This is a genomic window from Vibrio sp. V38_P2S17PM301 (assembly GCF_009904845.1).
Taxonomy (GTDB): domain Bacteria; phylum Pseudomonadota; class Gammaproteobacteria; order Enterobacterales; family Vibrionaceae; genus Vibrio; species Vibrio proteolyticus.
In genome coordinates, this window is record NZ_WXWO01000034.1 from 1 (window position 1) to 57,671 (window position 57,671).

Sequence of the window (57,671 nt, forward strand, 5' to 3'; positions counted from 1 at the left end):
CCACGCTCGATACGGCCAGTTACTACTGTACCACGACCCTGGATTGAGAATACGTCTTCGATTGGCATCAGGAACGGCATGTCTACTGCACGCTCTGGCTCTGGGATGTAAGTGTCCAGTGCTTCTGCCAGTTCAACGATTTTCGCTTCCCACTGCTCTTCGCCATTCAGCGCGCCTAGTGCAGAACCTTGGATAACTGGTAGGTCATCACCTGGGAAATCGTACTCAGAAAGAAGTTCACGAACTTCCATTTCTACTAGTTCTAGTAGCTCTTCATCGTCAACCATGTCACATTTGTTCATGAATACGATGATGTATGGGATACCAACCTGACGGCCTAGTAGGATGTGCTCACGAGTCTGTGGCATTGGGCCATCAGTTGCAGCTACTACCAGGATACCACCGTCCATCTGAGCAGCACCAGTGATCATGTTTTTAACGTAGTCCGCGTGTCCTGGACAGTCAACGTGTGCGTAGTGGCGAGTTGGAGTGTCGTACTCTACGTGAGAAGTAGCGATAGTGATACCGCGCTCACGCTCTTCTGGAGCGTTATCGATAGATGCGAAGTCTTTAGCTACACCGCCGTAAACTTTAGCAAGAGTAGTACAGATAGCTGCAGTTAGAGTTGTTTTACCGTGGTCAACGTGGCCGATAGTACCAACGTTTACGTGCGGTTTCGTACGTTCAAATTTTTCTTTAGACATGAGTTGTCCCTCTAGGTACGGATTTAGGTGGCTTGAATGACCACGCAACCAAAAATTATTGGTAATAAAGTATATATCAAAAGGAAAACTTTGCTTAGAGCTGGTGCTGATAGGCAGACTCGAACTGCCGACCTCATCCTTACCAAGGATGCGCTCTACCACCTGAGCTATATCAGCACTCTAAATTGAGTGGAGCGGGCAGCGGGAATCGAACCCGCATCATCAGCTTGGAAGGCTGAGGTAATAGCCATTATACGATGCCCGCAACACGTAACTCTGAGAGCTATTTCCTTTGGAATATGGTGGAGGGGGACGGATTCGAACCATCGAAGGCAGTGCCGGCAGATTTACAGTCTGCTCCCTTTGGCCACTCGGGAACCCCTCCAAATTTTCGCCATTCTCACTACTATAAAGGAGAGAATGGTGCCGACTACCGGAATCGAACTGGTGACCTACTGATTACAAGTCAGTTGCTCTACCTACTGAGCTAAGTCGGCATAAGTGGTGCGCATTCTATTGAATGATTTTCAGGGTTGCAAGAGCAAAAGCGAAAAAATTGTGGATTTTGCCAAAAATCAGCGTGTTTGCTGATTTTTCACGCAAATTTCGTCTTTTAAGGCATTTCTGCAGCCTAAGTCGTTTGCATTATCGGCTCCTTGTTGTATGTTCGCTCCTCTTATTATTTCGATTTCGACAGAGTAGCTTATGAGTCCTTATCTTTCTTTCAGCCGTCATCAATGGGCAGAACGACGTAACTCTGTTCCTATGACGCTTTCTGAAGACGACTTGAAAGAGCTGCAGGGCATCAACGAAAACCTGACCATGAAAGAGGCTGTCGAAATCTATTTGCCGTTGTCGCGTCTGCTCAATTTGTACGTCGCCGCCCGCCAAAGCCGCAATACTGTGCTGAACCAGTTTCTGGGGAACACCCATGTCGCTCCGCCGTTCGTGATCGGCATTGCTGGCAGTGTTGCTGTCGGTAAAAGCACGACAGCCCGTTTGCTCAAAGCGCTGTTGTCTCGCTGGGAAAACCACCCGAAGGTCGAGCTGATCACCACCGATGGATTCCTCCATCCGAACCGGGTGTTGTTGGAGCGCGGGATTATGAAGAAAAAGGGCTTCCCGGAATCGTACGACATGAAACGTCTGGTGCAGTTCGTTTCCGACGTTAAGGCCGGCAAGCCGAATGTGATTGCCCCTGTCTATTCACACCTGACGTATGACATTACTGATGAAGTGAAAGTGGTCGACCAGCCAGACGTACTGATCATCGAAGGGCTAAACGTCCTGCAAAGTGGGATGGACTATCCCCACGACCCCCACCGGGTGTTTATTTCCGATTTTCTCGATTTCTCGCTCTACGTCGATGCCGAAAGCGAGCTGATCCAAAAATGGTACGTTGAACGCTTTTTGAAATTCCGCCAGGGCGCGTTTACCAAACCCGGCTCCTACTTCAGTCACTATACTCAATTAACCGAACAGGAAGCTGTCGACAAAGCACGGAACATCTGGCAATCGATCAACGGCATTAACCTGCAGCAAAATATCTTACCCACCAAAGAGCGGGCGCAGCTTATTCTGCGCAAAGGCGCGAATCATACCGTAGAAGAAATCCTGCTGCGTAAATAAAACCAAGCCCGGGCACGATCGGGCTTGTTGTTCTCAATGCGGCGCTCTGCCGTAACGGTTGTCCCCGTCACTGCCGCGCAAAAAACCACACTCGACCAGGATCCAGGCACCGCACAGCAGCGACGCCAGAGAAATCAGCGTCTGCCATAAATCCGGCTGCGCCATCTGAGTCGGCTCGCCGACCGGCACCGCCAGACGCGCCACCACCAGTGGCACGTTCAACAGCAACCACCAGCTTGATTTGTCCCGGTCATGCCAGCGTTTCGCAGTGATCGCCAGATCCGGGATCAGCACCAGCAACAAAAACACCGGCAACACCAGATGCGCGATGCCGGGAAACAGTTTATTGACCGCGGCAGCAAACAGCACAATCGCGGCGTAATACGCCAGATTCCACAGCCAGTAAGTCTGACGCCCCACCCGGCCCTGGAAAGAAAATAACAATTGTTGTATCGACATCGTTTTCACCTGCAGAATATTCACTCCCCGGAAATCGTATCTCCAGAAGCAACGGTTTAGTTTACCACTTTCTGAAAACAGGCTTTATCCATATCACGAATATTCACCGTCAGACTACGAACATGGCTGGCTTGCCTTTGCAGGGTATCGATCAATTGGCGGGACAAGTCACGTTTCTGCTCTTCAGTACGCCCTGCCAAGAGCTCAAAACTGAGGTGGATAAAATCAACACTGTCCCCTTCTTCACCAATCAACCAGTCATTGATGCGCACGGCGCGGGATTTGACGGACGCTAGCTCAAACAAACCGCTTTTCAACGCGACCTGATGTAAATCGTCCAGCAATCCGGGAATATTGACGCGCTCTTCCACTGAGTTTGAGTATTCCATGACAAGGTTGGGCATTGTGCTTCCTTACTGTTATTTCGCAAAGTATTGTCGTAAACCAAGCCTCAGTAATAGCAAGTCGGGCGGCAAAATCCGAGCACTGCACTATGATTCTGTTTACCAGATCACTCGCAAGCGGTCGCGACATTCCATAAAGACATGACTGGAATCATGATCTGGCCGATTTATTCTGTTATATTCTTTCGCAATTACGTTGATTTTTTACATTCATACACTTTTTACATTAAAGATAAGGGAGATATTCCTATGCGTCGTCCTGTAGTGATGGGTAACTGGAAACTGAATGGCAGTAAAGCAATGGTCACTGAACTGCTGACTGGTCTGAATGCGGAACTTGAAGGCGTGACTGGCGTTGACGTAGCGGTTGCTCCACCCGCACTGTACCTGGATCTGGCTGAGCGTCTGATCGCAGAAGGCGGCAACAAAATGATCCTGGGTGCACAGAACACTGACCTGCACAACAGTGGCGCGTACACGGGCGACATGTCTCCAGCCATGCTGAAAGATTTCGGTGCTTCTCACATCATCATCGGCCACTCTGAGCGTCGTGATTACCACAAAGAATCAGACGAGTTTGTTGCTCAGAAATTCGCGTTCCTGAAAGAAAACGGCCTAACGCCGGTATTCTGTATCGGTGAAACGGAAGCACAAAACGAAGCGGGCGAAACCGAAGCCGTATGTGCACGTCAAATCAATGCAGTGATCGACGCCTACGGCGTTGACGCTCTGAACGGCGCCATCATCGCTTACGAACCAATCTGGGCAATCGGTACTGGTAAAGCCGCAACAGCTGACGATGCACAACGCATTCACGCGTCTATCCGTGCTCTGATCGCCGTTAAAGATGCAGCGGTTGCAGAACAAGTCATCATCCAGTACGGCGGCAGCGTGAAACCAGAAAACGCAGAAGCTTACTTTGCACAGCCAGACATCGACGGTGCCCTGGTTGGCGGCGCATCTCTGGACGCGAAAAGCTTTGCAGCAATCGCCAAAGCTGCGGCAAAAGCCAAAGCGTAAGCGCGATTCGAACCAAGTTCGAATAGAGAAGGCCGGCATTTGCCGGCCTTTTTTGTTTCTGGTTTGTCTCCGACACAGGTTGCGAGTATCCTAGCTTTTTTCTCCAGCTGCTGTACCACCTATGCACGATAAACACGGCCTGCTCACGGCCCCCATTCCCGATGTGCTGCGTCAAATGACCGTACCGATGATCTTCGGCATGGTGGCGATCCTGATGTTTAACCTGGTGGACACGTTCTTTATTTCCCTGCTCGGTACCCAGGCGCTGGCTGCGATCAGTTTTACTTTCCCGGTCACGTTCGCGGTGAACTGCATCACCATGGGCATCGGTATGGGACTGTCTACCAGTATCGGCCGTTTGCTCGGTCAGGGGGATACCAAACATGCCGCTCGGGTTGCCAGCCATGGTCTGTTACTGGCGGTAGTGCTGGTAATGCTGGCGTCCGCTCTGGGACTGGTGAGCATCGACCCGTTGTTTCTGGCCCTTGGCGCCGATGAAACCCTTCTGCCCTTGATCCACCAGTATATGGACATCTGGTATCTAACCATCCCACTGCTGGTGATCCCGATGGCGGGCAACAGCGTGATCCGCGCCACTGGCGACACTAAAACCCCAGCGAAGATCATGATGCTGGCTGGTTTGATCAACGGCATTCTCGACCCTCTGTTGATCTTTGGCTATGGGCCTTTTCCGGAGCTGGGCATTCGCGGCGCCGCTATTGCCAGCGCGATGAGCTGGCTCGGTGCCTTAATTGGCTCGTTGTATATCTTGCTGCAACGCGAGAAGCTACTGGCGATGCCCAGCCTGTCTCGGCTGCTGCCCGACTGGCAACAAATCCTCAAAATCGGTACCCCCGCAGCGCTGTCCAATGCCATGAACCCACTGGCCGGTGCGGTCCTGATGATGCTGCTGGCCTCACACGGCACCGCCGCCGTTGCCGCGTATGGCGCCGCGCAACGCATTGAGTCAATTTTGATCCTGGTTCTGATGTCCCTGACCTCAGCTTTGACGCCGTTTATGGCGCAAAACTTCGGCGCCGGGAATCCGCAGCGCAGCTTTGGTGGTCTGTTTCTGAGCATGCGCTTTTCAATCGCGTTTCAGTTTTTGGTGTTTCTCGCCATGGTGCCGCTCAGTGTTCCTCTGGCGGCGTTGTTTTCTCAGGAGCAAACGGTGCGCGATCTGCTGTGGCACTACTTGTTGGTGGTGCCATTCAGTTATGGTTTTCAGGGTACCGTGATGATGCTGGTGTCCGGATTGAATGCGTTGCACAAACCGCTCAATGCTTTCCAGTGGAGCTTTATGCGTCTGTTCGTATTTACCCTGCCGTCAGCCTGGCTGGGTAGTCAGCTCCATGACGTTGAAGGCCTGTTTGGCGGCATTGCGCTGGGCAACATCCTCGGTGGCTTATTTGGTTATCTTTACGCGCTGCGCCTGCGTCGACAACACCATTCACTGCGTTCGAGCGAACCACAGACATAAAAAAACCGACCTCCGGTCGGTTTTCTTTTCAGAAATGGTGGTCGTTACAGCACTTCCAGTTCTTCTTCTTCGTCGCGCTCGATTTCAATATCCAGCGGCTCTTGAGAGAGGATAACGCCAGTGTTGTCGGCATACAGATAATCTTCCGGCAGGAAAGTGACGCCGCCGAAATTGACCGCAACATCGACTTCACCGATGCCTTGCTGCACTGCTCCGACCGGAATCGACGCCAGCGCCTGAATGCCGATGCTCATGTCTTCAAGTTCGTCCACTTCTCGCACACAGCCGTACACGACGATACCTTCCCATTCGTTCTCTTCAGCCAGAGAAGCCAGCTCTGCGTCAATCAACGCCCGGCGCAATGAGCCCCCACCATCAATCAGCAGCACCCGGCCCAACCCGTCCTGCTCAAGGACTTCGCGGATCATACCGTTGTCTTCGAAACACTTAACCGTCGTAATCTGACCGGCAAAAGACGCACTGCCGCCGAAGTTGCTGAACATAGGTTCGACAACATCCACCTGATCCAGATAGATATCGCATAACGCTGAGGTATTGTATTCCATAGCATGTCTTCTCTTACTGATAGTAATTACTTCCGAGTATATCTGGTCATTAAGTCAATGCAATGACAACCCGCAATTAACTCGTGATTGTTTGAGCTATAACCACTCCTGCAAACAACAGGTTAGTCACCAGAGAGCACTTAACGACCACTGGCATCATTGGTGCAATTTGAGCCGGTTGATCCGCGTGCCAGACCGCTTTGCCGTGTTTGTAGGTTACGATCAGGCTGAGCAGAAACGGTAAGCTGATCCACACCGGAGCCGGTTGTAAGCCCAGATAAAGCGCAAAAGCCAGCACCGCGCCCCCCAACAACACAAAGTGATACTGCTTGGCCCGGGTCTGCCCAAGACGCACCGCCACGGTGCGCTTACCACACGCCAGATCGTTTTCAATATCACGCATGTTGTTAATATTAAGTACAGCAACCGCCAGCAAACCGCAGCCGACTGCTGGCAGACTCAGCGCCGCGTCAATGCGTCCGGTGTGGAGGAAATAAGTACCGGCAACCCCCAGCAAACCGAAAAAGATGAACACGGAGATGTCACCCAGTCCCACATAGCCATAGGGTTTGTTGCCCACGGTATAAGCAATCGCGGCCAAAATCGCCAGCAAACCGAGTGCAATAAAGGCCAGAATACTGTGCAAGCTGTCAAGCGCGTAGAGCACCAACGCCAGACCCGCGATGATGGTCAGCACAATATTGATGCCGATCGCCTGACGCATCGACGCCAGTGACACCGCCCCGGATTGAATCGCCCGCATGGGCCCCAGGCGCTTATCGTTGTCGGTGCCTTTGACCGCATCACCGTAATCGTTCGCCAGGTTTGACAAAATCTGTAATAAGGTCGCGGTGACAAACGCCAACAATGCGACCGGAAGAGAAAACTGACCAAAAGAAAACGCCAGCACACTGCCGGTCAGAATAGAGACCAGCGCCAGTGGCAAAGTTTTTGGCCGGGCGGCATCAAGCCAGATACGTAATGACTGTTTCATGGACCTTATCATAATGCCCTAAGAGGTAGTGAAGATTGTGGCACATCAATGAATCCGCCGCAAAACGCAAAAAAGGCCACCGAAGTGACCTTTTTTCCAAATCCTAGCGGGATTACTTCACGCGACCCACGTATTCCGCAGAGCGTGTGTCCACTTTGATCACTTCGCCGATCTGAATGAACAGCGGAACGCGTACAACCGCGCCTGTGGTCAGTGTCGCTGGTTTACCACCGGTACCCTGTGTATCGCCTTTCAGGCCCGGATCCGTTTCAACCACTTCCAGTTCAACAAAGTTTGGCGGCGTCACTGCAATCGGGTTACCGTTCCACAGAGTCAGCATACACGTGTTGTTTTCCACCAACCACTTCGCGTTGTCGCCCACCGCTTTCATGTCTGCTGCGATTTGCTCGAACGTTTCGTTGTTCATGAAGTGGTAGAATTCACCGTCGTTGTACAGGTAGTCTAGATCGATATCCATTACGTCAGCGGTTTCAACAGAATCGCCAGACTTAAAGGTTTTCTCCAGAACTTTACCAGAAAGCAGTTTACGGATTTTTACACGGTTGAATGCCTGACCTTTGCCCGGTTTGACATACTCGTTTTCGAGAATGACACAAGGCTCATTATCAAGCATAATTTTAAGACCGCCTTTAAATTCATTCGTGCTAACTGTAGCCATTTTTTCCTCTTACCATTCTTCGAGTTAAATTTAATGCCGCACATAATAACCCGAAAAGTTGATTCTGTTGAGCAAAACTGGCTCAAACAGCTGGCAAACGCGATCTCGGATCCGCTCCAGCTCCTGAAGCAACTTGAAATCGACCCATCACCTTGGCAACACGGATTTGACGCAAAAACGCTCTTCGCACAGCGTGTGCCACAAAGTTTTGTCGATCGAATGGAAAAAGGCAATCCTCACGACCCGCTTTTGCGTCAGGTCCTGCCGCTGTCTGAAGAGTTTGACGTGCAGCCGGGGTATTCGACCGATCCGCTGGATGAGCAAAACAACGCCGTCCCCGGCCTGCTGCATAAATACCGTAACCGCGCGCTAATGATCGTCAAAGGCGGCTGCGCGATCAACTGCCGCTACTGTTTCCGCCGCCACTTCCCTTATCAGGACAACAAGGGCAATAAATCGGTGTGGCAGCAGAGTCTGGATTACATCGCCGCACAGCCCCAGCTGAACGAAGTGATCCTGTCTGGGGGCGACCCTCTGATGGCCAAAGATCATGAGCTGACCTGGCTGGTGGAGCACCTCGCCGACATCCGCCACATCAAACGGCTGCGGATCCACACCCGATTGCCGGTGGTGATCCCAGCCCGGGTTACCGACACCTTGTGTCAGTTGCTGGCCACCAGCCGTCTGCAGGTGGTGCTGGTGACGCACATCAATCATGCCCAAGAGATTGATGACGATCTGGGGAACGCCCTGCGCAAGCTCAAAGTCGCCGGTGTAACACTGCTCAACCAGAGTGTTCTGCTCAAAGGCGTCAACGACAACGTCGATAGTCAGGTTGCTCTCAGCGAAGCCCTGTTTGATGCCGGTGTTCTGCCTTACTACCTGCATGTCCTGGACAAAGTTCAGGGCGCGGCCCACTTTTTTGTTTCCGATGACGACGCCCGCGCACTGATGGCCGGTCTGATTGCACGGGTATCCGGCTATTTAGTCCCGACCCTGACACGGGAAATCGGCGGCCGGACAAGCAAAACGCCACTTGATTTGCATCTGGAATAACACCAACAAACCTGTTCGTGTCGATTAAAAACATTTGTTCGCACCCTGCCGTGAATCTTTGCATACTCCGCGCTTTTGGGAGGCCAATATGCCAATTTCCATCGCGCCATTTTTTGACCTAGGGCCCTTTAGCTGGCTGGCCCTGTTCTGCTGTGCCCTAAACGGCGCTCTGATCGGCGCCGAGCGGCAGACCCGGGGGAAGCCCGTCGGTATCCGCACCTCGATTCTGGTCATCGCCGGTACCTATCTGTTCATGTCGATGGCGGTCACGCTCTCGCCCAACACCTTAGATCAGGCCCGGGTACTCGGCCAGATCATCACAGGGGTCGGCTTTCTCGGTGCAGGCGTCATGATGACCATGGACGGAAAAATCCACGGTGTTACTTCTGCGGCGGTGATCTGGGTACTGGCCGCGCTGGGGATGATGATCGGCCTGGGTTACTGGCAGCAGTCGATCCTGATCACTGTGCTGGCCCTGAGTGTGCTGCTCGGCGTCGACAAAGCCGAAAACCATTTTCAGGCGCTGCGCCGCGGCGTTCATCAGCGCTTTCGCAGTCGTAAAGTACCACCACGCCACAGCAGCGAGACGTAGATAGCATAAAAAAACCACCCAGACGGGTGGTTTTTTTCATCTCGATGAGTCGGTGCTTAGAACAGTTCGTTCGCCACCTGGTACAAATCTTCACGTACCGGACGCTTCATGTTCTCAATCGCATCGATGATGTCGTGGTGCACCAGTTGTTCTTTCTGGATACCAACACAGCGGCCGCCGTGTCCGTCCAGCAGCAGGTGAACCGCAAAGTTACCCATGCGAGATGCCAGTACACGGTCAAATGCAGTTGGACGACCACCGCGCTGGATGTGACCCAGTACAGTAGCTCGGGTTTCACGCCCAGTCGCCGTTTCAATCTCTTTCGCCAGCTCGTTCGCATCCATCATCAGCTCAGTCAGTGCGATGATCGCATGCTTTTTGCCTTTGGCGATACCATCTTGAATGTTGTTGATCAGCTTATCCATATCCAGACCGGTTTCCGGGGTGATGATGTATTCACATCCGCCCGCAATCGCCGACATCAAGGTCAGGTCACCACAGTGACGGCCCATGATTTCCACGATAGAAATACGCTGGTGCGAAGACGACGTGTCACGCAGACGGTCAATCGCGTCGATCACTGTGTTGAGTGCCGTCAGGTAACCGATGGTGTAATCTGTTCCCGCAATGTCGTTGTCAATGGTGCCCGGCAGACCGATACATGGGTACCCCATTTCAGTCAGCTTTTTCGCCCCCATATACGAACCGTCTCCACCAATCACCACCAGCGCATCAATGCCGTGTTTCTTCAGGTTCTCAATCGCTTTCTCACGTACCGCAACGTCTTTGAACTCAGGGAAACGAGCAGAGCCCAGGAACGTACCGCCTTTGTTGATCACATCCGATACGCTCGAACGATCCAACTTGACGATACGATCTTCATAAAGACCCAGGTAGCCGTCGTATACACCGTATACTTCCAGACCTTCAGATAGTGCCGTGCGAACCACGCCACGAACCGCAGCGTTCATACCAGGTGCGTCACCGCCACTTGTTAGTACACCGATCTTCTTAATCATTCTCACCCTCGATTTTTGGGAATTTAATATCAAATTTTGATTCAGGCCGCCCGACTGAGCCACCCTCAGAAACTGTGCTTTATGTTACCTTTACCGCAAAGGAATACTACTGTTATTTGCACGAAATCATGTAAGTTTTCTACTTATGTAAAAGTATTACAGCTTTGTGCGAACACTTTGTTGATGCACATCAGAATCAGGTTTATTTCTTCCGCAGCAGAAAAGATAGCCAAGAACTGTCGGTTTGTCTCGTAAACCTCGTGCTACTAGAAGTCTTCACGTTTTTGCGCCCGCTCTGGACCAAACACAACCGAGAAAGGATCCTGATGAATTAAGACGTCCGCTTCAGGAAAAAGCTGTAACAATTTTTCTTCCGCTTCGTCAGAAATACGATGTGCTTCAATCAACGGAATCTGGTCCTCCAGTTCCAGGTGCAACTGGATAAATCGCACTGGCCCGGACATCCGGGTTCGCAACTGATGCACACCCAACACGCCGTCCACTTCAAGGCAGGACAAGCGGATCTGCTCCAGCTCTTCCTCCGGCAACTGTCGATCAAGCAGGATCTGAGTTGCTTCGGTGATCATCCGGAATGCACTATAGAGAATGTAGATCCCGATCCCGACCGCAAACACCGCATCCGCCTGTTTCAGGCCAAACCAGCTCAACCCCAACGCCACCATGATCGCGATGTTCATGTAGAGATCCGACTGGTAATGCAGCGAGTCGGCAGCAATCGCCTGGCTGCCGGTCTTGCGCACCACGTACTGCTGAAAACGCACCAGCGCAAACGTCACCACAATGGCAAACAGGCTGACGTACACCCCGTATTCCGGTGAGGTCAGTTCGTGCGGGCGAAAGAAGCGGTCCACCCCATTGAGGATCAGAAAACAGGCTGAGCCGGAAATGAACATCGCCTGCGCCAGTGCGGCCAGCGATTCGGCTTTGCCGTGGCCAAAGGTGTGCTCGCGATCGGCCGGCTGCACCGCATAGCGCACCACGATCAGGTTGACCACCGACGCCGCAATGTCCAGCAGCGAGTCGATCAGTGACGCCAGCAAACTGACAGAACCGGTCACCCACCAGGCAAAGATTTTCACGATCAGTAACAAGGTCGCGACCGTCGCCGCAGTCCAGGCCGCCAGGGTCACCAGGCGCGCATAGTCTTTCTTCATAACGTGTTCACAATAACCAGAATAATCTATCAAGTATAACGTGCTCATTGTGAAACAAAAAAGCAGCCTTAAGCTGCCTTTTTGAGGTCGGTATCGCGTTATTTTTGCTCGGCACGCTTTTGCATCCGCTCGTGCATTTTCGCCTGACACTCCTGCATACGCTCTTGTTTCAGTTCCGCGTACTGGGTTTTCTGCTCCGGCGTCAACACACTCAGCATCTTGTGCTGACGGGCCATCATTTGTACCCGGCGCTCAGTTTGCTTTTCGACCATCTGTTTGGCCAGTGTGTTGGCTTGTGCCTGATCAAAATTGTCGGCCAGCAGCAATTGCTGGACCTGAGCATGGTACGCCTGCATTTCAGCCTGACGTGCTTCGTTATTGCCGGCAAACTTAGCTCGCATCTCCTGACGCCCTTGTTCACGCATCGTCTTGAGCTGGTCCTTCTGCGCGTCCGTTAGATTCAGCTCTTTAAAAATGCCCCGGTCAGAGGCACATTTGCCGAACTCACCACCGTGATGACCTTCGCCGCCTTTACCACCAAATGCCCACGCACTCGCGGTGCCCAGAGTCAGTGGCAGAACGACCGCCGCCAGAATCATTTTCTTTGCCATTTTCATAATCAGTCCCTCTTGAGGATAGTCTTGTTCATGCATGCCGCTCTCTGCAGCGCTTGAGTGTAGAATACGTCGTGGTGAGTAAAGCAACGTTTAGCCAGCGTAAAGAATCGTAAAGAGTGAAAATCGCGCTGAAACCCAATCATTTTTCGCAGTAATATAAGACCAGAGCGAGATAACAGAGGCACACCCATGGCGCACATTCTTTTAATTGATGACGATACCGAGCTGACCAGTCTGCTGCAGGAAGTCCTGAGCTTTGAAGGCTTCACTGTCTCGGAGGCCAACGACGGCGAAGCCGGTCTGGCAGCGCTGTCTGAGGAAATCGATTTGATCCTGCTGGATGTGATGATGCCAAAACTCAACGGTATGGAAACCTTAAAACGTCTGCGTCACGATTGGGAAACCCCGGTGCTGATGCTGACGGCCAAAGGCGAAGAAATTGATCGCGTGGTGGGGCTGGAACTCGGCGCCGATGACTATCTGCCTAAACCGTTCAGCGACCGTGAGCTACTGGCCCGGATCCGCGCCATCTTGCGTCGCACCCAGCACAAAGCCAGTGGCCGCCACAGCGACAGCCTGTGTTATCAGGACATCGAAATCTTTCCCGGACGCCAGGAAGCTTACTGCAGCGGTCAGTTGCTCGAGCTGACCACCACCGAATTCGCCCTGCTGACGCACTTAGTGCAAAACCCCGGGGTGACTCTGACCAAAGACGCCCTCAGTCTGGATGTGCTGGGAAAACGTCTTGCGCCCTTTGATCGTGCCATTGATATGCATGTCTCCAACCTGCGAAAGAAACTGCCAGAACGCGAAGATGGCAAATCGCGCATCAAAACCCTGCGTGGTCGCGGTTACCTGCTGGTTGAGGAGGACTGATGCGTCTGCCGAAAATCACCAGCCTGTACGGGCGGATCTTTGCGATTTTCTGGTTCACCATGGCTCTGGTGTTGCTCGCGGTATTGTCACTGCCTCACCTCGACCCTCGCAAAGCGCGTGACATTCCCGCCGACCACCTGCAGCGCATGCAGCAGGCGCGCGATCGGGTTGAGCAGCGTTTTGCCAACGAAACCGATCTCAGTCGGATTCTGTTTCGCCTTGACGCCCATGAAGGCGGCCCTCGCGATCCCAAGCCCCGCCTGTTTCTGTCCGATACCGACGGCACTATCCTTACAACTCGCCGTCACACCGATTTTAAACTCAAGGCGCTGCAAAACTTCGTCACCGGTATTGAACCGGACTCACCGCCTAAACAGCGCCTCTACGGCCGCTATATGATTGGTGGCCCGCTCCCCATCACTCTGGCCAATCAGGATCTGCGGCTCTACTTCGGTTTCCGCTGGAATGAGCCGCCGCCGTTTCTGCTGCGTCTATTCGATAAGCCGTTCCAATTGCTGCTGGCAGTCATGGCGGTAAGTACGCCGCTGCTACTGTGGCTGGCCTGGGCGCTCAGTCAACCCGCACGCAAACTGGAACTGGCCGCACGCCGGGTCGCCAGCGGCGAGTTTGTCGTCGACCCGAAGCTGGAAAAAGGCACCTCAGAATTTCGTCAGGCCGGCGCCAGCTTCAACCAGATGGTCGAAGCGGTCAACCAGATGATTTCCGGTCAGCAGCGTCTACTGTCGGATATCTCACATGAGTTGCGCTCTCCTTTAACCCGCTTACGGATGGCCAACGCGTTGGCGGTGCGCAAACAGGGCAACAGTCAGGAGCTGGAGCGTATTGATACCGAAGCCCAGCGGCTGGAAACCATGATCGGTGAACTGCTCGAGCTGTCGCGCATGCAGGCCGACAGCCACCTCAGTCGCGAAGTGCAGCCGTTGTCCAGTCTGTGGGAAGAGCTGCTGAGCGACAGCCAGTTTGAGGCCGAGCAAATGGGTAAAACCCTGACTTTCTCCGCCATTCCTGATCGTCACATCTCCGGCAATCCACAACTGCTGATGAGCGCGGTGGAAAACATCATCCGTAATGCGATTTACTATGGTCGGGATCGGGTTGATGTCCAGTTGAGTGAGCATGGCGACATCCTGATCATTCAGGTCGAAGACAATGGCGATGGCGTGCCAGACAGCGAACTTCGGGACATCTTTCGCCCATTTTACCGTGTCTCGACGGCTCGTGATCGTCACTCGGGCGGCACCGGACTGGGGCTTGCGATCACTGAAAGTGCGGTGCGCCAGCACAGCGGTAGCATCACCGCCAGCCGCAGTCAACTGGGCGGGTTGAAAGTATGTATCGAGCTGCCTTTGGTGGTAGGGTGAAATACCCCCACAAAAAACCAAGTTGATAATGAGATTTATTATCACTAAAGTGAATTCAACTTTTAGGAGGATTCACTATGACGCATTTGTTCCCTGATCTGCCCTACGACTACGACGCGCTGGAACCGTACATCGACGCCAAAACCATGGAAGTACACTACAGCAAGCACCACCGCACCTACTACGACAAATTCCTTTCCGCCATCAAAGGCAGTGAACTGGAGACCACCCCGCTGAGCGAGATCTTCGCTCAGGTTTCCACCCTGTCGCCGGCGGTACGCAATCATGGGGGGGGTTATTTCAACCACATTCTGTACTGGAACTGTATGTCCCCTAACGGTGGTGGCGAACCGGATGGGGCTTTGGCAGAGGCCATTGATGCCCGCTTTGGCAGCTTCAGTGCATTTCAGGATGCCTTTACTCAGGCGGCAATCAATACGTTTGGGTCCGGCTTCGCCTGGCTGGTGGTGCGTGACGGCCAGCTGCATATCAGCAGCACCCACAATCAGGACAACCCGCTGATGGACGTGGCCGAGGTACGTGGTGAACCCATCTTGGCGCTGGATGTGTGGGAACACGCCTATTACATCCGCTATCAGAACCGTCGTCCGGAATACATCGACGCCTGGTGGAATGTTGTGGACTGGCAAACGGTCGGCGAACATTACGCCGTGGCACTGGCGCAGGGCGCCTGATTTCAGTGTGGCGGGCCAGCCCCGCCGCCTAATGCCTTCGCTGCAGCGCGCGAAGCTCGCATCCTGTGTCTACTGGGGTATACTCATGGCTATCGTTCTCAATGACTCTGCAACACCATGTTTGATATCGCTCTGTACGAACCTGAGATTGCGCCGAACACCGGCAACATTATCCGTCTGTGTGCCAATTGTGGCGCCAACCTGCACCTGATTGAGCCGCTGGGGTTTGATCTGGAAGAGAAAAAAGTGCGCCGCGCTGGTCTGGATTACCACGATCTGGCCCGGGTGACCCGGCACAAAAATCTCGACGCGTTCTACGCTTACTTGCAGCAACATCGCCGCGATGGTTACCGTATTTTTGCCTGCACCACCAAAACCACGGGTCATCATGTCGATGCCCATTTTCAAGCAGGGGACGTATTGCTGTTTGGTCCGGAAACACGCGGCCTGCCCGCGGAGGTAATCGAAAGCCTGCCGATGGCGCAGCGCATCCGTATCCCGATGATGCCCGATGCGCGCAGCCTTAACCTGTCCAATGCAGTGGCGATCATCGCCTATGAAGCCTGGCGACAACTCGGCTTTGACGGCGCGCAGTAACCGTCACTGAATAAAAAAACGCGCGGCTCAGGCCGCGCGTTTACGGTTAATTGAGTTTATTCCGGTCATCGTCGTCTTTGCGTTCGTATTCCCCTTCAAAGGTATTGCCGTTTTTGTCGGCATTGAACGGGTCGCGCTCAAACGGATTTTGATCGAACGGGCCGTTGGAATAACCGCTGTGGAATCCTCCTCCAGAGACCGTTTTGACCACCATTTTGCTCATCAGGTACTTGGCGATCACCGCACGCGGTGCCGGCAGCAGAATCAACATACCCAACGCATCGGTCATAAAACCTGGCGTCAGCAGCAACACCCCGGCCACCGCCAGCATCACACCTTCAAAGATCTGTTGCGCCGGCACTTCTCCCTGTTGCAGACGCGACTGGACGGTCATCAAAGTTTGCAAACCCTGACTGCGCACCAACGACGCGCCGACAAATGCGGTGATCAACACCAGCGCGATGGTCGGCCACAAACCAAGGACACCGCCCACCGAAATAAACAGGCCAATTTCAATGATCGGCACCACGATAAATAACAATAATAAGATAGGAAACACATGCCCTCCTTTGTTTCCTACACCTTAGCGCCTTGCCCAGGCGCCTGCAAGGCTGCGCAGATGCATAAAGTGTTGCGGTATATTGCGTCAGGTCACGGAATTTATTTCCCCTTTTTTCATATACATAGTTAGCCCCCTCACGAGAGAGTGGCGATATATTGGTCAAACCGCATTGCGTAGTCTAAATTACTGTCAATCATAAATACTCAACTAATACCATATGAAGCGTGTGTCGAGCATCCTCAACAAGATGGTTATCGTGTGGACGCTGGTATCTCTGATACCGGCGGCGTACTACTTTTACATGAGCGCCAAATCGCACACGTTTCTGCTCGCCAGAATGGAAGCGCAGGGGTTGCAGTTTCTCTCCCATGTCGACGTCAAAGCCACGCAGTTACACGATCATCTCGATCAAACAGTTCGCGAACTGAGCCGCTCTAAACTGATCCATGATTTTGCTAAATCCCCCACCGAACAACGCCGCCAATACCTCGAAAGCCAGTGGCTCCTCAATGCCGTGAATTCCACCTACTTTTACCAGCTGCGTTACATCGACACCCGTGGCATGGAAGTGATCCGGGTCGAATACGATGCGCTGAACAAACGGGCACTGGTGGTGCCGCCAAGTCAGTTGCAGAACAAATCACAACGCGATTATTTCCGTTACGCCCAACAACTCACCGGCGGAGAACAGGGCTATTTCGGGATTGATATTGAGTTTGAGCATGGCAAACCCGTGATCCCGTACAAACCGGGCTTTCGGATTCTCTACCCGATTGAAGATAACGGCACCCGGCTGGGCTACTTTGTGGCGAACCTGCACGTACTGGAGATCATTGCCGCCATCACCGACAATCAACAGAATATGAACGTGCATTTCGTTGACGATCAGGGGTACTTTACCCTCAGCAGCGACAGCCAACTGCTGTTTGGCGACATTATCCGTGCCCGTGCGGGTGACAACATCCCCAACCACAACCCGGAACTGTGGGAACATATGCAGGCGCACCTGAATCAGGAAGGCAGCGTCATGACCTTGCAGGGTCTGTATGTTTACCGGCCGTTCAATCAACAGATTTTTGCCAACGTCAACAGTCTTACGATGCTGGCCTACTACCCACCCAGCGTGGTCGATGCGCTCTTCCTGCCCATGCAACAGGACATCATCAGTGAAACGTTCATTCTCTGGCTGTTTCTCGGACTGGTCGCCGCGATCGTTGCCATGCACTGGGATGATCGCCAGCGGATCAAAACCAACCGCACCTTTGCCCAGCTGGCGATTGAAAACGGCGGCGCAGTGGCACTGACCGACAATGAGCACTACATTCTGCGCGCCAATGCCCAATTGAACGAACTGGTCGGTCTGCACAGCGCCAGCGAAGTGCTGAAAGGACATAACCTGCTTGATTACCAGCCAACTCAGGCGGCGCGGCGCCAGTTGGCGAAACAGTTGGAACTGGATGGCCGCTGGAAAGGCCAGCTGACTCTGTTAAGTCAGGACAACACCCCCACTATCTGCGAAGCCGAAGTGCGCGCCCTGCCGGGCAAATTCACCAAAGTCGACTATTTCATTTACTCGTTTACCGACATCTCTCAACACCACATGAAGATTGCCGAACTGACCGAGCAAACCGAGCGCGATCCGGCCACTTCGCTGTGGAACAAACGCAAGTTTGATGATCACCTCCGCTACCAAGCCCGCCTTCACCAGCGCTACCCGGATCACCCGCCCGGCTGTCTGGCGATCATCGACATTGATGAATTCAAGCAGGTCAACGACAGCCAGGGGCATGCCTTCGGTGATGAGGTCATCACGTACGTCGCTAGCCAGCTCACCGCTTTGCTGCGCGATACCGACATGGTGGCCCGCATCGGTGGGGATGAATTTGCGGTTATCATCCAGCACATTGAACTGGATCAGGCCTTCAAACTGATGCAACGGGTCAGTGAAGCCATTACTCAGGGCGCCAGTTATCCCATCACCCTCAGCATCGGACTAGCCCGCCTCTGTGAGGATGCATCCGCCACTTTCAGCCGTGCCGACGGCGCTCTGTATCGCTCGAAAAACACCGGTCGAAATCAGGTTTCTGCGGACCATTTTCCGCACTTTACCGTGGTGGAAAACTAGCGGATGAGAATTTCGTTAGATTTGCTCCAAAAGGTGATCTAGTTACTATTTTTATGTGTCAGGTGCAGTATGATGTGCCACAGAAGTCAGGACGTATTTTACAGCCAAAAATTCTGACGAATGGATTCTTATACTGCAGAAATGGCTAATAATTCCCTTTATTATCAGAATAATTCTCTAAGGATCCTGTTATGGCTACCCTATCTGATGCTCCAAAAACTGCTAATTCAGCCACTCGTATTGAAGAAGACCTGCTCGGCCAACGTCATGTTCCTGCGGACGCGTACTACGGTATCCACACTCTGCGTGCGATTGAAAACTTCAATATTTCCAGCATGACCATCTCTGACGTACCGGAATTTGTCCGTGGCATGGTGATGACTAAGAAAGCGGCGGCACTGGCGAACAAAGAGCTGGGTGTGATCCCGAAAGATGTAGCCAACTACATTATTCAGGCGTGTGATTTGATCCTTGAAACAGGTAAGTGCATGGATCAGTTCCCGTCAGACGTCTTCCAGGGTGGTGCCGGTACTTCCGTCAACATGAACACCAACGAAGTGATCGCCAACGTGGCACTGGAACTGATGGGCAAAGAAAAAGGCCACTACGAATTCATCAATCCTAACGATCACGTTAACAAGAGCCAATCGACTAACTGTGCTTACCCAACCGGTTTCCGTATCGCGGTATACAACTCCGTCACGAAACTGATCGATGCAATTGAATACCTCAAAGGCGCATTCGAACTCAAGAGCCAGGAGTTCAAAAATGTGTTGAAGATGGGCCGTACTCAGTTGCAGGACGCAGTACCAATGACCGTTGGTCAGGAGTTCCACGCCTGGGCCGTGACGCTCAACGAAGAGATCCGTGCGCTGGAATACACTTCTAAGCTGCTGCTGGAAATCAACCTAGGCGCCACTGCAATCGGGACGGGGCTGAACGCGGCTCAGGGCTATCAGGAACTGGCGGTGAAACACCTGGCTCAAGTGACCGGCCTGGAAGTCGTGCCCGCAGAAGATCTGATCGAAGCCACGTCTGACTGTGGTGCTTACGTGATGACACACGGCGCGCTGAAACGTCTGGCGGTGAAACTGTCTAAGATCTGTAACGACTTGCGCCTGCTGTCATCAGGCCCACGTGCCGGCCTCAACGAACTGAACCTGCCAGAACTGCAAGCCGGCTCTTCCATCATGCCTGCTAAAGTGAACCCAGTTGTACCGGAAGTGGTTAACCAGGTGTGTTTTAAAGTACTGGGGAATGACAACACCGTGTCTTTCGCAGCCGAAGGCGGTCAGTTGCAGCTGAACGTGATGGAGCCGGTGATTGCCCAAAGCATGTTTGAGTCTATCTCACTGCTGGCTAACGCCTGTGTCAACCTGCGCGACAAGTGCATCGACGGCATCACCGTCAACAAAGAAGTGTGTGAAGCGTACGTGTACAACTCCATCGGTATCGTCACTTACCTCAACCCATACATCGGCCACCACGAAGGTGACATCGTCGGTAAGATCTGTGCCGAAACCGGTAAGAGCGTCCGTGAAGTGGTACTGGAGCGTGGGTTGCTGTCGGCGGAAGAGCTGGACGAGATCCTGTCGGTCGAGAACTTCATGCATCCGACTTACAAAGCAAAACGCTACGAGTAATGCGATGGCATCAGGGCCCTGTGCGGGCCCTTTTTTCGGCGTCGCATTAATACCCCTACTTTTTTATCCTGCTTTACTCGTCACAGTCAGTGACTCTGATTATCTGAGCGTTCAGCCTCCTGAGGGCTCAGGTAATCAGAATCAAAATATAAACGAGGTAATCATTATGGTTTGGGTCGAACTGCTTGTTGTTCTGCTCTTTATCTTTTTAGGGGCACGTATTGGTGGCATTGGCATCGGTTTCGCCGGTGGCGCCGGGGTCATTGTGTTATCGCTGGTGCTGGGTGTACCCACCAGTCAGGCGTTTATTCCGGTCGACGTGATTCTGATCATCATGTCGGTGATCACTGCGATCGCGGCCATGCAGGTCGCCGGCGGGATGGACTGGCTGGTACAGCTGGCGGAAAACTTTTTGCGTAAACACCCAGAGCGCATCACCTTCTACGCGCCAATCGTGACTTTTCTAATGACACTGATGGCCGGTACCGGTCATACGGCGTTCTCGACCCTACCTGTGATTGCCGAAGTGGCAAAAGGTCAGGGAGTACGCCCTTCACGTCCGTTGTCGATTGCCGTGGTTGCCTCGCAAATTGCCATTACAGCTTCGCCGATTTCCGCCGCCGTGGTGGCGTTCGCTGCCATGCTGGCTCCCAAAGGCGTCGACTATCTCACCCTGTTGGCCATCTGTATTCCGACCACGTTCATCGCCTGTATGATCGGCGCTTTTGTGGCGAACTTTATGGGCAGCGAACTCAAAGACGATCCCGTCTATCAGGAGCGCCTGGAAAAAGGCCTGATCAAACTGGCCGGTGAGCAACAGCGTGAAATCCTGCCAACCGCTAAGAAAGCCACTTTCATCTTCCTGGCGGCGATCGGGTTTGTGGTCTGTTATGCGGCGGCCATTTCCAGTTCGGTTGGCCTGATTGAGAACCCGGCATTGGGGCGCAACGAAGCCATTATGACCGTCATGCTGGCAGCAGCAGCGGCTATTGTGTTGTTCACTAAAATCGATGCCTCGAAAATTCCGTCGGCGGCCACGTTCCGTTCCGGTATGACGGCATGTGTGTGTGTTCTGGGTGTGGCCTGGCTGGGCTCTACTTTCGTCAATGCCCACGTAGACGGCATCAAAGAAGTGGCCGGTGCACTGCTGGCGGATTATCCGTGGATGCTGGCCCTGGTGCTGTTCTTTGCCTCCATGCTGCTCTACTCACAAGGCGCCACCACGGTTGCTCTGATGCCAGCCGCTCTGGCGATCGGTGTTGCTCCGCTGACCGCGGTGGCATCGTTTGCCGCCGTCAGCGCACTGTTCGTGCTGCCAACCTACCCCACACTGCTCGCCGCAGTGGAGATGGACGACACTGGCTCAACCCGCATTGGCAGCTACGTCTTCAACCATCCGTTCTTTATCCCGGGTGTGGTCACCATCGCCTCAGCAGTCACGCTGGGCTTTCTGTTCGGCGGTATGATCCTGTAAACGCACGAATAATTGAATGAGGGAGCTTCGGCTCCCCTTTTTATTCGCCCGGCGGCAAAAAGTGCTTTTTTGATTAAAGTCAAAACATCGTTCGAAAAGTCGAAAATACCCACTCAGAATAACGATTGAATAAAATTTCTTAGTGTGTGACAAACCTGAGTATTTTCAGGCATCTCAATTATGCACACCACATCCCCCCCGAATATTAATCCAGTTAAAATAAAAAAATACTCCGATGAATATCCTTCGTTCACCCGAGGCAATTTTAATTAAATAACTTTTGTGAAGATCACCAAAGTTGCGTTCGTATAGGCTGTTTAAAATACCCTTAAACCGCTCATTATATTCAGATAACAGAACGTCTTATTTTAACCTTATGAATTTGAGTGTGTATTTCCAATAACTTAAGAACCAAGTCTGTTAATTATTCGTCGGTCAGATTTTAAATAATTAATGTGTCGCTGATTCACACCTGAGTACTGGGCGTACCTGGGTGTAAGGAGATAGCTATGACAACGCAAACCCTACCAACCGAGCAAAAGAAAAAAGGCTTCTTTGCTAATTTCAAATTCCCTTCCGCCTACACCATCCTGTTTGTGCTGATCGCGCTGGTCGCGCTGTTAACCTGGATCGTGCCAGCAGGCCAATATCAACGCGTCATGAACGAAGATCTTGGCCGCGAAGTGCCCGTAACTGGTACGTATCAACGGGTGGACGGCAACCCTCAGGGCGTAGTGGATGTGCTGCTGGCCCCCATCGATGGCTTTTACGATCACAACAGCTATGAAGCCGGCGCTATCGACGTTTCATTGTTCATTCTGGTGATCGGTGGCTTCCTCGGTCTGGTGACCAAAACCGGAGCAATTGATGCCGGGATTGAACGCGTCACGACCCGTTTACAAGGGCGTGAAGAGCTGATGATCCCGATTCTGATGGCGCTGTTTGCCGCTGGCGGCACCATTTACGGCATGGCCGAAGAATCTCTGCCCTTTTACACCCTGTTGGTGCCCGTCATGATGGCTGCCCGCTTTGACCCATTAGTTGCCGCGGCCACCGTGCTGCTCGGAGCGGGGATCGGCACACTCGGCTCGACCATCAACCCATTTGCCACAGTAATCGCGGCCAACGCGGCCGGCATCCCATTTACCGATGGTATCTTCCTGCGTGCGGCGGTGTTGCTGATCGGCTGGGTAATATGTGTGGCGTATGTCATGCGTTATGCCCGTCTGGTGCGCGAAGATCAATCGCACTCCATCGTCTACGACAAATATGAAGAGAACAAAGCCCACTTCCTCGGCAACCAGAACGGTGAGGTGCTGGCGTTTACCGGTACCCGTAAGCTGATCCTGTGCATCTTTGGCGCCGCCTTTGCGGTAATGATTTACGGAGTGTCAGTTGCAGGCTGGTGGATGGCTGAGATTTCGGCCATGTTCCTCGCTGCGACCATCATCATTGGTCTGGTCGCACGCATGAGCGAAGAAGAGTTCACCACCAGCTTCATTGACGGCGCCCGTGACCTGCTTGGTGTGGCCCTGATCATTGGTATCGCCCGCGGTATCGTGGTGGTCATGGACCGCGGGATGATTACCGACACTATTCTGAACTCCGCCGAGCAAATCGTTACTGGCCTGTCGTCGTGGGTGTTCATCAACGTGATGTTCTTCCTCGAAGTGCTGCTGTCGTTCCTGGTACCGTCCAGTTCCGGTCTGGCGGTGCTGACGATGCCTATCATGGCGCCGCTGGCAGACTTCGCCGGCGTCGGGCGCGAGCTGGTCGTCACCGCGTATCAGTCGGCCTCCGGCTTAGTCAACCTGATCACACCCACCTCAGCGGTGGTCATGGGTGGACTGGCGATTGCCCGTGTGCCTTACGTGCGCTGGGTAAAATGGGTCGCTCCACTACTCGGCATCTTAACAGCGCTGTGCGTTATCGCACTCAGCCTGGGGGCACTGCTGTAACCCCCAACCCTATCAGTACCGCAAGCCGCCTTCGGGCGGCTTTTTCGTGCTGGCGGTGCCCCTCTACTACCTGCGCGACCGCGGCTTCGTTCTTATCCCTGCCCTTGCTGCCCAAACGACACTGCACAGCGCCAGGCTCACGCCCCAATCCAAAACAGCAATAAATAAGCACAAACACCGACTAATTAAATACCCTGCTATATCGCTAACCGTCACTGCCCTGCCGATTATTATTCCCTCAGAAAATAAACCAAACGTAACGAGCGAAAAATAGCTGAAATAACGATGTGATCGAGGTGGCTTTTAATGGAAAAAGTTTTGTTAAAAGATAATTAAATCATCCTGAAAAAGCAATTATCTAGAGAAAAAGAGTGCATATTTCCTTATTATTCACCCATTCATCACCACGAACTAAAAGAATATATTTCCCTACCATTAAGCCTAATCAATGAATACGCTGAATTATTCATGCATAAACTTCCCTCTGTAGCACATATTTACAACCCAAGACACACACTTCACAGTGAATAAATTTTGTTAAATCCCTTTTCCAGCAAGGGCTGAGCCATAAAAATCGTTCTGTGACTGACCTCTAAGATTCCCCCTGCATGGGGCGTAATATGAATTTCAGAACAAATAAGTGAATAAATAAATTCACTCAATTCTTCCCTACGAAATAAATATTTGTTTTTAGCAATAAGAACAAATTCAGAAATAAGAGAGAGACCATCATGAGTAAGCTATATGTAGGTTCAGAAATCGGTCAACTACGTCGCGTTTTAATCCATCGTCCAAGACGCGCTCTCAGTCACTTAACCCCATCCAACTGTCATGACTTGCTGTTTGATGATGTCCTGGATATCGAACGGGCAGGTAAAGAGCACGATGTGTTCGCCCAGACACTGCGCGACCAAGGTGTCGAAGTTCTGCTACTGACCAACCTGCTGGCGGAAACGCTGGACGTACCGGAAGCCAAAGAATGGCTGCTACACACTCAGATATCCGACTACCGCTTCGGCCCGGCGTTTGCGAACGATCTGCGCTGCTACCTGGGCGATCTGCCACATATTGAGCTGGCGAAAATCATGACAGGCGGCCTGGCTTATGCAGACATGCCCATCAAATCGTCGTCTATGCTGCAGGCAATGCACAAGCCCACCGACTTTATCATCAAGCCACTGCCAAACCATCTGTTTACCCGAGATACGTCCTGCTGGGTGTACGGCGGGGTCTCGATCAACCCGATGGCCAAAGTAGCACGCCAACGTGAAACCAACCATCTGCGGGCCATTTACCGCTGGCACCCTACCTTCGCGGGTCAGGACTTCATTAAGTACTTTGGTGACGAACAACGCAACTACGACAAATCCACCATCGAAGGCGGGGACGTGCTGGTGATTGGCCGCGGCGCCGTGCTGATAGGCATGTCCGAACGCACCACAGCGCAAGGGGTTGAGCAACTGGCCTCCAGCTTATTCAAACATGGTCAGGCGAAAGAAGTGATTGCTCTTGAGCTTCCCAAAGATCGTTCGTGCATGCATTTGGACACCGTGATGACGCATATGCGTGAAGACACGTTCTCCGTTTATCCGAACGTGATCCCGGATGACGTCAACTGCTGGAGTCTGACCGGTGACGAATCCGGCCACGTCAAAGCGACGCAGCAATCGTCTTACATTCGTACCATCGAACAGGCTCTGAACATCGACAAACTCAACATGATCACCACAGGTGGTGACAGTTTCGAGGCCGAGCGTGAACAGTGGAACGACGCCAACAACGTCTTAACCGTTAAACCGGGCGTGGTCATCGGCTATGAACGCAACACCTACACCAACGAAAAATACGACAAAGCTGGCATCACTGTTCTGCCAATTCCAGGCGACGAACTGGGCCGTGGTCGTGGCGGTGCACGCTGCATGAGCTGCCCAATTGAACGTGACGGCATCTGATCCCGTCTGATGGTAACAATCTCGCCGGGGCTTAGTCCCCGGCATGAAGAAGAGACAAACGTATGACTAAACAAACGGTAGTTGTAGCTCTGGGTGGCAATGCCCTGCTTCGTCGCGGTGAGCCACTGGAAGCCGACGTTCAGCGTCATAACATTGAAATCGCGGTCAACACCATCGCGAAAATTGCCGAACAATACAACGTGGTGCTGGTGCACGGCAACGGGCCTCAAGTTGGTCTGCTGGCGTTGCAGGGTCTGGAGTACAAAAAAGTCGCCCCTTACCCCCTTGATGTCCTCGGCAGTGAAACTCAGGGCATGATTGGTTACATGTTGATGCAGGAATTCAAAAACCAGATGCCAGACACCAACGTCACCTGCATGCTGACGCAAATGAGTGTGGATCCCAATGATCCGGCGTTTGCCGACCCGACCAAACCGATCGGCCCTATCTATGAAGAAGCGGAAGCGCGCGAACTGGCAGAGAAGTATCACTGGACGGTCAAACCAGACGGCAATCACTTCCGCCGAGTGGTTCCCAGCCCACAGCCGACGGGCATCATCGAGCATGACGCGATCACCAGACTGATCGACGAAGGCCACCTGGTGATCTGTACCGGCGGCGGTGGCATCCCGGTGAAACGTGAAAACGGCAAACTGGTCGGTGTGGAAGCGGTGATCGATAAAGACATGTCGGCGGCGTTTCTGGCCAAACAACTGAATGCCGATGCGCTCTTGATCCTGACAGACGCCGACGCAGTGTACCTCGACTGGGGCACCCCCACTCAGCAAGCACTGCGCCACACGACCCCGTCTGAACTGGCGCAATATCAATTTGATGCCGGCTCCATGGGCCCCAAAATCGAAGCTTCGTGCGAATTCATCCGCCAGGGCGGCAAAGTCGTCGGTATCGGTGCACTGGAAGATGGTCTGCGCATTCTGCACGGCCAGGCGGGCACCAACATCACCCGGGATTAAGCAGCACAATATTAACGACTATCAACCAATTATTTGCGCTTTCTTACTTTGTACCCTGCTCGTGGGAAGGCGCCTAACATGAGGATCTCATCATGGCTTTCAATCTACGTAACCGTAACTTCCTGAAACTCCTGGACTTCACACCACGTGAAATTCAACACCTGCTGGATTTGTCCATGGAGCTGAAAAAAGCCAAATACAACGGCTATGAGCAGCCCCGCCTGAAAGGCAAAAACATTGCGCTGATCTTTGAAAAAACCTCCACTCGCACCCGTTGTGCCTTTGAAGTGGCAGCATTTGACCAGGGCGCCCAGGTTTCTTACTTGGGCCCCAGCGGCTCTCAAATCGGTCATAAAGAATCGATGAAAGACACCGCTCGCGTACTGGGCCGCATGTATGACGGCATCGAATACCGCGGCTTTGGCCAGTCCATCGTCGAAGAGCTGGGCGCTCACGCTGGTGTACCGGTCTGGAACGGTCTGACCGACGAGTTCCACCCGACTCAGATCCTGGCAGATTTCCTGACCATGTTAGAGCACGGCCGTGGCAAACAACTGCACGAAATCCGCTTTGCTTACCTTGGTGATGCGCGCAACAACATGGGCAACTCTCTGATGGTCGGCGCAGCGAAAATGGGCATGGACATTCGTCTGGTTGCACCAAAACAGTACTGGCCGGAAGAGAGTCTGGTGGCGGAATGCCGCGATATCGCCGCTGCAACTGGCGCCAAAATCACCCTGACCGAAGACGTGAAAGAAGGCGTAGAGGGTTGTGACTACCTGTACACCGACGTCTGGGTCTCCATGGGCGAAGCCAAAGAAGCCTGGGCTGAGCGCATCAATCTGATGCTGCCTTACCAGGTCAATATGGAGGTCATCAAGGCCACAGGTAACCCACATGTCAAATTCATGCACTGTCTGCCGGCGTTCCACGGTGAAGACACCACCGTCGGTAAAGAACTGGCACAAGAGTACCCTGTGCTGAAACAAGGTTGTGAAGTCACCGACGACGTGGTTGAGTCCGACTATTCGATCGTTTTCGACGAAGCAGAGAACCGCATGCACACCATCAAGGCCATCATGGTGGCGACATTAGGTGACTGATCCTTCACAGACTCACGGCACGGAAAAAATGCGGGCGGCACGCAGGACCCAAACCCTCAATCCGACCTGAATAAAGTCCGCATTTTTTTTCATTCTCAGCTCGCATAACGCGGCGCCATCGGCGCCGCTTTTTCTTATGTGCCAAATGTTTAAAAGCGCAGAAAAACCCAGCAAAATCTCGCATAAAATTCCATAAAATGAATACTTTAGCCAAGGTATTGCAAGGCGGGATTTAGCGCGTATAATCCTTCGCAATTTGTCTACAGAGTGATGAAAAATGACCCGGTCCGCTTACGACAACTCGTTGTCTCGCCCACGCCCGAATGCGGCGTTGACGGCCGTGTTATTTTTTATTGCTGATCATGATTGAAGCCTCCTATTTCAGGGGGCTTTTTTTTGGCCGTAAGTTAATGGAGGAAGACACGCCATGGCGCATTCGTTGTTCAACAAACACATCATCTCCATTCCAGAGCTGAGCCGCAGCGAACTGGAACTGATTGTCGATACCGCAGCCCAAATCAAAGCGGAACCCCGCCCGGAACTGCTGAAAAACAAAGTGGTCGCAAGCTGCTTTTTTGAGCCGTCCACCCGCACTCGCCTGTCATTTGAAACCGCCGTCCAGCGTCTGGGTGGCAGTGTGATTGGCTTTGACAACGGCGGTAACACCTCACTGGCGAAGAAAGGCGAAACGCTGGCCGACTCGGTCCAGGTGATCGCCTCTTACGTCGATGCGTTTGTCATGCGTCATCCGCAAGAAGGTGCAGCCCGTCTGGCGTCTGAGTTTTCTGCCGGCGTGCCGGTGATCAACGGTGGTGATGGTGCCAATCAGCATCCGACCCAAACGCTGTTGGATCTGTTCTCGATTTACGAGACTCAGGGCACCCTAGACAACCTCAACGTTGCGTTTGTCGGTGATCTGAAATACGGCCGTACCGTGCATTCCCTGACTCAGGCGCTGTCCAAGTTCAACAACGTGCGTTTCTTCTTCATCGCGCCGGAAGTGCTGGCGATGCCGGATTACATCTGCGAAGAACTCGACGAGCACGGCATCCGCTACAGCCTGCACACCAGCATTGAAGAAGTGGTGCCGGAGCTGGATATTCTCTACATGACCCGGGTTCAGAAAGAACGCTTCGATGAGTCTGAATACGCCCACATGAAGTCAGCCTACATTCTGACAGCGGAAACGCTTAAAGAAGCGCGCAGTAATCTGAAAGTTCTGCACCCGTTGCCACGGGTGGACGAAATTACCACCGACGTCGACAAAACCCCGCACGCCTATTATTTCGAGCAGGCCGAAAACGGGGTCTACGCACGCCAGGCACTGCTGGCGCTGGTTATGAATGAAAATCTGTAAGCGGGAGGAGAGATAAACATGGTCAAACAAAATCAATTGCAGGTTGAAGCGATTCGCCACGGTTCCGTCATCGATCACGTACCCGCCAACATCGGGATAAAGATCCTTCAGTTGTTCCGCATGCACGAGCACTGCGAGCGCATTACCATTGGCCTGAACCTGCCCTCATCGGCACTTGGACACAAAGATCTGATCAAAATTGAAAACGTCTTTCTGACCAAAGATCAGGCCAATCAGCTGGCGCTGTATGCCCCGCATGCCACCGTGAACCAGATTGAAGACTATCAGGTGGTCAACAAGCTGACCTTGACCTTGCCGGCGCGGATTGACGGTGTGTTCGCCTGCCCGAACAGCAACTGCATCTCACACGGTGAACCGGTAGAAAGCCGATTCAAAGTGCAGCAAAAAAGCGATAACGTGCAGCTAAAATGCCACTATTGTGAAAAAGTATTCTCACGCGAAATCATGACTGAATCGCGCTGAGCCTGCCCTGTCAGGCGTCTCCCATCCGCCTGACCAACTCGGTTGGATAGTTATGCCCAGCAGGGAATAATTATCCAACCACATCAGAATAATTCACCATTTTATCGGCAATATTATAGATTTTTATTTGGTGATCTCATTCAAAAAGCCACACATTATTTGATGGTAAACTCTTCAGCACAATAATAATTAAGCCATCACCAGTATGGTTCAGCCTCTATCCGGTCAGCTCCACAATGGAAGGAGTTTATTACCCACAAGGATGGATATTATTCAGTAACGTCTTAACCAAGGAGTTGCCCGTGAACGATATAATGCACCCCGAGGCATTGGGCACCGCAGATGATCACACGCTTGCCACCGCCTGCAAACGGCTATTACAACAACAGAGTTTCAGTACCCAGAACGAACTGCGCGAAAAGCTGATCGACATTGGCTACGAAGGGATCAGCCAGTCGACGGTCTCTCGCCTGCTGTCACAGCTTGGCGTCGTCAAAGTCCAGAATGCCTGCGGCAAAAAAGTGTACTGCATCACGGTCGAAAACGCCCCGGTGCGGGTTGAGTCTTCGATCGCCTCACAAATCGAATTCATCACCCACAACCAGTCCATCGTGGTGGTCAAAACCCACCCCGGCAGTGCTCAGTTAGTGGCTCGTCTGGTTGACATCGATCCCCATACCGAAATTCTTGGCACCGTAGGCGGTAACGATACGGTGATCATCATCCCCAAAGACACCGACCGCATTGACGCTTGCGAACGGGTAGTCAAAGCCCGCCTGGGCGTGATGTAACGTAAAACCGCAGCCCATGCTGCGGTTTTTTGATCTCTCGATTAACCCGCGTATGAAACTAATTCGTCACCTCAGCGGTCTGAATGAAAGAGTCCCGGCGTTTGCCGAGTGAGTTTAACTCCACCGCACTTGGGTATAACATACCCGGTAAGTCTTACATTTGGCCCGGTTATATGCGCTACGCAATTTCACTGTTACTGTTTGTTTTTTCATTGCTTTCTTTACCGGCTCACGCGTCGTTGTTCAACAACAGCAACACGCCGAGCTTTGGTGCCAGCAACAACACCTTTGTCCCGGTCGATCAGGCCTTCCCTTTCCGCTTTGAACAAGAGGGCAACCGGGTTTATCTCGACTGGCAGGTTAAGCCGGACTATTACCTCTATCAGGAGCGGATTTCCGTCTCCGGGGATAAGGTCGCGGTCGGCTCGATTGAGATGCGCGAAGGTCAGCCCTACGAGGACGAGTTCTTCGGTCAGGTGAAAATCTATACAACGCCGATCATGATCGAAGTGCCGCTGAGTCAGTACCAAGACGGCGCACAACTGATGGTGCAGTATCAAGGCTGTGCCAAAGCCGGGTTCTGTTATCCACCGGAAACCCGGATCGTTAAACTACAACCGTTTAGCGACACCGCCGCGACGACAACACCATCGGTTGTCAGCACGCCAGACCCGCAGGTAACGCCGCTCGACACCGCAGTCATCACTCAGGACGCTCCCCAATCGCAAGAGAGCAGCCTGGCCGGCGCTCTGGCCGATAACTGGTGGACGCCGTTGCTGTTTCTTGCCCTTGGCGTGGGCCTGGCATTTACCCCGTGTGTGCTGCCGATGTACCCGATCCTGACCAGTATTGTGCTCGGCAGTGGCAAGCTCAGCCATAAACGCGCACTGGGGCTGGCCTTCGTCTATGTCCAGGGCATGGCCCTGACCTACACCCTGCTCGGTCTGGTGGTCGCCTCGGCCGGAATGCAATTTCAGGCAGCGATGCAACACCCGTACGTCTTAATTACTCTGAGCGGGTTGTTTGTTGCACTGGCACTGTCGATGTTTGGTGTTTATACCCTGCAACTGCCGAGTGCCCTTCAGACCTGGCTCAACAACCTCAGTAACAAGCAACAGGGCGGCAGCAGTGCCGGTGTGTTTGCCATGGGCGCCATCTCTGGACTGGTGTGTTCACCTTGCACTACGGCGCCCCTGTCCGGCGCCTTGCTGTACGTCGCCCAAAGCGGGGATTTACTGACGGGTGCGGTCGCCCTGTACGCTCTGGCGATGGGCATGGGGATCCCGCTGATTTTGGTCGCCGTGTTTGGCAACAAACTGCTGCCAAAAGCCGGCAACTGGATGGAACGAGTGAAAACCTTGTTTGGCTTTGTTTTGCTGGCGGCACCGCTGTTCCTGCTGGAACGCATTCTTCCCTCAGCATGGAGCACCACGCTGTGGTCTCTGCTCGGCATCGCCGCATTCAGCTGGCTGTATCACCTTAAGAACAACCTGACTTTCGGGGGATGGAAGCAAAGCCTGATCGGCGTGGTGGCCATTCTGGGTCTGCTGGCCTCTGCCCAGCCGCTGCTCAGTCACTGGCTGGGCGAGGGCTCTGGGCAGTTGCAAGCTCAGCCCAGCATCAGCTTTAAACGCATCGCCAGCGTGGAGGATCTGAATCGTGAACTGGCGGCGGCAAAAGCGGCGGGCAAACCTGTGATGCTCGATTTCTACGCCGACTGGTGTGTGGCTTGTAAGGAGTTTGAAAAGTACACCTTCCATGACCCGGCGGTGGAAGCCAAACTCAAAGACTTTGTGCTGTTGCAGGCTGATGTGACCAAAAGCCTGCCCGACGACATCGCACTGCTCAAACAGATGGATGTGCTGGGATTACCAACCATTGAGTTCTGGAACGCCGCAGGGGAACGGGTATCAAACGCACGCCTGACCGGTTTTGTCAAAGCGGCGCCATTTTTAGACCACCTCAACGCGCATCAGCTCTAACCTGCCCGGTACCCGCAGATGTGACCTGACGGTCGCTTTAAACGTCTGCGGGTCGGTTTCTCTCAAGCGTTCACTATAAAAGTCGATTCAGTTCAGACTTTTAGCGGATAGATATTGTCCACCAGCGGGATCGGGACAATAATTTCTTTAACCAAAATGTCAAAAGTAATTAACGTCATGGATTCGACTTACACCATCATCATTGCCGACGACCATCCTTTGTTCCGGAACGCCTTATTTCAGTCCGTTCATATGGCCGTCAGCGGAGCCAATCTGCTGGAAGCGGATTCCCTCGACGCTCTGCTCAATCTGCTGGCCCGTGAAGACGAACCGGATCTGTTACTGCTCGACCTGAAAATGCCTGGTGCCAACGGCATGTCCGGCCTGATCCAATTACGGGCGGAATACCCGGATTTACCGATTGTGGTGGTGTCCGCCAGTGAAGAACCGGCGGTCGTCACTCAGGTGAAAAGCTACGGCGCGTTCGGTTTTATTCCCAAATCCAGCGACATGCGCGAGTTGGTCAGTGCCTTGAATCAGGTTCTGGCGGGTGACCCGTTCTTCCCGGAAGGCCTGCTGACCAGTAATGCCGCCTGCAACGATCTGGCGGAGAAAATCGCCACCCTGACCCCGCAACAGTATAAAGTGCTGGGAATGCTCTCAGACGGGCTGCTCAACAAACAAATTGCTTACGAACTTAATGTGTCTGAAGCCACCATCAAAGCGCACATGACCGCCATTTTCCGCAAGCTCGGGGTCAAAAATCGGACCCAGGCCGTCATCCTGCTCAATGAACTGGGAGAGGTTTAAGACGCCTCTTCCTCTGGCAGACGCAAACCGACTTTAATGACATCACCGTCCGCCACCTCGGCAATCACCCAGTACAGTCCGTTCCATTCAAAGTGATCGCCGATCACCGGGGTCGAACCCAGTTGCTGATGCACCAGATCCGTCAGGCTCATACTCTGGCTCTCTTCATCCAGCTCCAGCCCATACAACCCTGCCACATCGCTCAACTGCGTCGCCCCATCGAGGAAGAAATCGCCGAAGAAACGCACCAGTTCCGGTTTTTCCGGCGCTTCACTGAACAACTGACTGAGCGCCTCAAGATCTTTCTCCTGCGCCAGCACACACAGAACGTCATTCTCATGCAACTTGGAGCTGCCGCTCGGGTGAATCAACTGCCGTTCGCGGAAAATCGCCGCAATCCGCGTTCCCTCAGGCATAAACAGCGAACGCAGCGGCTCACCGATGTACCACTTTTCCGGTTTCATTTTGTACACGAACAGTTCCCACTCACTGGTCGGGAAGATCTCCACGCCGGTCCGTGAGACTGGCTCTGGCCGCGGAGGCAGTTCGACTTTGGCTTTCGCGGCGGCTTTGGTCAGAGTCCCCCCCTGCAGGAACAGCGAGACTAAGACGACGAAAAACGCCAGATTAAAGTACAGCTGCGCATCCGGTAGCCCGGCCATCATCGGGAACACCGCCAGAATGATCGGCACCGCTCCGCGCAGCCCCACCCAGGAAATAAACCATTTCTCGCGCGGTTTGAAACGGAACGGCGCCAGGCTGATCCACACCGACAGCGGGCGGGCAAACAGAATCATACCAAAAGCCAACGCCAGGCCCGGCAGCAGAATATCGAGCAGGTTGGATGGGGTCACCAACAGTCCCAGGACCAGGAACATGCCGATCTGGCTCAGCCAGGTCATGCCATCCAAGACATTGAGAATCGAATATTTTCCCTGAGTGGGTTTGTTGCCCAAATACAAACCAACCAGATAAATCGCCAGAATACCGCTGCCCCCCAGAGCATTGGTGCTAGCAAAGATGATCAGGCCGACACTGACGGTCAGAATCGAATACAACCCGTCCGGCAGTTTGCTGTGATTGATCACCCGCCACAGCCCCCAACCACCGGCCAGGCCCATCAGCGCGCCGATGCCGAACTGCTTGACAAAACTGAGTGCCAGAAAGCCTGCGCTCAACTCTGCGCCCGGCTGGCCGAGAATCGCAATCAGCGTTACGGTCAGAAACACCGCCATCGGGTCATTGGTTCCCGATTCAATCTCCAGCGTTGCTCCGACCCGTTCGTTGAGGCTGCGCCCTTTAAGCAGCGAAAACACCGCCGCGGCGTCGGTTGAGCCGACAATCGCCCCAACCAGAATCCCCTGCAACGGATGCAAGTCAAACAGCCAGGTGGCCATCAAGCCAGTCAAGACGGTGGTGATCGCCACCCCGAGCGTCGCCAGCGACACCGATGGCCACAAGGCCACGCGAAAGCTGGACACCCGGGTACGCATCCCACCATCGAGCAAAATCACCGCCAGCGCCAGGTTACTGACCAGATACGCCACGGAGTAATCATCAAACAGAATGCCCCCCGGTCCGTCTTCCCCGGCCAGCATACCGACCACCAGGAACAGAAACAGGATTGGTATACCCAACTTGGATGACACCGGGCTGAGTAACACACTCAAAGCGATCAGCCAGGCGCCGATCAAAAAGAAACTGTTAATTGTCGTTGCGTCCACGCGTTCTCCCTTTATTGTTTTTGTTGAGTGAGTGAGCGCCGAACGGCGGATCACCGTTCACCACTGACGAATGACATTATATCGTGCCAGCCCTCTAACAGAGAATCCATCCGGTTTGAATTATGTAAAAACTTTATGCAGCCGTTTGGACAGTATCGTTATTAGACCTTTGGCTAATTTAACACCACATTAACATCGTTATTTTTTATCAATCAAACCCAATCAGCTGAAATTAAATACAATTTTATTAATCTACGCACGACTAAAGTTGAAAAGAGTAATCGACATCAGCTTGCTATTGTAGAGACTGAAACACTTTTTTAACAAACAACCTCGTAAGGAGACGGCAATGGCGTTTGAAAGTGAAGAAAGAGCCAAGGCCTATTGGAGCAAGAACGTCAAACTGATGACCATGCTGATGGTGATTTGGTTTGTCGTGTCTTTTGGCTGCGGCATCTTATTTGTCGATGAACTCAACCAATTCCAACTGGGCGGCTACAAACTGGGTTTCTGGTTTGCGCAGCAAGGATCGATATACGCCTTTTTGGTGATTATCTTCTACTACGCGTGGAAAATGCGTCAGATTGACCGCGAATTCAACGTGGATGAGTAAGGAGCTTTAGAGATGGATCTTAAAACAATTACATATCTCGTGGTCGGCGCCACCTTCCTGCTGTACATCGGTATCGCCATCTGGGCCCGAGCCGGTTCCACTAAAGAATTCTACGTCGCTGGCGGCGGGGTCAACCCGATCGCCAACGGCATGGCCACGGCGGCCGACTGGATGTCAGCGGCCTCGTTTATTTCCATGGCTGGCCTGATCGCCTTTATGGGTTACGGTGGTTCGGTCTTCCTGATGGGCTGGACGGGCGGCTACGTTCTGTTGGCTCTCTTACTGGCACCGTACCTGCGTAAATTTGGCAAGTTCACAGTACCGGAATTTGTCGGTGAGCGTTTCTACTCCAAAACCGCTCGCGTGGTGGCCGTAGCGTGTCTGATTATCGCGTCTGTGACCTATGTTATCGGTCAGATGAAAGGCGTGGGTGTTGCGTTTGGTCGCTTCCTGGAAGTGGACTACGCGACCGGCCTTGGCATCGGGATGTGTATCGTCTTCATCTACGCCGTTCTGGGCGGGATGAAAGGCATCACCTACACGCAGATTGCTCAATATTGCGTCCTCATTCTGGCGTACACCATTCCAGCAATATTCATCTCTCTGCAACTGACCGGGAATCCACTGCCGCAGATCGGGCTGGGCAGCACCATGGCGGGCACCGATCAGTATCTGCTTGACCGGCTGGATCAGGTGGTGACCGAACTCGGCTTCAGTCAATATACCACCCAGGTGCGCGGTGACACACTCAACATGTTTGTCTACACCATGTCTCTGATGATCGGTACTGCTGGCCTGCCACACGTGATCATCCGTTTCTTCACGGTCCCGAAAGTGCGCGACGCGCGTACTTCTGCTGGCTGGGCACTGGTGTTTATTGCGATTCTGTACACCACCGCCCCTGCTGTGGCTGCCATGGCACGCCTTAATCTGATGGATACGGTCAACCCGGCTCCGGGACAGCATCTGGTGTATGACGAACGTCCGGCTTGGTTTAAAAACTGGGAGACCACCGGGTTATTAAAATTTGAAGACAAAAATGGTGATGGCGCCATCCAGTACACTTCCAACGCAGACACCAATGAATTGAAAGTGGACAACGACATAATGGTACTGGCCAACCCGGAAATCGCCAAACTGCCAAACTGGGTGATTGCTCTGGTGGCCGCAGGGGGCCTGGCTGCCGCACTATCGACCGCAGCCGGTTTGTTGCTGGCGATCTCATCCGCCATTTCCCATGACCTGATCAAAGGGGTGATCAACCCGAACATTTCCGAGAAGAAAGAGCTGCTCGCCAGCCGGATATCCATGGCCGTGGCCATTGCGGTCTCTGGCTACCTCGGCTTGCATCCGCCGGGCTTTGCCGCCGGTACGGTAGCGCTGGCCTTCGGCCTGGCCGCTTCCTCTATCTTCCCGGCCTTGATGATGGGTATCTTCAGCAAGAACATCAACAAAGAAGGGGCGATCGCCGGCATGATCACCGGTATCGGCATCACACTGTTCTACGTCTTCCAGCACAAAGGGATCCTGTTCATTCCGGAATGGACATATCTGGAAAGCTGGGGCAGCAACTGGTTCCTCGGCATTGAACCGAACGCCTTTGGTGCCATCGGTGCGGTGTTTAACTTTATCGTCGCCTTCGCGGTCTCGAAAGTGACCACCGAAACGCCACAGGAAGTTAAAGATCTGGTTGAGCATGTTCGTGTACCGGTTGGTGCCGGCGAAGCACAATCACACTAATTAACGACCCATCACACAAAAGCCCCTTCGGGGGCTTTTTTCTTCGCCCTGATCGCGTATGTTAGCGCCATAGCTGTTGTTGCAAGGAAGCCAAACATGTTCAAAAACAAGCACTTTATTATTGCTCTGTTGATCGCCCCTATCTTATCGATCATCGCTTATTTCGGCACCGATATGGCGGTGAGCGAAAAAGCTCAACCAGCACAGGAAGGAGCCACTTACAAACTGGCCAGCAAATCCAACTGCCGCTACACCAGTGGTCTGTGCGACATGGAAAATGGGGATTTTAAAGTCCAGTTCCGCTCGGAGCATCTTGGCAAACAGCAACTGGACCTGTCGCTGAAAGCCGACTATCCGCTGGAAGGCGTTAAGGTATCCCTGGTTAATCACCCGGATCAGACCGCGGCACCAGTCGATATGCAACGCAGTGATGACAGCGCGCAGCACTGGACCATTACCCTGCCAGCCCCAAGCAGCGACACAAGCCGTCTGCGAGTGGCTATCTCTGCCAACGGCACCACGTATTTCGGCGAAACCGAGACCGACTTTGTGGTGTACCAGACACTGCTCGACGACAAGCAGCGCAACTGACTTCCCGAGCCGGGTTTGGCACCCGGCCTGTTACACCACCCGGTTGAGGATCGCGCGCAATTTAAGCGGCTTGACCGGTTTGGCCAAAAAACCAAAACCATTCGACTCAATCGCATCCAGCATATCCTGTGTGCGATCGGCACTAATGATCACACCGGCAAAACGCGCTCCGAGCCGTAAACGACACTGCTGCAAAACTTCCAACCCGGTACGGCCATTATCCAGACGGTAGTCCGACAAGATCACATCCGGCACCCAGCCGTCTTCCAGCGCTCTGAGGCTCTGAACCAGATCGAGTGCGGTGCGCACATCGCAGCCCCAGCGGCCAAGCAGATTGTCCATTCCGACCAGAATGTCCTCTTCATTGTCGACACACAAGACACGCAGATGCGCCACGCTACTCGGCTCAGCCAAGCTCGGTGCCACCACAGGGGCAATACGCTCAGCACGATCTAAGGTGATGGAGAAGACACTGCCGCGGCCCGGCCACGAGCGCATGGATATCTGATGACCAAGCACATGAGCGATCCCTTTGGAGATCGCCAGCCCAAGCCCGAGCCCCTGATCAGAGCGCACGCTACTCGCACGGGTAAACTCTTCGAAGATCATCTGTTGCTTGTCTTCATCGATACCGGTGCCGTTGTCCCATACCTCAATCCGCACCTGTTGCCCACAGCGGCGCACGCCGAGCACCACTTTGCCGTGCGGATTGTAACGAAACGCGTTGGTCAGAAAGTTCTGCACCACCCGCCGGAGCAATTTGGGATCGGAGTTGACAAACAGCCCGGATGGGATCAGCGTAAAGTCGATCCCTTGCTGCCTGGCCAGCGCACTGAATTCGGCATCCAGATTAGCCAGTACATCCCGCAGCGCAAAAGCGTGCATGTGGATCTCCAGTTTGCCGGACTCCAGACGCGAGATATCCAGCAGATCGCCGATAAGATCCTCCGCGGCGCCAAGCGCACTTTCAATGTGCAGGGCCAGCGTCCGACTGTCATCCTCTTTGGCCACTTCAGAAAGCGACGAAGCAAACAGCCTCGCGGCGTTCAGCGGCTGCATCAAATCATGGCTCACCGCCGCCAGAAAACGAGATTTGGACTTGGACTCCAGGTCCGAACGCTGCGTTGCGGCCACCAGCTTCTTGTTGAGCTGCTCCAGCTCCTGCGTCCGCTCGTGCACACGCTCTTCGAGCGTTTCATTGGCGTCTTTGAGCGCCTGCTCCGCCTCCCGGAACACCGTAATGTCGGTAAAACTCATCACAAAGCCGCCGCCCGGCATCGGATTCCCCTGAACTTCAATCACCCGGCCATCCGGTCTGACCCGCGAAGAGGTGTGTCGGGTCCCCTGCTCCAAGTGATACACCCGGCGCCGGACATGGTCTTCGGGGTCGCCCGGGCCACACAAACCTTGTTCGGCATTGTGGCGAATTACGTCCGCAATCGGCCGCCCGACCTGAATCAGACCGGGCGGGAATTCAAACAATTCCAGATAGCGCTGGTTCCAGGCTACCAGCCGCAGCTGTTTATCGACCACCGCAATGCCCTGACCGATGTGTTCAATCGCCCCTTGCAGCAAGCCCCGGCTAAAATCGTACAGCTCGGAGGCTTCATCAACGATGGTCGCCACTTCTTCCAGCTGCATATTTCTGCCTTGCAGCGCCGAAGTAAGCACCAACTTAGCAGAAGAGGCACCAAACACCCCAGCCAACACCCGTTCGGTATGGCGGATCAGCGTCGAAGGGGCTTGCTGATTAGGCAGCAGGGTTTCACGCTGCTGGCTCCAGTACTGACGAAACGCACTGCGCACCCGATGGCGACCAACAAAACGGGACGCCAGCATTTCCAGCTCCGCAATCGTCACCCGGCTCTGATACAAACTGATGTTTTCCGATTCTGGCAACGGCGCGCCGACAAAGGTGGCGGACTGCAGGCGTTCACTCAGACTCGGACGCGTCAGTAAGGAGACCACCACGTAACAGGCCGCATTGGCGGCCACGCTCAACACCATGCCCCAGTCCGACGGACGCAGTCCCCAGTCATCAAGCAACTGAGGCGGCGCGATCATCCACAGCAGCAGATTTGACTCAGCGCTGCCGGCCAGCATGTCGGTCTGGCTCATCAGCGTGACCAGCCACAAGGCGAACCCGACCGCCAGACCCACGTACACCCCTTTGCGGTTACCCTGCCGCCAGTACATCCCGCCCAGCAGCGCCGGCGCAAACTGGGTGATCGCGGCAAACGAGAGAAAACCTATCGCAGACAGTGAGTGAATACTTCCCAATACCTGATAAAAGCCCCACGCGCCCATCAGTAGCAAGAGGATCAGCGCGCGGCGGATGATCAGCAATAATCCGGAGAAGTGGCGGTAATTGCGCTGCGAGAGACGCATTCGCCGCAGCAGCAACGGCATCACCAGATCATTCGACACCATGATCGCCAGTGCGATAGTCGAGACAATCACCATACCACTCGCCGCCGATGTGCCGCCAAGAAACGCCAGCAAAGCAATGTCGCTAGCCCCAACCAGCATCGGCACGCTGATGACGTAGGTATCCGCCGGGCTGCCGCTCAGTAATCCCTGTCCGACCCAGGCGATCGGCAGCACAAACACCCCCATCAGGATCAGATAGAGCGGAAACAACCAGCGCGCGGTATGCAAGTCCTGACCCCGCTCATTTTCCACCACCATGGTGTGAAACTGGCGCGGCAGACAGAAGATCGCCATGATGGTGAGAAAAGTATGGATCAGCAGCGTCGGAATATTGGGCGCCTGATAGGTATCGCTGGCAATCTGCGCCAGATTGATGTCCTGACGACTGAGCGCCAGATAGACAATGAACACCCCCACCACCAAAAAAGCCACCAATTTGACAATCGACTCGAATGCGATTGCCATCATCATGCCGCGATGGTGTTCGGTATTATCGATATGTCGGGTACCAAACAGCATGGTAAATATCGCCAGCGCGATCACCACAAACCAGGAAACCTGATAGTTCTCATAACCATATTGAGTGGTCAGATCGGGCGCGATGATTTCCAGTCCCATCATGATACCGCGCAGCTGCAAGGCAATGTACGGCAGGATACCGACCACCGCGATCAGAGTGACCGCCACCGCCAGCCCCTGAGATTTGCCATAGCGGGCGGCAATGAAATCGGCAATCGAGGTAATGTGCTCGCGCTTGGCGATCAAGATCAGCCGGGCAATGACACGCCAGAACAGCGTAAACACGATCACCGGGGCGAGATAGATCGGCAAAAACGACCAGGGGTTGTTGCTCGCCTGACCGACCGTGCCATAAAACGTCCATGAGGTACAGTACACCGCGATCGACAAGCTGTAGATCCACGGGCGCCATTTCGCCAACCAGTGACTCTGCCGGTCGCCGTACCAAGCGACCATAAACAGCAGCACCAGGTACATCAGCGAAACCGGGATAACTATCCATCCTTGCATCAGATATCCTTGCAGCTGGGTAAGAAAAAACCTCCCCGCGAGCCATGCCGCTCAGGAGGAGGTTTCATTTAACAAAGTCTGCTCAATGATCTCAATCGCTTGAGTCTAATTCTGTGCTTTGGCCTCCGCTTTCTCTGCCATGCCATCGTGCACTGACCCGGGATGTTCCTCCACTCGAATCAACAGCGCCAAGGCGCCCATGGCTGCCATGGCCCAGAATACGCCAGCGCCCCATTGCTCGTAACCCCACCCGCTCAAGGTGGTCATCAGCGCAATAAAGGCGCCGAGAGGAATCGCATTGTACAGCGCTTGCAGTGCCACCATCTTATGTGGCTCAGCATGCTGAATGTACTGGATGGCAGCAATGTGTGCGATGGCAAACGTCACCCCGTGCAGCAGTTGTATCATCACCAGCGCGGCGATCGCGGTCGTCGACGCCGTCATCCCCCAGCGCGCCATCACCCCCAGCGCGGCCACCACAAACATCGCCCGTAGCGACCAGCCGGCAAACAAGCGTTTACTGCCCGCAAACAACAGCACTTCTGCGGCTACGCCCAGGCTCCATAAATAGCCAATGACGGCCTCGGAATGACCCGCTTCTTTCCAGTAAATCGAGCTGAACGCGTAATACGCGGCGTGACTTCCCTGCAACAGCGCCACCAATAGCAGAAACTTAACCACTGGCCATTCGCACAGCAACTGGCCGAGTTTCGGTCGTGGTTGATGGCTTGTCTGCTGAGTGACCGGCATCGGTGTCGGGTGACGCACCGCCACCAAAATCGAAAACGCGACCCCAACCAGCGCAGTGTAAATGATCATATTGGCGCCGTAGAGTTTGACCAGATAGCCCACCGCCAGCGAGCCAGCAATAAACGCAACGGAGCCCCACAAACGAGTCCGGCCGTAATCGAGCATCTTCAGGCGCGCGTAGTAATTCGCCATCGCGTCGGACAATGGCACAATCGGCCCACAGCAGAGGTTAAACAGCACCGTAGCCAAAGCCATCATCCAGAAACTGCCGCCGGTAAAGAGGTGAAAGACAACAAACGCCAACGCGGCCACGCTCAAGCCACGCAGCGCCGGGATCAGATGCTCCGCCTTGTGAATACGAGGGGTGAGCACCAGATTCGCCACACAGCGCGTAGCAAAACCGAGCCCCATCAGCACACCGACGTCGGCCGCCGATACCCCCTGATCTTTAAACCACAACGCCCAAAACGGCAGATAGACCCCGTACGCAAAGAAAAAACCGATGAAGTATTGGGAAATCCAGCCGTACGGAGAGGGCTTCAACATGTCTAAGATCCTGAAAAAATGAGCGATAAAAACCTCAATATTATGAGTGCGAGTAGCTTGAACAAAAAGGGAATATTACGCAACGAACTGTTTCCCTATTCGATACGCTGCCACGACATTAGACCAAAGTCGTCTGGAGGCATTGGCAGGATTTGTCACACTTGAATGAGTCCTTTATTTCGGTTGCGTCTATGCCAGATAAATTCAATATGCAGTCTCCGCCGTTTGACCGGCTGAGCGCCAGCCAGCAGCAAACACTGCGCAGTTCACTCGACGTAGCTTACTTCCGTGCGCGCGAATCTCTGCTCAAAGCCGATAGAGCCAGCGACTACCTGTACATACTGATCAAAGGGGTGGTGGAAGAGCGCAGCGCCGATGGCAACGAGATTTTTGCGCATTACGCCAACGACGATTTGTTTGACGTGCGAGCGATGTTTGACGAACAGGCACGCCATCAGTACGTGGCACTGGAAGACACCCTCGCCTACCTGTTACCCAAAGCGGTGTTCCTTGAGCTTTATCACAGCAACGGCCAGTTCGCGGCTTATTTTGACAATAACCTCGCCCGGCGTCAGGAGCTGATAGAAGCCGCTCAGCAGCAGCAAAACCTGGCCGAATTCATTCTGACCAAAGTCGACGCTTCGATCTATCATCCTCCAATGATTCTAGAGCCGGATCAACCGCTGAATCAAGTGACCCAGCAACTCAAAGCGCGTGGGGCAGACGCCGCACTGGTGCGTCTCAACGACTCGGATATCCGTTTGCTCGATCAGCCTGGTGCTCATCATCCGTATGCCATCGTCACGCGAACCAACCTGCTGCACGCCGTAATGTTGGACGGCCATACGCAGGACACACCAGTTGGGCGCATCGCCACTTTCCCGGTGTTTCACGTCGAAAAAGGCGATTTCCTGTTTAATGCCCTGATCACCATGACGCGTAACCGAATGAAGCGCCTGATGGTCACCGACGGCCAGGACGCCGTCGGCATGCTCGATATGACCCAGATACTCAGCGCCTTCTCGACCCACTCGCACGTGCTGACACTGAGTATTGCCCGCGCCAGCAGCGTGGAGGAACTGGCGCTGGCCTCCAACCGTCAGCGTCAGTTGGTTGAAAGCCTTTTGAAAAACGGCATCCGCACTCGCTTTATCATGGAGCTGATTTCGGCCGTCAATGAACAGATCATTGAAAAAGCATTTGAGCTGGTAGTGCCACCGGCACTGCACGATCACTGTTGCATGTTGGTGCTCGGGTCCGAAGGACGGGGCGAGCAGATCTTAAAAACCGATCAGGACAACGCCCTGATCATCAAAGACGGTCTGCAATGGCATCAATGTCAGGCCGTGATGGAAACGCTCACTCACACCCTGGTGCAGCTTGGTTACCCGCTCTGTCCAGGCAAAGTGATGGTCAATAATCCCAAATGGGTCAAGAGTCAGAGCGAATGGCAAGCCACCCTGTCCACTTGGATCGAACGGGCACAACCGGAATCCGTGATGGATCTGGCCATCATCGCTGATGCCCATGCCGTCGCTGGCAACCGCCAGCTTCTGGAGCCGGTCGCCGCGCACCTGCGCGAGCGCATGAAAAACCGCATGCTGGTGCTGTCTGAGTTTACCCGCCCCGCACTGCAGTTCTCAGTGCCCCTAAGCTTGTTTGGCAACGTAAAAACAGACAAAGACGGGCTGGACATCAAACGGGGCGGGATTTTCCCGGTGGTGCACGGCATTCGTGCTCTGGCACTGGAATACGCGCTGCCGGAGAAAAACACTTTTGAACGGATTGATGCCTTGCGCCGCAAACGGATTCTGGAACCAGAGACGGCAGACAATCTCAGCGAAGCATTGAAGTTGTTCTTTAAACTGCGCTTGGCTCAGCAGTTGTCGACCCACAGTATCGACAACCATATCGACCCCAATCACCTCGACCGCACTGAGCGTGACTTGTTGCGCCACAGCCTGCACGCGGTGAAAAAATTTAAACAGTTCCTCGGCTATCACTACCAGATCCGGGACTGAGGAGCACTGACATGAACTGGCTGACACGCAAATACTGGTATCTGAGGCTTAAAGGCTCGGCCTATCGCCCCCTGTTTGGCCCACTCGACAAATCTGAATACGTCTCGCTGGATTGTGAAACCACCAGCCTCGATCCCGAGCGCGCCGAGCTGGTCACCATCGCAGCGACCAAAATCATCGACAACCGGGTGATCACCAGCCGGCCCTTTGAAGTCAAACTCAAAGCGCCGCAGTCGCTCGACTCCGGCTCCGTCAAAATCCACCATCTTCGTCATCAGGATCTGCACGACGGCATCAGAGAAAAAGATGCGCTGGTACGCCTGCTCGATTTCATCGGCAACCGGCCTCTGGTCGGCTATCACATCCGGTATGACAAACGCATTCTGGATCTGGCCTGTCGCCGTCAACTGGGATTCCCTTTACCCAACCCGGTGATTGAAGTCAGTCAGATCTACCACGACAAACTGGAGCAGCATTTGCCCAACGCTTATTTCGACCTCAGTCTGGATGCGATCTGCCACCACCTAGGTCTGCCGATTCAGCACAAACACGATGCGCTGCAGGATGCCATTTCCGCAGCGCTGGTCTACGTGCGCCTGACCAAAGGCGACCTGCCGAGCCTCAATTTCCCTTATGTCCGCTAACGCAGCGAGCCAGTGGGTCGATCCTGTTCGCAAAACTCGCTATAAGCCGCTGGTTTTTCAGCGTAAACGTCATTCTCATCCTAAAGTCTAATTGTCGAATCCGGTGCAGTGACAGACAGTTATACTACAGCAGATTTTCCTGCCGGCGGTTTGCGCCGGTTTCAAAAAAAGGATGTCTCAGAATTCACAAGGAGATACGTAATGAGTGAAGCCCACATTTATCCGGTCAAAGACAATATTAAAGCAACGACACATGCGGATAATGACACTTATCTGGCCATGTACCAGCAATCGGTGCACGACCCGGAAGGGTTCTGGAGAGAACACGGCAACATCGTCGACTGGATCAAGCCCTTTAGCAAAGTCAAACACACCTCGTTCGATACTGGCCATGTGGACATTCGCTGGTTCGAAGACGGCACACTGAACGTCTCCGCCAACTGTATTGACCGCCACCTGGCCGAGCGCGGCGACGACGTCGCGATCATCTGGGAAGGCGATGATCCGGCAGACGACAAAACGCTCACCTTCAACCAGTTACATCAGGAAGTGTGCCGTTTCTCCAACGCGCTCAAAGCGCAAGGAGTGAACAAAGGCGACGTGGTGTGTCTGTACATGCCGATGGTGCCGGAAGCGGCAGTCGCCATGCTGGCCTGTACCCGAATCGGTGCGGTGCACACCGTGGTGTTTGGGGGGTTCTCACCCGAAGCGCTGGCCGGGCGGATCATCGACTCGGACGCAAAAGTGGTGATCACAGCGGACGAAGGGGTGCGCGGTGGACGCGCGGTGCCACTGAAGAAAAACGTCGATGAAGCGCTCACCAACCCGGACGTGAAAACCATCAATAAAGTAGTAGTCCTCAAGCGCACCGGCGGCGACATCGACTGGCACGAGCATCGCGATGTCTGGTGGCACGCGGCCACATCCAGCGTGTCGGATCACTGCCCGCCCGAAGAAATGAAAGCCGAAGACCCGCTGTTTATCCTCTATACCTCAGGTTCGACTGGCAAACCGAAAGGGGTTTTGCACACCACCGGGGGTTACCTGGTGTACGCAACCATGACGTTCAAGTATGTGTTCGACTATCAGCCAGGCGAGACCTTCTGGTGTACCGCCGACGTCGGCTGGATCACCGGCCACACCTATCTGGTCTACGGCCCGCTGGCGAACGGGGCGAAAACCATCCTGTTTGAAGGCGTGCCCAACTACCCACGCACCAGCCGCATGAGTGAAGTGGTCGACAAACACCAGGTCAACATCCTCTACACCGCACCGACAGCCATCCGTGCGTTGATGGCCAAAGGCGACGAAGCGGTGAAAGGCACCCAACGTGACAGTTTACGTATCATGGGATCGGTCGGTGAACCGATCAATCCGGAAGCCTGGGAATGGTATTACAAAACCATCGGCAATGAACACTCGCCGATTGTCGATACCTGGTGGCAAACCGAGACCGGGGGCATTTTGATCACTCCCCTGCCAGGCGCCACCGAACTGAAACCCGGTTCGGCAACCCGTCCTTTCTTCGGCGTGCAACCGGCTCTGGTCGATAACATGGGCAACCTCATTGAAGGAGCCGCCGAAGGCAACCTGGTGATCCTCGATTCCTGGCCTGGGCAAATGCGCACTGTGTATGGTGATCATGACCGGTTTGAGCAGACTTACTTCTCCACCTTTAAAGGCATGTACTTTACCGGTGATGGTGCGCGTCGTGACGAGGATGGCTACTACTGGATCACCGGCCGGGTTGATGACGTGCTCAACGTATCCGGGCACCGCATGGGCACCGCCGAAATCGAGTCAGCGCTGGTCGCGCATGAAAAAATCGCGGAAGCGGCGATCGTCGGTATTCCACACGATATCAAAGGCCAAGCCATTTATGCCTACATCACCCTCAACGATGGTGAATTCCCGTCGGCCGAGCTGCACAAAGAAGTCAAAGACTGGGTGCGCAAAGAAATAGGCCCGATTGCCACACCTGATGTTCTGCACTGGACCGACTCGCTACCGAAAACCCGCTCCGGCAAAATCATGCGTCGCATCCTGCGTAAGATAGCCACAGGCGACACCAGTAATCTGGGGGACACATCCACGCTCGCCGATCCAAGTGTGGTCGATAAACTGATCAAAGAAAAAGCCGAACTGATGTAAGGCTCACCCTTTGTGCTCCTTTACCGCCACCTCTGTGTGGCGGTTTTTTATTGCCCCAAGCGGATGCGATTGCCCGCCGACAGGCGGTCAAACGTGCGTTCTGTTAACCTGGTTACAGAATTTCAGCGCGATAGTATAGGAGATTAGACCAGTAAATTGCTGCCATTTGCGCTGAATTAGCTATAATCTTGGTCAATTTCTTAATTACAGCGAATTTTTAACAAAAAAATCATGCTGAATTAAAAAGAATGTGGGAATATTCTAATTCGCAACACGATAAAGGAAAATGACTACACAATGTCGACAAAATCACGCATTCTCGTCCTTAATGGACCGAATCTGAATCTGTTGGGGCTCCGCGAGCCAGCGCACTACGGTTCGCAGACTCTACAACAGATCGTAGAGAAATTGTCCGATCAAGCGCAAAAAGCGGGCATTGAACTGAGCCATTTGCAATCGAACCGCGAATATGAACTGATTGAAGCAATCCACGCGGCTTACGGCCAGGTGGATTTCATCATCATCAACCCAGCCGCGTTTACTCACACCAGTGTTGCACTGCGTGATGCGTTGCTTGGGGTTGCCATCCCATATATTGAAGTGCACTTGTCCAACGTACATGCACGTGAACCTTTCCGCCACCACTCTTACCTGTCGGACAAAGCCGAAGGGGTGATTTGTGGTTTGGGCGCACAAGGGTATGAATTCGCTTTGTCTGCGGCCATTGAGAAGTTGCAGGCGAAGTAGCCACAGACGCTCTGCAGTCCTTATCAGGGCTGTCTTATTCACAAGATAAAAGAGAAAGAAAACATGGATATCCGTAAAATTAAAAAGCTTATCGAGTTAGTTGAAGAGTCTGGCATTGCTGAGCTGGAAATCTCTGAAGGTGAAGAATCGGTACGCATCAGTCGCAACAGCGGCACGGCGCCAATGCAAGCCCCTATCCACTACGCGGCTCCAGCGATGCCAGCGGCGGCACCAGCCCCTGCTGCACCGGCTCCGGTAGCAACTGAAGAGGCAGCACCAGCGGCAGCAGTACCAGCAGGTCACCAGGTTCTTTCTCCAATGGTCGGTACCTTCTACCGCTCGCCAAGCCCAGATTCGAAAGCGTTCGTTGAAGTGGGTCAAAGCGTCAGCGCTGGCGACACCCTGTGCATCGTAGAAGCGATGAAGATGATGAACCAGATCGAAGCCGACAAGTCCGGTGTGGTCACCGCGATTCTGGTAGAAGACGGCCAGCCAGTAGAGTTCGACCAACCACTCGTTGTTATCGAATAAGCGGGGCAGCATTATGCTAGATAAAGTAGTCATCGCGAACCGAGGCGAAATTGCGCTTCGCATTCTTCGCGCTTGTAAAGAGCTGGGTATTAAGACCGTCGCGGTGCACTCCACCGCCGACCGCGATCTTAAACACGTCCTACTGGCAGACGAAACTGTCTGTATTGGTCCGGCACGTGGTATCGACAGCTACCTGAACATCCCACGCATCATCTCTGCTGCCGAAGTCACTGGCGCGGTTGCGATCCACCCGGGCTACGGCTTCTTGTCAGAAAACGCTGATTTTGCCGAGCAAGTAGAACGCAGCGGCTTCATCTTCGTCGGCCCGAAAGCAGACACCATCCGCATAATGGGTGACAAAGTGTCGGCCATCAACGCAATGAAAAAAGCGGGCGTGCCTTGTGTTCCCGGGTCAGACGGCCCGTTGGACAACGACGACATCAAAAATAAGGCCCACGCGAAACGCATCGGTTACCCAGTGATCATCAAAGCCTCCGGTGGTGGCGGTGGTCGTGGCATGCGTGTGGTTCGTAGCGAATCGGAGCTGGTTCAGGCCATCGCCATGACCCGTGCCGAAGCCAAGGCGGCATTCAACAACGACATGGTCTACATGGAGAAATTCCTGGAAAACCCACGTCACGTTGAAGTTCAGGTCATTGCCGACGGTCAGGGCGGTGCGATCCACTTAGGCGAACGTGACTGTTCCATGCAGCGTCGTCACCAGAAAGTGGTTGAAGAAGCGCCAGCGCCAGGCATCACTGAAGAGATGCGCAAATACATCGGTGAACGTTGTACCCGTGCCTGTGTGGAAATTGGTTACCGCGGTGCCGGTACGTTCGAATTCCTGTACGAAAACGGCGAGTTCTACTTCATCGAGATGAACACTCGTATTCAGGTAGAACACCCAGTGACGGAAATGGTGACCGGTGTCGACCTGATCAAAGAGCAGTTGCGTGTGGCCGCAGGCCAACCACTGTCGTTCACTCAGGATGACATCAAGATCCGCGGCCATGCGATTGAATGTCGTATCAACGCGGAAGATCCGGTGCGCTTTTTGCCTTGTCCGGGTAAGATTGAACGTTTCCATGCGCCAGGCGGCATGGGCGTGCGTTGGGAGTCCCACATCTACAGTGGTTATTCCGTCCCACCACACTACGATTCAATGATCGGTAAACTGATCACTTTCGGTGAAAACCGCGACGTTGCGATCGCACGGATGAGAAATGCGCTGGGTGAGATGATCATCGAAGGCATTAAAACCAACGTGCCGCTGCAGGTTGACATCATGAATGACGAGAACTTCCAGCACGGTGGAACGAACATCCACTATCTGGAGAAAAAGCTGGGTCTGTAAGCCCACTTGCTCGTCATCCGCAAATGCCCACCTTGGTGGGCATTTTTGTTGCTTTCTCTACTCAAACAACACGCGCACTTCTGCTACACTCTGCGCCAATTCAATTATTGAAAGAGTGACCGCCATGCCCTGGATTCAAATCAAACTCAATGCGACCAATCAAAACGCCGAACCAATCGGCGATATGCTGATGGAAGAGACCGGCGCACTGTCCGTCACTTTCCTGGACGCGCACGATACGCCGGTATTTGAGCCATTGCCGGGTGAAACCCGCCTGTGGGGCGACACCGACATTCTGGCACTGTACGACGCCGAAGCGGACACCGGATGCATCATCGACCAGATCAAAGCCAGCCAGTTACTCGCGGACAACTTTGCTTACAAAGTTGAGCAACTGGAAGACAAAGACTGGGAACGGGAGTGGATGGACAACTTCCATCCTATGCAGTTTGGCCAGCGCCTGTGGATTTGTCCGAGCTGGCGTGAAGTGCCGGATCCAAGTGCCGTGAACGTGATGCTCGACCCGGGCCTGGCTTTCGGTACCGGTACCCACCCGACGACCGCACTGTGCCTGGAGTGGCTGGAAGGCCTGGATCTGGAAAATAAAACCGTCATCGACTTTGGTTGTGGCTCCGGCATACTGGCGATTGCCGCGATCAAACTGGGCGCAGCAAAAGTGATCGGGATTGATATCGATCCTCAGGCGCTGCAAGCCTCGAAAGACAACGCTCAACGCAATGGTGTGGCCGAACAACTGGAAGTCTATCTTCCACAAAATCAGCCAGAAGGCTTGGTGGCTGACGTCGTGGTGGCCAATATTCTGGCAGGCCCATTACGGGAACTGTCTCCGGTCATCAAGAGTCTGATTAAACCCGGCGGCGCACTGGCGATGTCCGGCGTCCTCGATACACAAGCGGAAGATGTGGCCACTTACTACCGTGACGAGCTTCACATAGATCCGATTGTTGAGCAAAGTGAGTGGTGTCGCATCTCTGGCCGCAAACAAGGCTAATCAAGACTTTGCGCGCTAATTGACTGAAATTCATGCAAATTACAAAAACAAATTGTAAATGCTCAAATATTAGTCTTTTCACGCAACCAAAAAATGCGTAAAATGCGCGCCCTTGCTGGTACGAAGCTGTGAAGACGTTTTGAAAATCGGAAACTATCAACTTAAGAACAATCTGATCGTCGCCCCGATGGCGGGTGTCACTGACAGACCATTTCGCGAGTTGTGTCTACGATACGGTGCCGGGATGGCCGTCAGTGAAATGATGTCCTCCAACCCGAAACTGTGGAAAACGTCCAAATCTCAACAACGCATGGTACATGAGGGCGAATCGGGCGTTCGCTCAGTACAAATTGCGGGTTCAGATCCACAGCTGATGGCCGACGCAGCGCAGTTCAGTGTTGAAAACGGTGCGCAAATCATCGACATCAACATGGGCTGCCCTGCCAAAAAAGTGAACAAGAAACTGGCCGGCTCCGCGCTGTTGCAGTATCCGGAACTCATTGAAGAGATCCTCAAAGCGGTGGTCAACGCGGTGAATGTCCCTGTGACACTCAAAACCCGGACTGGTTGGGACCCAGAAAATAAAAACTGTGTCCACATCGCTAAATTAGCCGAAGACTGCGGCATTCAGGCACTGGCTCTGCATGGCAGAACCAAAGCTTGCATGTACAAAGGTGAGGCCGAATACGACAGCATTAAAGCAGTCAAGCAAGCCATCTCAATTCCGGTTATCGCTAACGGTGATATCGATAGTCCGGAAAAGGCGAAGCTGGTACTGGAGTACACCGGTGCCGACGCTTTAATGATTGGGCGCCCTGCCCAGGGACGTCCATGGATTTTTCAGGAAATCCAACACTATTTGGAAAACGGCACCACTATGCCTGAACTTCCGTATACGAAAGTGAAAGACATACTGCTTGGTCATGTGAACGCTCTGCATAGTTTCTATGGTGAGTTTCTGGGCCCCCGCATCGCTCGTAAGCATGTGGGTTGGTACCTCAAAGAGCATGAACAAGCGAGTGAGTTTCGCCGTACCTTCAACGCCATCGACGCAGCTGAGCTGCAAATTGAAGCGTTGGAAGGTTATTTTGATAACGTTGCATCATAATTAAGAGAAGAGCTAGACCGAATATGTTCGAACAAAATCTGACTTCAGAAGCTTTAACAGTAACTACCGTAACTTCACAGGATCAAATCACGCAAAAGCCACTTCGTGATTCTGTTAAAGCGTCTCTTAAAAACTATCTTGCTCAGCTGAATGGTCAAGAAGTAACAGAACTATATGAGCTAGTTCTAGCTGAAGTTGAACAGCCTCTACTGGACACCATCATGCAGTACACTCGCGGCAACCAGACTCGCGCAGCGACCATGATGGGCATCAACCGCGGTACTCTTCGTAAGAAACTGAAAAAATACGGCATGAACTGATCATTCCTGCGGTAAGACAAAAAACGGCGCTCTAGCGCCGTTTTTTATGCCTGCGATTGGCAGATGCCCTTGCTCTCACCTCTCGCTTTTGTGTAACTGACAGACCACGCATTCCTCAAAAACGAATCCGCTCTCTCAACTCGCCTTTGGTCGCATATACGCGAATTAAGTCGCTCTGTTACATTGATTTTGTGCATCAATATCAAATAACCACAACAACAATGACCGGCACCGCCTGGCCATCCACAAGGAGTGATGTGTATGGGAGTCAGCTTGCGACAAACCAAAATCAAAACCCGCCTTTATTTACTCACCGTTCTGATTGCCGTACTGATGCTGGTACCGTTTGCAGCCATGCTGTTCGATTATCAGCAGGACCTGATGGAAGCCAAGCAGACCAAAACCCGCCATTTGGTGGAAACCGCGCACAGCCTGATGAGCTACTACCAGCAACAACAGCAGCAGGGCCTCCTCAGCACCGAGCAGGCGCAGCAACAGGCACGAAGCGCCATTGCCACATTGCGTTACCAGCAAGACGACTACTTCTGGATTAACGACTTACAACCGGCGATGGTGATGCATCCGATGAAACCTCAGCTGGATGGCAAAGACCTGTCGGCCATCAAAGACCCCAATGGCAAAGCGCTGTTTGTCGACATGGTCAATCTGGTGAAAAAACAGGGGGCCGGGTTTGTGTACTATATGTGGCCCAAACCCGATAGCGACGTTGACGTGGAAAAGGTGTCTTACGTAAAACTGTTTCAGCCGTGGGGATGGTTGGTTGGCTCGGGCGTGTACCTAGATGACGTCAACGCCTTAGTGTGGCAACGGGTACAATCGGCCCTGATGATCCTCACCGCCAGCCTGTTGGCAATGATTGCGCTGGCCGCCTGGATTGGCCACAGCATCACCCAGCCTTGCAGCGATACCGAGCGCGCTTTGCGTGAAATCGCAGACGGAGATGGCGATCTGACCCGTCAGTTGCCAGTGCATGGCAATGATGAACTGTCGCACATTGCCAGCGCCTTCAATCAGTTCACCGCCCGCATCCGCGAGATCGTACGAGATCTCCAGCCGATCACCGACGGGATAACCGGCGCCGCCGTTGAGCTCAATCAGGTGGCGAGCACCGCCTCGGGGAAAACTCAGCAGCAACAACAGTCGGTCGATACGGTTGCCTCCGCGATGGACCAACTGCACGCCAACAATCAGGAAGTGGCCAATGCCGCTCAGGAAGCTGCTCAGGCGGCGCAGACCGCGCATGATAAAGGCCGTCATGGCAGTGCTGTGATCACCCAGGCCTCCAGCTATATGGACGCGCTGTCTGCCCTGGTGACACAGACTCAGGCGAATGCCCGGAGTCTTGAACGTGAAACCCAGGATGTCGGCAGCGTGCTGGAGGTGATTCGCGGCGTGGCCGAGCAGACCAACCTGCTGGCGCTGAATGCGGCGATTGAAGCGGCTCGCGCTGGCGAACAAGGCCGCGGCTTTGCGGTAGTGGCCGATGAAGTGCGCACCTTGGCGACCCGCACCCAGAGCAGCACCGATGAAATCGAGCAGATCATCACCAGTTTACAAAAACGTGCCGCGGAAGTGTGTCTGTCAATGGAACAGACCGAGCAACAATCCGGTGCCACGCAGCAGCAAGCAGTGATTGCCCAGCAGGCGCTGGCGGACATTGACCACGAAGTGGCCACCATACTGTCGCTCAATGAACACATCGCTGAAGCCTGTGCACAACAAACTAGTGCCACCGATGAAATCAGCCGCAGTGTGGCCGCAATTGCGGATCACAGCAATCAAGCGGCTGCCGAGGCCAATCAGGTGGCGGCGGCCAGCGAACAACTGATGCAAAGCGGACGCCAATTGCAAACCAGCTTTGCTGCGTTCAAAGTGTAAAAATACCAGGGCATTCAGCCCTGGCCATTTGGGTAACAGTGAGATGGGGTATCGCGCACTGTCTGAGGTAACAACCTGCATCCCCGGCAGTGACACCGCAGGGGATGCAGGTTGCTAAGCTTGACTCAGTCTTTGAGAACTTTGACGGTATAACGCCCGTCTTTCTGACGATACAGGCCGTGAATATCGGTTTCAAAACCTGGGTAGTGCGAGCCGATCTCACACAGCATTTCCAGGAATTCAAGCACCAGACGCGACTCCGGCGTCACCATTTCACCTGGCAGTACCAAGGGCACACCTGGAGGGTAAGGCAGAATCATGTTGGCACTAACGCGACCGACCATATCGTTGAGCAAGATTTCCTCGGTATGGCCCCGCAACTCTTCCTGCCACGCCGCGTGTGGCGTCACTTTCATCTCCGGCAGCACATCAAACGCTTTGTACATCAGCTCTGGTAGGTTGTATTTTTTGGTTAAATCATGGATCGCTTGTGCAAGATCTTGAACGCGCATACCTTCATAGAAGCTTGGATCTTCGTTGTACAACGAAGGCAGGAAGTTTTTGACCGTCAAATTCAAGTCATAACCGCGTTTGAACTCGGTGAGACCACGCAGCAATTGCATGGCTTTTGATTTGTCGATACCGATAGAGAATAGGAACAACAGGTTGTATGGGCCTGTTTTCTCTACAACAATGCCGCGTTCGTCGAGGAATTTCGCCACCAGCGAAGCAGGAACTCCGGACTCTTCCAGTTCACCGTCGTTGTTCATTCCCGGGGTCAGCAGCGTCACTTTGATCGGGTCAAGATACATGTGGTTATCGTCCATGTTCTTGAAGCCATGCCATCCATCGTTGGGATCCAGTTTCCAGCATTCTGTGCTATCAATATTGTCTGGTTGCCACACATCAAAGAACCAGCCTTCACTTTCCCCTTTCAGACGTTTGATTTCTTTGCGGAAGCGAATCGCCCGATCGATGGAGTCCTGCATCAGCTTGCGACCCGTGTTCCCACGCATCATTGCCGCCGCCGTTTCGGTCGACGCAACAATACCGTACTGTGGCGATGTCGAGGTATGCATCATGAAGGCTTCGTTAAACGACTCTTTGTCAAACTCACCCTTGATGTGAATCATCGAGGCCTGGGAAAACGCCGCCAACAGCTTGTGCGTCGATTGGGTTTCGTAGAACACTTTGCCCGGCATGGCCTCACCACTCATGCCACATTTACCTGCGTAGATTGCGTTGAAGTTAGTGTAAGGCACCCAGGCACTGTCGAAGTGGATGTGTTTACACTCCAGCGACTCTTTGATGAACTGTGTGTTGTACAACAGGCCATCGTAGGTTGAATTGGTCACCACCGCGTAAGACGGCGCAGTCGCGCCCGGGGTGCATGCCACTTTCTCCGCGATCACCTCACGACTGAACTCGCTTTGCGGAATGCCCCCCAAAATGCCATAGGCGTTACGGGTCGGGCGGAAATAAATCGGTGTGACATCACTCATCATCATCAGGTGCGTAAGCGATTTATGGCAGTTGCGATCCACCAGCACGGTGCTACCCGCCGGGGCGGAAAACATCCCGACGATTTTGTTTGATGTCGACGTGCCGTTGGTCACGATGTATGAACTGTCGGCATTAAACGTCCGTGCAATGTACTCTTCAGCTTCCTGATGCGGACCAGAGTGATCGAGTAGCGAGCCCAACTCGGGCATGGAGATAGACACGTCCGCCTTGAAGGTATTCGGGCCGTAGAAATCATAGAAGATGCTACCGGCAGGGCTTTTCTGGAAAGCCGTCCCGCCCATGTGGCCCGGCGTACAGAAGGTGTATTTCCCCTCATCAACGTATTTGAACAGCGCCTTGGTAAACGGAGGCATGATCGCGTCCTTGTATGCCTCGGTGGCTTGGTTAATCTTGATCAGGATGTCATCGGCCATCCCCAAGGCATATTCGAAAAAGCTGACGTTCAATCGCAGATCGGTCAGGGAAATATCCAGGGTCGACTGCTCGTTGGCGAACGCGTGCACCGGTAATTTCTCGTTGATCTGGCTGATGCGCTCACACAGCTCAAGTGAGTATTTGTCCCAGTCAAACAGGACACCGCAGATACGCGGGTTCATCTCAATCATCTTGATCAAGTCTTTGTCATCGACCGGGTACACCACGTCGTAGCCGGCTTTTTCCAATGCATGATGCAACTGACGCACCGGTTCTTCTTTAAAGAACACACCCATGTGATTGAGGATAGCGAAAATATTCATTTGGACATCTCCAAGGCGAAAGAGGGCGCTCCCTGCCAACGACAGGCAGTGAGTAAGAGAAGCGCCGAAAGAAATTCAGGGAGCCGGAACCGCAGCACCGGCGTGAGGATTAGTGACCGGTCTGAGTAACCGGCATCTCGTTGCGATGCTGTTCCATGTACTGGGCCAGCCCCGCTTTTTTGCTGTAGAACATCAGGATGACCAGTGACATGATGAAGGTTGCCGTCAGTGTGGTTCCTTCCGCCCCGGCCAGCGCTACCATGCAGAACAGACAAGCGATACCGGAGAACAGCATCACGAAGCCATTGCGGGTGGTCATGCCCTCAAAACGGATCAGGTTGATGCTGGAGTAAAAGTACGGCAGCATGGTCAGCAGCACTGCATCGGTGGTCAGTTGGTTGAACAGATCAGCAGCATGCGCGGTTTTGGAGCTGAACACCATCAGCACACACATCAGCGCGGTCATTTTGAGCGAAGCCAGGATCAGCCCTTTTTTCGGTACGCCATTGCGGTCAGTTTCACCGTAGATCTTAGGGAAATTACCATCACTGGCTGCGCGCTTACCGGCCTCTCCCACCAACATCATCCATGAGCCAAGTGACGTGAAGCACGCCAGTGCGGTGAACGCCGAGACAAAAGGTGCGGTCCAGCTGCCAAACAGCGCTGTGGTGGCCAGCGCAAACGGCGCACCAGAGGCAGCAACATCTGAGGCTGGGAACATACCGCTGATCATCTGCGTCGACATTACGTAAATCACCCCTGCGATTCCGGTACCCAGCATGGTAGCCAGCGGCACGGTGCGTTTAGGGTTATCCACCATACCGGATGACACCGCGGCTGATTCCACACCGACAAACGACCACAGACAAATCAGTACCGCCGTGATGATGGCGTGGCTGTCTGAGCCTGCCGAGACATTCCAGTTCTGGGCATAGACGGCGGTGTCAAAGTGGGTCCAGCCAAACAGAGCTGTTCCCAGGACGGGAACCAGGATCAGCACCAGCCCTAACGTGCACAGACGACTCACCCAACTGCCCCCCAA

The 57,671-nt window shown here is 53.6% G+C and carries 49 protein-coding genes and 4 tRNA genes (1 of these 53 running past the window's edge); 34 read left to right on the forward strand and 19 right to left on the reverse strand.

All coding sequences use genetic code 11. From position 1 onward, the window contains the following. The 5 genes from CAG64_RS07715 to CAG64_RS07735 all read right to left on the reverse strand — a co-directional run. On the reverse strand, positions 1–704 hold a 704-nt coding region (locus CAG64_RS07715), incomplete at its 3' end, for a GTP-binding protein (RefSeq protein WP_161489294.1). Between the two features lie 101 nt (positions 705–805). Beyond that, positions 806–881, reverse strand: a tRNA-Thr gene (locus CAG64_RS07720). Positions 882–894: 13 nt separating this feature from the next. After that, a tRNA-Gly gene (locus CAG64_RS07725) sits at positions 895–969 on the reverse strand. 35 nt (positions 970–1,004) lie between these two features. Next, positions 1,005–1,089 (reverse strand) — tRNA-Tyr (locus CAG64_RS07730). Positions 1,090–1,125: 36 nt separating this feature from the next. Next, positions 1,126–1,201: transfer RNA gene (locus CAG64_RS07735), tRNA-Thr, on the reverse strand. Between the two features lie 208 nt (positions 1,202–1,409). On the opposite strand from CAG64_RS07735, the gene coaA reads away from it, so the two are divergent. After that, entirely contained in the window at positions 1,410–2,333 is a 924-nt protein-coding gene (gene coaA, locus CAG64_RS07740; protein WP_021707262.1) for a type I pantothenate kinase, read from the forward strand. A gap of 33 nt (positions 2,334–2,366) precedes the next feature. Here coaA and CAG64_RS07745 read toward each other — a convergent pair whose 3' ends face one another. Further along, positions 2,367–2,792 carry a DUF805 domain-containing protein gene (locus CAG64_RS07745; RefSeq protein ID WP_040903221.1) on the reverse strand — a complete coding sequence of 142 codons (426 nt, stop codon included), beginning with the start codon at positions 2,790–2,792 and terminating at the stop codon, positions 2,367–2,369. 56 nt (positions 2,793–2,848) lie between these two features. Next, positions 2,849–3,196, reverse strand: coding sequence for a 5-carboxymethyl-2-hydroxymuconate Delta-isomerase (locus CAG64_RS07750; RefSeq protein WP_021707260.1), 348 nt, complete (start codon positions 3,194–3,196; stop codon positions 2,849–2,851). 249 nt (positions 3,197–3,445) lie between these two features. Between CAG64_RS07750 and tpiA the strand changes: the two genes are divergently transcribed. After that, positions 3,446–4,216 carry a triose-phosphate isomerase gene (gene tpiA / locus CAG64_RS07755; protein ID WP_021707259.1) on the forward strand — a complete coding sequence of 257 codons (771 nt, stop codon included), beginning with the start codon at positions 3,446–3,448 and terminating at the stop codon, positions 4,214–4,216. A gap of 121 nt (positions 4,217–4,337) precedes the next feature. Next, positions 4,338–5,696: an MATE family efflux transporter gene (locus tag CAG64_RS07760; protein WP_021707258.1), complete on the forward strand. Its 1,359-nt coding sequence runs from the start codon at positions 4,338–4,340 to the stop codon at positions 5,694–5,696. 44 nt (positions 5,697–5,740) lie between these two features. Here CAG64_RS07760 and rraA read toward each other — a convergent pair whose 3' ends face one another. The 3 genes from rraA to efp form a co-directional block, all read right to left on the reverse strand. Then, positions 5,741–6,262, reverse strand: a complete 522-nt coding sequence (gene rraA, locus CAG64_RS07765) for a ribonuclease E activity regulator RraA (protein WP_021707257.1) — start codon at positions 6,260–6,262, stop codon at positions 5,741–5,743. A gap of 76 nt (positions 6,263–6,338) precedes the next feature. Next, entirely contained in the window at positions 6,339–7,256 is a 918-nt protein-coding gene (locus CAG64_RS07770) for a 1,4-dihydroxy-2-naphthoate polyprenyltransferase (RefSeq protein ID WP_021707256.1), read from the reverse strand. Positions 7,257–7,368: 112 nt separating this feature from the next. Next, a complete protein-coding gene (efp, locus tag CAG64_RS07775; RefSeq protein WP_021707255.1) occupies positions 7,369–7,935 on the reverse strand; it encodes an elongation factor P in 567 nt (188 codons plus the stop codon). 33 nt (positions 7,936–7,968) lie between these two features. Here efp and epmB point away from each other — a divergent pair, with 33 nt between their 5' ends. Next, positions 7,969–8,991 carry an EF-P beta-lysylation protein EpmB gene (gene epmB / locus CAG64_RS07780; protein WP_161488860.1) on the forward strand — a complete coding sequence of 341 codons (1,023 nt, stop codon included), beginning with the start codon at positions 7,969–7,971 and terminating at the stop codon, positions 8,989–8,991. Positions 8,992–9,079: 88 nt separating this feature from the next. Next, a complete protein-coding gene (locus CAG64_RS07785) occupies positions 9,080–9,583 on the forward strand; it encodes an MgtC/SapB family protein (RefSeq protein ID WP_021707253.1) in 504 nt (167 codons plus the stop codon). Between the two features lie 56 nt (positions 9,584–9,639). Here the strand turns inward: CAG64_RS07785 and pfkA are convergent, their stop codons facing one another. From pfkA to CAG64_RS07800, 3 genes are all read right to left on the reverse strand, one after another. Beyond that, on the reverse strand, positions 9,640–10,602 hold the full coding sequence (gene pfkA / locus CAG64_RS07790; protein WP_021707252.1) for a 6-phosphofructokinase: 963 nt from the start codon (positions 10,600–10,602) through the stop codon (positions 9,640–9,642). A gap of 266 nt (positions 10,603–10,868) precedes the next feature. Continuing rightward, positions 10,869–11,777, reverse strand: coding sequence for a CDF family cation-efflux transporter FieF (gene fieF / locus CAG64_RS07795; protein ID WP_161448513.1), 909 nt, complete (start codon positions 11,775–11,777; stop codon positions 10,869–10,871). Positions 11,778–11,875: 98 nt separating this feature from the next. Then, entirely contained in the window at positions 11,876–12,394 is a 519-nt protein-coding gene (locus CAG64_RS07800) for a CpxP family protein (protein ID WP_021707250.1), read from the reverse strand. Between the two features lie 189 nt (positions 12,395–12,583). Here CAG64_RS07800 and CAG64_RS07805 point away from each other — a divergent pair, with 189 nt between their 5' ends. From CAG64_RS07805 to CAG64_RS07820, 4 genes are all read left to right on the forward strand, one after another. Further along, on the forward strand, positions 12,584–13,270 hold the full coding sequence (locus CAG64_RS07805; protein WP_021707249.1) for a response regulator: 687 nt from the start codon (positions 12,584–12,586) through the stop codon (positions 13,268–13,270). Continuing rightward, positions 13,270–14,652 carry an envelope stress sensor histidine kinase CpxA gene (cpxA, locus tag CAG64_RS07810; RefSeq protein ID WP_161448515.1) on the forward strand — a complete coding sequence of 461 codons (1,383 nt, stop codon included), beginning with the start codon at positions 13,270–13,272 and terminating at the stop codon, positions 14,650–14,652. Before CAG64_RS07805 ends, cpxA begins: the two co-directional genes overlap by 1 nt. Positions 14,653–14,729: 77 nt before the next feature. After that, a complete protein-coding gene (locus CAG64_RS07815) occupies positions 14,730–15,347 on the forward strand; it encodes a superoxide dismutase (RefSeq protein ID WP_161448517.1) in 618 nt (205 codons plus the stop codon). A 117-nt stretch (positions 15,348–15,464) separates the two neighbouring features. Next, positions 15,465–15,944 carry a tRNA (cytidine(34)-2'-O)-methyltransferase gene (locus CAG64_RS07820; RefSeq protein ID WP_161448519.1) on the forward strand — a complete coding sequence of 160 codons (480 nt, stop codon included), beginning with the start codon at positions 15,465–15,467 and terminating at the stop codon, positions 15,942–15,944. A 46-nt stretch (positions 15,945–15,990) separates the two neighbouring features. Here CAG64_RS07820 and CAG64_RS07825 read toward each other — a convergent pair whose 3' ends face one another. Beyond that, positions 15,991–16,503, reverse strand: coding sequence for an FxsA family protein (locus tag CAG64_RS07825; RefSeq protein WP_021707245.1), 513 nt, complete (start codon positions 16,501–16,503; stop codon positions 15,991–15,993). A gap of 220 nt (positions 16,504–16,723) precedes the next feature. On the opposite strand from CAG64_RS07825, the gene CAG64_RS07830 reads away from it, so the two are divergent. From CAG64_RS07830 to CAG64_RS07885, 12 genes are all read left to right on the forward strand, one after another. Then, positions 16,724–18,631: a sensor domain-containing diguanylate cyclase gene (locus CAG64_RS07830; protein WP_161448521.1), complete on the forward strand. Its 1,908-nt coding sequence runs from the start codon at positions 16,724–16,726 to the stop codon at positions 18,629–18,631. 191 nt (positions 18,632–18,822) lie between these two features. Further along, the gene (gene aspA / locus CAG64_RS07835) at positions 18,823–20,274 is read left to right on the forward strand and encodes an aspartate ammonia-lyase (RefSeq protein ID WP_021707243.1); all 1,452 of its coding nucleotides are present in this window, start codon (positions 18,823–18,825) and stop codon (positions 20,272–20,274) included. 166 nt (positions 20,275–20,440) lie between these two features. Further along, the gene (locus CAG64_RS07840) at positions 20,441–21,748 is read left to right on the forward strand and encodes an anaerobic C4-dicarboxylate transporter (protein ID WP_021707242.1); all 1,308 of its coding nucleotides are present in this window, start codon (positions 20,441–20,443) and stop codon (positions 21,746–21,748) included. Positions 21,749–22,257: 509 nt separating this feature from the next. After that, complete coding sequence (locus CAG64_RS07845) at positions 22,258–23,706, forward strand: YfcC family protein (RefSeq protein WP_161454068.1); 1,449 nt, start codon at positions 22,258–22,260, stop codon at positions 23,704–23,706. Between the two features lie 731 nt (positions 23,707–24,437). Next, on the forward strand, positions 24,438–25,658 hold the full coding sequence (gene arcA, locus CAG64_RS07850) for an arginine deiminase (protein WP_021707240.1): 1,221 nt from the start codon (positions 24,438–24,440) through the stop codon (positions 25,656–25,658). Between the two features lie 62 nt (positions 25,659–25,720). Then, the gene (gene arcC, locus CAG64_RS07855; RefSeq protein ID WP_161447880.1) at positions 25,721–26,632 is read left to right on the forward strand and encodes a carbamate kinase; all 912 of its coding nucleotides are present in this window, start codon (positions 25,721–25,723) and stop codon (positions 26,630–26,632) included. A 92-nt stretch (positions 26,633–26,724) separates the two neighbouring features. Next, positions 26,725–27,735 (forward strand): ornithine carbamoyltransferase, encoded by a 1,011-nt coding sequence (locus tag CAG64_RS07860; protein ID WP_161447882.1) that lies wholly within the window; start codon positions 26,725–26,727, stop codon positions 27,733–27,735. 427 nt (positions 27,736–28,162) lie between these two features. Beyond that, positions 28,163–29,092 (forward strand): aspartate carbamoyltransferase, encoded by a 930-nt coding sequence (gene pyrB, locus CAG64_RS07865; protein WP_161447884.1) that lies wholly within the window; start codon positions 28,163–28,165, stop codon positions 29,090–29,092. 18 nt (positions 29,093–29,110) lie between these two features. Next, positions 29,111–29,575: an aspartate carbamoyltransferase regulatory subunit gene (gene pyrI, locus CAG64_RS07870; RefSeq protein ID WP_161447886.1), complete on the forward strand. Its 465-nt coding sequence runs from the start codon at positions 29,111–29,113 to the stop codon at positions 29,573–29,575. Positions 29,576–29,889: 314 nt separating this feature from the next. Continuing rightward, the gene (locus tag CAG64_RS07875) at positions 29,890–30,366 is read left to right on the forward strand and encodes an arginine repressor (protein WP_156008764.1); all 477 of its coding nucleotides are present in this window, start codon (positions 29,890–29,892) and stop codon (positions 30,364–30,366) included. A 173-nt stretch (positions 30,367–30,539) separates the two neighbouring features. After that, positions 30,540–32,348, forward strand: a complete 1,809-nt coding sequence (locus CAG64_RS07880; protein WP_021707234.1) for a protein-disulfide reductase DsbD — start codon at positions 30,540–30,542, stop codon at positions 32,346–32,348. A gap of 177 nt (positions 32,349–32,525) precedes the next feature. Next, the gene (locus tag CAG64_RS07885) at positions 32,526–33,158 is read left to right on the forward strand and encodes a response regulator transcription factor (RefSeq protein WP_161447887.1); all 633 of its coding nucleotides are present in this window, start codon (positions 32,526–32,528) and stop codon (positions 33,156–33,158) included. On the opposite strand, the gene CAG64_RS07890 is transcribed toward CAG64_RS07885, so the two are convergent. Continuing rightward, positions 33,155–34,882, reverse strand: a complete 1,728-nt coding sequence (locus CAG64_RS07890) for a potassium/proton antiporter (RefSeq protein ID WP_161447889.1) — start codon at positions 34,880–34,882, stop codon at positions 33,155–33,157. The genes CAG64_RS07885 and CAG64_RS07890 overlap by 4 nt on opposite strands. A 349-nt stretch (positions 34,883–35,231) precedes the next feature. Here CAG64_RS07890 and CAG64_RS07895 point away from each other — a divergent pair, with 349 nt between their 5' ends. The 3 genes from CAG64_RS07895 (at position 35,232) to CAG64_RS07905 (ending at position 37,826) form a co-directional block, all read left to right on the forward strand. Next, positions 35,232–35,495, forward strand: a complete 264-nt coding sequence (locus tag CAG64_RS07895) for a DUF4212 domain-containing protein (RefSeq protein WP_021707231.1) — start codon at positions 35,232–35,234, stop codon at positions 35,493–35,495. A gap of 12 nt (positions 35,496–35,507) precedes the next feature. Further along, positions 35,508–37,235, forward strand: a complete 1,728-nt coding sequence (locus tag CAG64_RS07900) for a sodium:solute symporter family protein (protein ID WP_021707230.1) — start codon at positions 35,508–35,510, stop codon at positions 37,233–37,235. A 96-nt stretch (positions 37,236–37,331) separates the two neighbouring features. Beyond that, positions 37,332–37,826: a hypothetical protein gene (locus tag CAG64_RS07905; protein ID WP_161447891.1), complete on the forward strand. Its 495-nt coding sequence runs from the start codon at positions 37,332–37,334 to the stop codon at positions 37,824–37,826. Between the two features lie 30 nt (positions 37,827–37,856). Here the strand turns inward: CAG64_RS07905 and CAG64_RS07910 are convergent, their stop codons facing one another. Both CAG64_RS07910 and CAG64_RS07915 read right to left on the reverse strand, forming a co-directional pair. Beyond that, entirely contained in the window at positions 37,857–41,285 is a 3,429-nt protein-coding gene (locus CAG64_RS07910) for a PAS domain-containing hybrid sensor histidine kinase/response regulator (RefSeq protein WP_161447894.1), read from the reverse strand. 105 nt (positions 41,286–41,390) lie between these two features. After that, entirely contained in the window at positions 41,391–42,581 is a 1,191-nt protein-coding gene (locus CAG64_RS07915) for a 3-phenylpropionate MFS transporter (RefSeq protein ID WP_161447896.1), read from the reverse strand. A gap of 191 nt (positions 42,582–42,772) precedes the next feature. Between CAG64_RS07915 and CAG64_RS07920 the strand changes: the two genes are divergently transcribed. From CAG64_RS07920 to CAG64_RS07965, 10 genes are all read left to right on the forward strand, one after another. Continuing rightward, positions 42,773–44,602, forward strand: a complete 1,830-nt coding sequence (locus CAG64_RS07920) for a DUF294 nucleotidyltransferase-like domain-containing protein (RefSeq protein WP_161447898.1) — start codon at positions 42,773–42,775, stop codon at positions 44,600–44,602. Between the two features lie 11 nt (positions 44,603–44,613). Continuing rightward, a complete protein-coding gene (locus tag CAG64_RS07925; protein WP_161447900.1) occupies positions 44,614–45,246 on the forward strand; it encodes a 3'-5' exonuclease in 633 nt (210 codons plus the stop codon). 201 nt (positions 45,247–45,447) lie between these two features. Next, positions 45,448–47,397 (forward strand): acetate--CoA ligase, encoded by a 1,950-nt coding sequence (gene acs, locus CAG64_RS07930; RefSeq protein ID WP_161447902.1) that lies wholly within the window; start codon positions 45,448–45,450, stop codon positions 47,395–47,397. Between the two features lie 297 nt (positions 47,398–47,694). Continuing rightward, on the forward strand, positions 47,695–48,144 hold the full coding sequence (gene aroQ, locus CAG64_RS07935; RefSeq protein WP_021707223.1) for a type II 3-dehydroquinate dehydratase: 450 nt from the start codon (positions 47,695–47,697) through the stop codon (positions 48,142–48,144). 63 nt (positions 48,145–48,207) lie between these two features. Then, complete coding sequence (gene accB / locus CAG64_RS07940) at positions 48,208–48,675, forward strand: acetyl-CoA carboxylase biotin carboxyl carrier protein (protein ID WP_021707222.1); 468 nt, start codon at positions 48,208–48,210, stop codon at positions 48,673–48,675. A 13-nt stretch (positions 48,676–48,688) separates the two neighbouring features. After that, a complete protein-coding gene (gene accC, locus CAG64_RS07945) occupies positions 48,689–50,029 on the forward strand; it encodes an acetyl-CoA carboxylase biotin carboxylase subunit (protein ID WP_021707221.1) in 1,341 nt (446 codons plus the stop codon). A 124-nt stretch (positions 50,030–50,153) separates the two neighbouring features. After that, complete coding sequence (gene prmA, locus CAG64_RS07950; protein WP_021707220.1) at positions 50,154–51,041, forward strand: 50S ribosomal protein L11 methyltransferase; 888 nt, start codon at positions 50,154–50,156, stop codon at positions 51,039–51,041. 139 nt (positions 51,042–51,180) lie between these two features. Continuing rightward, positions 51,181–52,149, forward strand: a complete 969-nt coding sequence (gene dusB, locus CAG64_RS07955; RefSeq protein ID WP_161457632.1) for a tRNA dihydrouridine synthase DusB — start codon at positions 51,181–51,183, stop codon at positions 52,147–52,149. A 23-nt stretch (positions 52,150–52,172) separates the two neighbouring features. After that, positions 52,173–52,469 (forward strand): DNA-binding transcriptional regulator Fis, encoded by a 297-nt coding sequence (fis, locus tag CAG64_RS07960; protein ID WP_000462885.1) that lies wholly within the window; start codon positions 52,173–52,175, stop codon positions 52,467–52,469. 261 nt (positions 52,470–52,730) lie between these two features. Continuing rightward, positions 52,731–54,368: a methyl-accepting chemotaxis protein gene (locus CAG64_RS07965; RefSeq protein WP_443084076.1), complete on the forward strand. Its 1,638-nt coding sequence runs from the start codon at positions 52,731–52,733 to the stop codon at positions 54,366–54,368. A gap of 125 nt (positions 54,369–54,493) precedes the next feature. On the opposite strand, the gene CAG64_RS07970 is transcribed toward CAG64_RS07965, so the two are convergent. Together CAG64_RS07970 and cadB are read right to left on the reverse strand one after the other, a co-directional pair. Next, positions 54,494–56,629: a lysine decarboxylase CadA gene (locus tag CAG64_RS07970; protein WP_161457630.1), complete on the reverse strand. Its 2,136-nt coding sequence runs from the start codon at positions 56,627–56,629 to the stop codon at positions 54,494–54,496. A gap of 109 nt (positions 56,630–56,738) precedes the next feature. Continuing rightward, on the reverse strand, positions 56,739–57,671 hold the 3' portion of the coding sequence (gene cadB / locus CAG64_RS07975; RefSeq protein ID WP_161457629.1) for a cadaverine/lysine antiporter. Its footprint extends 414 nt past the window's final position; the window shows 933 of its 1,347 coding nt (coding positions 415–1,347); its start codon lies off the right edge, out of view — the gene reads right to left on this strand; it ends in the stop codon at positions 56,739–56,741.

What these genes read in the sequence shown, in the direction of transcription:
- coaA (WP_021707262.1), top strand. Translation starts at nt 1,410, where the DNA reads ATGAGTCCTTATCTTTCTTTCAGCCGTCATCAATGGGCAGAACGACGT.
- CAG64_RS07745 (WP_040903221.1), bottom strand. Translation starts at nt 2,792, where the DNA reads ATGTCGATACAACAATTGTTATTTTCTTTCCAGGGCCGGGTGGGGCGT.
- CAG64_RS07750 (WP_021707260.1), bottom strand. Translation starts at nt 3,196, where the DNA reads ATGCCCAACCTTGTCATGGAATACTCAAACTCAGTGGAAGAGCGCGTC.
- tpiA (WP_021707259.1), top strand. Translation starts at nt 3,446, where the DNA reads ATGCGTCGTCCTGTAGTGATGGGTAACTGGAAACTGAATGGCAGTAAA.
- CAG64_RS07760 (WP_021707258.1), top strand. Translation starts at nt 4,338, where the DNA reads ATGCACGATAAACACGGCCTGCTCACGGCCCCCATTCCCGATGTGCTG.
- rraA (WP_021707257.1), bottom strand. Translation starts at nt 6,262, where the DNA reads ATGGAATACAATACCTCAGCGTTATGCGATATCTATCTGGATCAGGTG.
- CAG64_RS07770 (WP_021707256.1), bottom strand. Translation starts at nt 7,256, where the DNA reads ATGAAACAGTCATTACGTATCTGGCTTGATGCCGCCCGGCCAAAAACT.
- efp (WP_021707255.1), bottom strand. Translation starts at nt 7,935, where the DNA reads ATGGCTACAGTTAGCACGAATGAATTTAAAGGCGGTCTTAAAATTATG.
- epmB (WP_161488860.1), top strand. Translation starts at nt 7,969, where the DNA reads ATGCCGCACATAATAACCCGAAAAGTTGATTCTGTTGAGCAAAACTGG.
- CAG64_RS07785 (WP_021707253.1), top strand. Translation starts at nt 9,080, where the DNA reads ATGCCAATTTCCATCGCGCCATTTTTTGACCTAGGGCCCTTTAGCTGG.
- pfkA (WP_021707252.1), bottom strand. Translation starts at nt 10,602, where the DNA reads ATGATTAAGAAGATCGGTGTACTAACAAGTGGCGGTGACGCACCTGGT.
- fieF (WP_161448513.1), bottom strand. Translation starts at nt 11,777, where the DNA reads ATGAAGAAAGACTATGCGCGCCTGGTGACCCTGGCGGCCTGGACTGCG.
- CAG64_RS07800 (WP_021707250.1), bottom strand. Translation starts at nt 12,394, where the DNA reads ATGAAAATGGCAAAGAAAATGATTCTGGCGGCGGTCGTTCTGCCACTG.
- CAG64_RS07805 (WP_021707249.1), top strand. Translation starts at nt 12,584, where the DNA reads ATGGCGCACATTCTTTTAATTGATGACGATACCGAGCTGACCAGTCTG.
- cpxA (WP_161448515.1), top strand. Translation starts at nt 13,270, where the DNA reads ATGCGTCTGCCGAAAATCACCAGCCTGTACGGGCGGATCTTTGCGATT.
- CAG64_RS07815 (WP_161448517.1), top strand. Translation starts at nt 14,730, where the DNA reads ATGACGCATTTGTTCCCTGATCTGCCCTACGACTACGACGCGCTGGAA.
- CAG64_RS07820 (WP_161448519.1), top strand. Translation starts at nt 15,465, where the DNA reads ATGTTTGATATCGCTCTGTACGAACCTGAGATTGCGCCGAACACCGGC.
- CAG64_RS07830 (WP_161448521.1), top strand. Translation starts at nt 16,724, where the DNA reads ATGAAGCGTGTGTCGAGCATCCTCAACAAGATGGTTATCGTGTGGACG.
- aspA (WP_021707243.1), top strand. Translation starts at nt 18,823, where the DNA reads ATGGCTACCCTATCTGATGCTCCAAAAACTGCTAATTCAGCCACTCGT.
- CAG64_RS07840 (WP_021707242.1), top strand. Translation starts at nt 20,441, where the DNA reads ATGGTTTGGGTCGAACTGCTTGTTGTTCTGCTCTTTATCTTTTTAGGG.
- CAG64_RS07845 (WP_161454068.1), top strand. Translation starts at nt 22,258, where the DNA reads ATGACAACGCAAACCCTACCAACCGAGCAAAAGAAAAAAGGCTTCTTT.
- arcA (WP_021707240.1), top strand. Translation starts at nt 24,438, where the DNA reads ATGAGTAAGCTATATGTAGGTTCAGAAATCGGTCAACTACGTCGCGTT.
- arcC (WP_161447880.1), top strand. Translation starts at nt 25,721, where the DNA reads ATGACTAAACAAACGGTAGTTGTAGCTCTGGGTGGCAATGCCCTGCTT.
- CAG64_RS07860 (WP_161447882.1), top strand. Translation starts at nt 26,725, where the DNA reads ATGGCTTTCAATCTACGTAACCGTAACTTCCTGAAACTCCTGGACTTC.
- pyrB (WP_161447884.1), top strand. Translation starts at nt 28,163, where the DNA reads ATGGCGCATTCGTTGTTCAACAAACACATCATCTCCATTCCAGAGCTG.
- pyrI (WP_161447886.1), top strand. Translation starts at nt 29,111, where the DNA reads ATGGTCAAACAAAATCAATTGCAGGTTGAAGCGATTCGCCACGGTTCC.
- CAG64_RS07875 (WP_156008764.1), top strand. Translation starts at nt 29,890, where the DNA reads ATGCACCCCGAGGCATTGGGCACCGCAGATGATCACACGCTTGCCACC.
- CAG64_RS07880 (WP_021707234.1), top strand. Translation starts at nt 30,540, where the DNA reads ATGCGCTACGCAATTTCACTGTTACTGTTTGTTTTTTCATTGCTTTCT.
- CAG64_RS07885 (WP_161447887.1), top strand. Translation starts at nt 32,526, where the DNA reads ATGGATTCGACTTACACCATCATCATTGCCGACGACCATCCTTTGTTC.
- CAG64_RS07895 (WP_021707231.1), top strand. Translation starts at nt 35,232, where the DNA reads ATGGCGTTTGAAAGTGAAGAAAGAGCCAAGGCCTATTGGAGCAAGAAC.
- CAG64_RS07900 (WP_021707230.1), top strand. Translation starts at nt 35,508, where the DNA reads ATGGATCTTAAAACAATTACATATCTCGTGGTCGGCGCCACCTTCCTG.
- CAG64_RS07905 (WP_161447891.1), top strand. Translation starts at nt 37,332, where the DNA reads ATGTTCAAAAACAAGCACTTTATTATTGCTCTGTTGATCGCCCCTATC.
- CAG64_RS07910 (WP_161447894.1), bottom strand. Translation starts at nt 41,285, where the DNA reads ATGCAAGGATGGATAGTTATCCCGGTTTCGCTGATGTACCTGGTGCTG.
- CAG64_RS07915 (WP_161447896.1), bottom strand. Translation starts at nt 42,581, where the DNA reads ATGTTGAAGCCCTCTCCGTACGGCTGGATTTCCCAATACTTCATCGGT.
- CAG64_RS07920 (WP_161447898.1), top strand. Translation starts at nt 42,773, where the DNA reads ATGCCAGATAAATTCAATATGCAGTCTCCGCCGTTTGACCGGCTGAGC.
- CAG64_RS07925 (WP_161447900.1), top strand. Translation starts at nt 44,614, where the DNA reads ATGAACTGGCTGACACGCAAATACTGGTATCTGAGGCTTAAAGGCTCG.
- acs (WP_161447902.1), top strand. Translation starts at nt 45,448, where the DNA reads ATGAGTGAAGCCCACATTTATCCGGTCAAAGACAATATTAAAGCAACG.
- aroQ (WP_021707223.1), top strand. Translation starts at nt 47,695, where the DNA reads ATGTCGACAAAATCACGCATTCTCGTCCTTAATGGACCGAATCTGAAT.
- accB (WP_021707222.1), top strand. Translation starts at nt 48,208, where the DNA reads ATGGATATCCGTAAAATTAAAAAGCTTATCGAGTTAGTTGAAGAGTCT.
- accC (WP_021707221.1), top strand. Translation starts at nt 48,689, where the DNA reads ATGCTAGATAAAGTAGTCATCGCGAACCGAGGCGAAATTGCGCTTCGC.
- prmA (WP_021707220.1), top strand. Translation starts at nt 50,154, where the DNA reads ATGCCCTGGATTCAAATCAAACTCAATGCGACCAATCAAAACGCCGAA.
- fis (WP_000462885.1), top strand. Translation starts at nt 52,173, where the DNA reads ATGTTCGAACAAAATCTGACTTCAGAAGCTTTAACAGTAACTACCGTA.
- CAG64_RS07965 (WP_443084076.1), top strand. Translation starts at nt 52,731, where the DNA reads ATGGGAGTCAGCTTGCGACAAACCAAAATCAAAACCCGCCTTTATTTA.
- CAG64_RS07970 (WP_161457630.1), bottom strand. Translation starts at nt 56,629, where the DNA reads ATGAATATTTTCGCTATCCTCAATCACATGGGTGTGTTCTTTAAAGAA.